Consider the following 56,693-nt stretch of genomic DNA (forward strand, 5'->3'; position numbering starts at 1 on the left):
GGCCGCACCTCCTTCCGTTCGATGATCGAACGCCTGATCCATGGCTGCCAGGTCGATTCCGTGGTCATCGTCGGCCGGACGGACGCCGATTTCCTCGATCTCGTCGCCGAGGTGATCGGCGAACTGTGCCGTGCCGAGCTACTCGTTCTCGGCGGCGCCGACCTGGTTCGGGCCCGCAATACCGATCCCATCGATCAGCGGCCCAGCCTCCCACCGGCCGCCGCCGACGCCGAATGGCTGCAACCGCTGCGCGAACGAGCGGCCGCCACCAGGCCACCCCGCTCGAAAACTCCGCTCTACGTCGGCGCCGCAGCGGTAATGGCGCTGGCGGTCCTGGTAGCCGGCGGTGTCTTCCTCGGGATGTCCACGGGCGGAGATTCCGAAGCAGTAGCTTCCACCCCGACGACTACCGGTGTGCCCGCCGCTCCCACGGATCCGGAAGAACCCGGCTCGGGCTCTATGACCGTGGGGCCGGTGATGTTCGCCGTCCCCGACGGCTGGCGCGTAACCGACCCTGCCACTGCCTCCGCCGATCGCGTCGTGCTGGAGCCCACCGAGGGACCGAAGGCTCGCATCACGGTTGTCCAGGAGCAGTTGCGGGTCCCCGGCGCCGGCTACGAACAGGTCGCCGCCGACCTCGAAGCCAAAAGGGTCGCTGCCGCAGCGGGTTTGTACTCTCCGATCCGCCGCGACGTGGTCTTCGGAGGCCGTTCCGGACTCGCCTATTCCGAGCATCCGGAGGGCGGATCCATCGTTGACTGGCATGTTATCGTCGAGCACAGCATCCAGATCAGCATCGGATGCCAGTATCAGACAGGGGGGCAGGACTCGATTACACCTATCTGTGAAGACCTCGCGTCCTCGCTGGACATCATCCGATGACACCGGCCGGGATTTTTCCGAAATTCGTTGGAACCGATTGGGCGGGGACTCCGTCCAATCATCATGAAGGCAAGTTCGGACCGTTTGCGGACGCAGGGGGTCCGGATCCGAACTCGTAACGAGGAGGAATCATGTCGGTAGTTGCCGATTTGGCCGCAATGGAGACTGCTGCCAAGCATGTCGAGACCGTGAACGGGCAGATGCAGACCGAGATCGCCAGGGTCCGTGACATTGTCGCCGGCTCGCAAGGCAACTGGGTTGGTGCGGCCGCCGGTGCCTTCATCAAGATCATGGCGGATTATGACCAGAAAGCACGTCAGCTGAGCGATGTGCTGGCCGAAATCGCTGTTCAGATCCGGGAGAACGGCCGGGGCTACGACGCACAGGAACAGGCGAACTTGGCGGCCATGAACGCTGCGGGCGCCTCTGGGGATCTCGGTGACTCGGCATCCAGCCTGAATATCTGAACCCAGCCCGGCTACCACACTGTCTCAAGGAGTATCAATGTCAGAAGTAAAGTACTCGTCGGAGCAGCTGCACGCGATGTCCGACGACCTCGTTGCCGCGAAAGGTCGTTTGGCTGAAGCGCATCAAGAACTGCAGGGGTACGTCAATGGTCTGGTTTCGCAGTGGGAATCCGGCGCCAGGGATGCCTATATGGACAAGCAGCGGCGGTGGGACGATGCCATCCAGAGTCCTGACCAGACCACTGGCCTGCTCCCCATTATTCAGGCTGTCGCAAAGGTAGTTAAAGACGGTGCCGTCGATATGGCGACAACCGATGCGCAGAATGCTGCGAAGTGGATGTGACACCGATCCGGTGAGAATTCTGCGCCCCAAGCGAAAATGCTTGGGGCGCAGATGTTTCTGTCGCTATAGGCCCGATCAAGGCACCTTGGCGAGAAGGAGGTACTGAGCGGCCACTTGCTGATGTAAATCCTGGATCTGATTGGAGCCATCTATGATCGCGACGTACCGATTGCTCGTGAAGATGCAGGATAGAGAGCTGGTGCTCTCAGGGTCATCGGTGCAGTGAGCTGCGGGCATTCCGGGCGGAGAGTCGACCGGTTGTTGCGCGGCGTTGAGCTGAGATACGAAGTATGCCTTCAAACGCTCGGCTGCCGCCGGGTCGGCAGTTCGGTAGATCCGGGCACCACCGTGCACAGCAAGATCGACGCCGGAGTCCTCGAGCGCCCGCTTTGCCAGATCGGGTCGCTGGAGGAAGTTCAGTAAAGAAGAAGGATCGAGAACCATTTCGGCAACAGGTTCGGATCCGGGTAGTGCGAACGCCAGGATTCCGTCCCTGTCGACGGGGAGTTGGCCGAGTTCATCGACCGGCGTCGGCTTGTATTCTCCAAGCGCCGAAAATAGATTATCCAACACAGTTTTGACTTCCGCGGCCAACCCGGTGGTATCGGGTGGGATATCGACACCGGCTCCGATGTAGGTCTCGACCATAAGGTTTCCCTGCGTGACCCAGACATTCAGGGAGCCGAACTCGCTGACCTGTCCGATGGCGGTGGGATGGCCGGGTATGCCGATTGTACCGACGGGCGGGGAGCTTCCATGCAAAGCCATGTCGGAGAGGAACTCCGCTGCATGGGTTGCCTGCTTCGGCTCAGCGAAGGCCATGATGGCAAGTTCGATGGTTCTGCCCAGCGAACTCTCTTCGCGACGCTGCCCTACCGTCTCCCACCCGGCGACCAAACCCGGTACTGCCACGTGAAAGTCTTGGTCTTGGATCCTCGGGGGATGCAGAGGGGTGAGCACCTTCGTTCGGTATACGACCGGGTTGAACACCAGTCGAGGGTTGGTTTCCATGATCAGGGGCACATGTTGCCCCAGGCGAAGGCTTTCCTGGACATCGACGTTCTCAGGAGTACGGACCTCTTCGGATGTCCGCGGATTTGTCCGGTAATTCCCTGGCTGCAGAGCCGAGATGTCCGGGCCGGAATCGGATTGTGATTCAGGTCCGCCGCAGCTCATCGACGCTATCAGTGCAATCGGCACCAGCACTCCGAGACTCAACCTGCTCGATATACGCATATCGTCCTCCCCGCGCGATCAGAGAACTCGTGAGATGGCTGGCACCATCTCGTTCACGAGAGTCCCGGGTGACTGGTCGGTCCAAACTTGGAATGCTTGTACAGTCGCGATATCGTCGATAACGACGATTTTCGCGGTGGAGTTCAGGAATTTCAGCGGGAGGCCGCCCAGCCCCCCGTTTCCCGCCTCGCTATCGGATCGCCCGACAATGACCACATCCACTAGTTCTGGAAGTGAGAAGTCGGTCGGGGAAAGGTCCCGAGGTGATTTCTCGTTCCGTAGTGGTAGATAAGAATCGCTGTACCGGAATCCGATGTCGCGAAGGAAGTTCGCTTGTGGCGAGCCATCCAGCGCTACCGAAAACAGCGAGTTGCCGAAATTGAACGCGGCGACTGTCTTGCCCGCGAATTCGGGATGTTCCGAGCGGACCTGGGCCAGGTCGGGACCGACTGACGATCCGGACCCGCCTGCGGTAACTGCGTATATCCCCGCGACGATCGCGAGGACCGCAACGAGTGCTGAGGCGCCCGCGATCAGTAGCTTTCGTCGCTTTGCCCCGCCTCGGGTCGGCCCGTGTGCCGCCACGCTGAAACCGTCACGAGGCCAGGTGACGACCGAAGCTCGATCACGCTGGGTGACAGCTGTCGCCATCTGTGGGTGTGAATCCGGCGGAGCCAGCGGGTTGCCAGGGACACTCGGATACCCTCCGGTGGGTGCCTGAAACCGGCGCTGGCCGTACAGTGCGGACTCCGCGTCGGCGACGAAATCGCGGCAACTGCTGTAGCGGTCTGCAGGATTCTTCGCGAGCACCCTGGCGAATACCCCGTCCAGGGCTACCGGCAGGTCACGACGAAGGGCTGAGATCTGTGGCGGAGGCTCGTTGATATGCCCCATCATTACCATGGCAGGCACCGTCGACGGATATGGATTCTGGCCCACCAGTAGCCTGAAGAAAGAGCATCCGAGGCTGTAGATGTCGGAACGGTGGTCGATCTGCCGACCGAGAAGCTGCTCCGGTGACGCGTAGGCGATCGTGGCCATGAACTTGCCGGTGCCAGTAAGATCCTGACCGTCCTCCACCGATTTGGCCACACCGAAATCAGTGAGCAACACCCGTTCTTCGTCGTCATCCTGTGAGTTGGACAGGAGGAAGTTGGCCGGTTTGACATCGCGGTGCAACAGTCGTCGTCGATGCGCGTAGTCGAGTCCTTTGCCGACTTCGGCAATGATTCGGAGTGCCCGCTGGACGGGCATCGCGGTATGTCCCTTTTGGGCTTCTTCTGATGCGTCGGTTCCGGGGACGAACTTCATCGCGATCCAGAGCAGCCCCTGCTCTTCTCCGCGGTTGTACACCGGAACGATGTTCGGATGGTCGAGACCTGCGGCAAGACTGCCCTCGCGCTCGAACCGAGCGCGAAACTCGGGGTCGCTCGAGAGCTCCGCGTTCAATACTTTGATGGCGTCCTGGCGCGGCAGGCTCGGGTGCTGGCCGAGATATACCGCGCCCATTCCGCCGCTACCGAGCACGCGCTCGATGCGGTAGCCGCCGATAACGGCACCGGGCGGCAAGGCCATTTGCTCCTCCTATGGGTACGGCTGCGAGTCGATTACCGGCGTGATCTCGTGCTCAGATACGCGGCCCATGGCTTGCGCCGCACAACGGTCGAATACCGGTGGCACAGTGAACGTGTACTGACGCCGGTTTCTATCATCGGCTATTCGCCAGGATCGAGTACTGGGCGGCCGTAGCCTGGTATAGCTCGGGCGCCGGAAGCTTGCCGATACCGTGGTAGTCGATCGAAGCGACGAAGCGGTCGTAAACGACAACACAGTAGAAAGAGTCGTGAGTCGTATTCGAAACTTCCCGGTGCAGGCAGCGTGCGTCGGTGATTCCGGGTGGACCAGCTATCACGTCGTCGTATCTTCCCGCCCTGGTCAATGCAGTCTGCAACGCGAATGCTTCTTTCGCGCCGGCAGTCCTGTAGACAGTGGCCTCGTTCCTGGCCACCAGATCCACCCCGTACGGGGAGTAATCGTGCACGGCCGCTGCGTCCAGTTCAATGTTCAGGTATGCCGTCGGCGAGTAGGCGCCGACTAGACCGGTAAATGCCGCGTTGCCGAGGTATTCGGAAGGGAGGGTAGTGCTCAGGATTCCGTCGGGATCGGTGGGGAGGTCCAGGATATCGTCCGGGGGAGTGGCGGTGAGTCCTCGAAGCGCGTCGAGTTGGAGATCGAGGATCTTGGTCATCCGTCCCGTCATCTGTCCGGATTGTTCTGCCGGTGCAGTTATCGAGACGTAGACGACAAATGATCCGCTGGCAGCCACTAGTTGCCCGTTGTCCCTGCTGGGCATCAAGGCGGCGTATGTATCGGCATAGCCGGGGAGATTCAGCATTTCCCGACCGGGTACTTCAGTATCGGTGGCTCGGCTGTATTCGGCGGCCGCCGCACGCGCAGAATCTGGGTTGGGAAAGCTCATTACAGCGATGGCTGTGCGTTTTTCATTTCTGGCACTGTTGTTCCATCGTGCGGTAGCGGCGCCTGCGATGAGGAAATTCTTATCCGAAACGGGTTTGAACTCCTCGGGAAGTGGTCCCGTTCCTCCATCGAAATCGCTGCCCAAGAGGTGGGAGCCCCAGAGGAGGTTCGTTTCCCATAGGTAACGGAGATCCGGATCGGCCTCGTACGGCGATACAAGGTATCCTAGAATCCTGCGAGATTCCAATGAGTAGACGTCGGCTGCACTGTCGATCTTCATTGTGAAATCTGTCGGCTCGGTCGGAAAGAGTCCCACGTCGAGCCTATCCAGCGCAACCGGGGTCATGCCGGGTTCCGGATGGCCCGCTACTGCCTGGGTGCATGCGGCTGTGGTGGCAGCCAGAATCGTTGTGAACAGCGCGAGTAGTACTCGTGTGCGGATGGCAACGGTTCGGCCGACGTCGATTTTCCTCATATTTCACCCCCAGCCCGCGATCAGGGCGTACTGGGCCGCGGTCTTCTGGTGCAAATCCTGAACCTGAGCACCTTCGATCTGGGCGAAGTACCTGCCGGTTTGGAGAATGCAGAAGTTGGACTGGGTCTCGTACTGCTCTGTTTTTCTCGTGAAACACTCGACTTTGCCGTCTTCGATACCGGCCGGAGAAGCGAGCGGCTCGACGTCAGTGGAGGCAACGCTTTCCGGGCGAAGTGTTTCCCAGAGTGCCTCGGCGCCCGTTGCCGATTTACTACGCATCACCACGGTTTCGGCAAGGGCGATCTCGGTGACCTGCCCCTCATCGAGGAAGTCCAAACTTGTCAAACCGCTGAGTTCGGACAATGCGCCGCGTCCGTGGAAAACGACCGATGGGCCGAATGCTGCTATCTCCTGGTCACTTCTGGGAAGGGACAGTGCAAGCACACCATCCGGGTCGAGTTGAATATTCGGCAGCTGATCCGCCCGCGTGGGTTCGAACTGATCGAGCAAGGGGGTCTGTACAGCGAGTAGGGATTCGGTCTTCTGGATCATGGTAGGGAGGCCGGCTTTTTCGGTGAAGTCCTCGTACTTGATGAAAACGACATAACGGTCATAGCTGGTCCAGCTGCCCAGTGACGCGATGCCCGGTCGCCAGTGTGCTTTCGCCTGTGGATAGTTGGGCAGTTGTACCGGCCGGTTGTCGGTGGTGAAGGTGAAGTCATCGTGTTCCAAGCCGGTGGCCACGGTTTCCGCTGTCGGTGCGTCCGGAAACATCAAGACCGCGATGCTCAGGTCCTGCGTGGTGTTCGGCTCACCGGCCACCCCTTCGGTCTCCCAGGTATGTACCCAACCGGCGATGAGGTCGGCCGCGACCTCATCGAATGTGTCACTGATGACAAGCGAATCCATGTCCCGACGGTCCATGACGACCGGACCGCCGCCCATGGTCTCGCGTTGCGCGAACGCCGGGTCGGCTTCGAAGGGGATGGCAACATAGTCGCCGAGCCGTTGGCTCTCGCGGTATCGAGCGGTCTCTTCGTCCCCGGCTGTTCCATACTCGATCGGTTCCGTGGGGTAGTTGCCCACGTTCAGCCCGGAGAGGTCGGGCTTTACTCGCACCGCTTCCCCCTCGACCACCGATCCGCACCCCGCGACTCCGGCCAGCAGAGCGTTCGCTGCCAGCGTGGCAAGGAATCTGCGCAGCACGACAGTCTTCGGTCGGTGCATAGCGGCCCCCTTACGATTGCAATCTCGCGGAATCGTACTGCACGTGCTGGCGCCTGAGCGCAGCAAGTGTTGAGTGGTCGGCGTTGACCAGCGCTCATGTAGATAGTTGTTAGCCAACGCTTCTGGTGGCGAGTGCCGGGGCCCGGTGGCGGTTGGGTCGGCTTGCGGGGGATGCCGGTCGTAGCGGATCGTGTTCGGGGTGCGGTTCACCACAGATTTGCCTGGTGAACAGGTTGCGGCTCCCGGATCTGGATGATGGATGGTGTGCGTTCCCGCAGGTACGGCGTTATCGCCGCTTCGATCGTCGCGTTGTTTCTCACCGGGTGTGGGGTGGGTGAGGAACTCGTGCCCATTCCCGAGGGGACCCCACCCGGCCCCGGGGCGCCGGTGCCGGTGATCGATATCGATGCCCCCGGCCGGACTGCGGCGTTGTTGAACGGGTGGGCTTCGGAGCATGCGGATCGGCTGGAGATACCGGTGGCCGCGTTGGAGGCCTATGGGTATGCGGCGGTGGTGATGGCGAGGTCGCGCCCCGACTGTGGGGTTGCATGGACGACGTTGGCGGGGATCGGGAGTGTGGAGAGTGATCACGGCCGGCATCGCGGTGCCGAGGTGGGGGTGGATGGGCTGGTGCAGCCGGGGATCATCGGGATTGCGCTGGACGGGTCGCCGGGGGTGGCGGAGATCAGGGATACCGATGGTGGCCGGTTCGATGGGGATACGGTTTTCGATCGGGCGGTCGGGCCGATGCAGTTCATTCCGGAGACCTGGCGGAAGTGGGGGGTGGATGCCAATGGGGACGGGGTGGCCGATCCGCACAGTATCGACGATGCGGCGTTGACCGCTGCCCGGTATCTGTGTGTCAGCGGCGGGGATCTGCTGTCCGCGGAGGGGTGGAGCCGGGCGCTGTTCACCTACAACCGATCGGAGAGCTATATGGAACTCGTCCGTGACCGTGCCGCCGCCTACAGCGTGGGTCGCCGGGTTTGACAGCGTGTCGGATCACCGGCGGGTTATCGGACACCGCTTTTCTCAGGCGTCGTCGATTCACACCCCGATCGGGAAGTGAAGCTCTGTTCCCGCGTCTACAGGGACGGTTTCAGCGGCACCCACAGGGGCCTGTCAGCGCCTCCTTGTCGGCGGGCATCGGTGCCCCGGCCATCTACGGTGGGGGCCGGGGATCGTGAAACGCCGCGATGGCTTGTTGTCACAGGCGTCGAGGTCGGCTGCGGAGTCGAGGTCGCGGTCCCGCCCGACGCCGGAAACCGGCGTTGCGCTGGTGTGCCGGGGTACCGCAGCGTTTGCCGAGCTCGGTGCGGTGCGGGGCGGCGGATGGACTGAGCGTGAGCGGGCCCATTAGGCTCGCAAGCGCACGGCTCTTCCCTGATCACACCGTGCCGACAGCCGAAGGAGTGTTGTTTTCGTGGCCATCATCGAACAGGTCGGAGCTCGCGAGATCCTGGATTCGCGCGGTAACCCCACCGTCGAAGTCGAGATCGCCCTCGACGACGGCACCCTGACCCGGGCCGCGGTGCCGTCGGGTGCGTCCACCGGTGAGCACGAGGCCGTGGAACTGCGGGACGGCGGGGAGCGTTACCTCGGCAAGGGGGTGCAGAAGGCGGTCGAGGGTGTTCTGGACGAGATCGCGCCGGCGGTGATCGGGCTGGACGCTGTCGAGCAGCGGACCGTCGATCAGGCGCTGCTGGATCTGGATGGCACCCCGGACAAGTCCCGGTTGGGTGCGAACGCGCTGCTGGGTGTGTCGCTGGCGGTGGCGCGGGCGGCGGCCGAGTCGTCGGGGCTGGAACTGTTCCGTTATCTCGGTGGGCCGAACGCGCATGTGCTGCCGGTGCCGATGATGAACATCCTCAACGGTGGCGCGCACGCGGACACCGGGGTGGATGTGCAGGAGTTCATGGTGGCGCCGATCGGGGCGCCGACGTTCAAGGAATCGCTGCGCTGGGGCGCGGAGGTCTATCACGCGCTGAAAGCGGTGCTGAAGGAGAAGGGGCTGGCCACCGGGCTGGGCGACGAGGGCGGGTTCGCTCCGGATGTCGCCGGCACCCGGGAAGCGCTGGACCTGATCAGTGTCGCGGTCGGTAAGACCGGGCTGAAACTGGGCCGGGATGTGGCGCTGGCGCTCGACGTCGCGGCGACCGAGTTCTACTTCAACGGTGCCTACCAGTTCGAGGGTTCGGCACGCACCGCCGCCGAGATGGCGAAGTTCTACACCGAACTGCGCGCCGCGTACCCGCTGGTGTCCATCGAGGACCCGCTGTCGGAGGACGACTGGGAGGGCTGGGTCGCGCTCACCGACGAGATCGGCGACAAGGTGCAGCTGGTCGGTGACGACCTGTTCGTCACCAACCCGGAACGGCTCGAGGACGGTATCGCCAAGGGCGCCGCGAACGCGCTGCTGGTGAAGGTGAACCAGATCGGCACGCTCACCGAGACCCTGGATGCCGTAGAACTCGCGCATCGCAACGGGTACAAGACCATGATGTCGCACCGGTCGGGTGAAACCGAGGACACCACCATCGCGGATCTGGCCGTCGCCGTCGGCAGCGGGCAGATCAAGACGGGTGCGCCGGCGCGCAGTGAGCGGGTGGCGAAGTACAACCAGCTGCTGCGGATCGAGGATGCGCTCGGCGATTCGGCCCGTTACGCCGGCGATGTCGCCTTCCCCCGGTTCACGTTCGAGGACTGAGCACGACGATGACGGAGCGGCGTGCGCGCGGGACCAGCCCGGCCGGGCGGGGTAACCGGCGCACGTCGCGTGCGCCGTCGCGGCGGCCCGCAGCCGCTGTGCACGGCGGTGCCGAACGGGTACGGCGCACCACCCGCCGGTCCCGTAGCCGCGCCGCGGGTGCCCGGGACTGGTCGGAACGGACCATCCTCGGGCTTTCCGCCGGTAAGGCGATCATTCTGGCGATGGTGGTATGTGCGCTGGCCATGACCCTGGCGGTGCCCATGCGCACCTATTTCACGCAGCGTTCGGAAGCGGCGCAGCTGGCAGCCGAACGCCGGACGCTCGAGGCCGATATCGCCGTCCTGAAGGATCGCCGGGCGCAGCAGGAGGATCCGGCCTATATCCGGTCCGAGGCGCGGGACCGGTTGCGGCTGGTGATGCCGGGGGAGACGCCTTATATCGTGCAGGTTCCGGGTATCGAGGTGCCCGCCATCCCCGATCCACAGGCGCCGCGCGACGTTCCCGACCCGTGGTACACCGACCTGTGGCGCAGTATTTCCGAACACCCGCCCGTCGAAGAATCGGCCCCACCCGCGCCGCAGCCGGAAGGAAACAGGTGAGCACACCCGACGACCGAGATCTGCAGATCGTCGCCGAACAACTGGGCCGCGCCCCGCGCGGGGTGCTCGCCATCGCCTACCGGACACCCGACGGTGTACCCGCGGTGGTGAAGACCGCGCCGAAACTGCCCGACGGGACTCCCTTCCCGACGCTGTACTACCTGACCGATCCGCGGCTCACGGCCGAGGCCAGCCGGTTGGAGTCCGCGGGTGTGATGAAGGGGATGACCGAACGCTTGGGCCACGATCCCGAGCTGGCCGCCGCCTACCGGGCCGCGCACGAGAGTTATCTGGCCGAGCGCGACGAGATCGAGCCGCTGGGCACCGATTTCAGTGGCGGCGGCATGCCGGACCGGGTGAAATGCCTGCACGTGCTGATCGCGCACGCGCTGGCCAAGGGGCCGGGAGTGAATCCGCTCGGTGACGAAGCGGTGGCGCTGGCGGCCGAGAACGGTTTGCGCGGGACCGCTGTCCCGGCGGACTGGCCGCAGTACTCGCCGCCGGAAGACGAGTCATGAGGCGACACCCCGGCCGCCGCGGACCGCATGTATCAGCTTGGAAGGAGTTGCTGTGACCGACAGGGTGGCCGCCGTGGATTGCGGCACCAATTCGATCCGGCTGCTGATCGCCGATATCGGCGCCGCCGGCAGCCTGACCGATGTGCATCGCGAGATGCGGATAGTGCGGCTCGGCAAGGGCGTGGACGCGACCGGCCGGCTCGACCCGGCGGCGATCGAACGCACCCGGGTGGCGCTGGCCGACTATGCGACCCTGATGGCCGAGCACGAGGTACGGCGGGTGCGGATGGTCGCCACCTCCGCGACCCGTGATGCGGCGAACCGGGACGATTTCTTCGCGATGACCCGTGCCGAACTGGGTCGCGTGGTGCCGGGCGCCGAGGCCGAGGTGATCACCGGCGACGAGGAGGCGCGGCTGTCGTTCGCGGGTGCGGTGGGCGAGCTACGACCGGAGGACGGGCCTTTTGTGGTGGTCGATCTGGGCGGCGGCTCCACCGAGCTCGTGGTGGGGGACAGTACCGGTGTGCGGGCGGCGTTCTCGGCCGATATCGGCTGTGTCCGGGTCACCGAACGGTGCCTGCACGGGAACCCGCCGACCGCCGAGCAGGTGGCCGCGGCCCGCGAATTCGCGACCGAGCGGCTCACCGAGGCGTTCACCCATGTGCCGGTGGACGGCGCGCACACCTGGGTCGGGGTGGCCGGCACCATGACCACACTTGCCGCGGTCGCCTTGGACCTGCCCGAATACGATTCCGCGAAAACGCATCTCGCGAGGATCGGGCTTCCGGAACTGAACGCGGTCTGTGACCGGCTGATCGGGATGGACCACGACCAGCGGGCAGCGCTCGGTCCCATGCATCCCGGGCGGGTGGATGTCATCGGCGGCGGTGCCGTGATCACCGAGGTACTGGCGGCCGAATTGGCCGAGCGGGCCGGTATCGGGGCACTGGTCGTCAGCGAACACGACATTCTGGACGGTATCGCGCAGTCGATCGCCTGAGCGGGCACCTGAGAACTCAGGCGTACTGGTTGTCGGCGCGGGCGAGTCGTCGGGGGAAGGTAGCGGATCGCGGCGTAGAACGGCCGCTGGGGTTTCTCCGGGCTGCCCCCAGGAGCTGCGGCGCCGCCCGGCCGAGCCTCGACCAGCCCCGCACGACGCCTGTCGTCCGTTTGTTGCCGAAAGTTGGTAACAGATCTGCCGCTCATATCGTTCGTGAGTCAAATGTCGCAATCCGCCGCACGCGCCCACCGATCTCGATCGATCCGTCGGGCTTCGGATACGTCAGGATCTGTGAGCCCCGCCCCTGTGTGATGGTCAGACCGCGGCCGAGAGTTGCTGTCAGGAGCAGCGCCGCGGCACCTGTCGCCTCGTCCTCGTCGATGCCGTCGCCACGGCCGGGGAAGGCTCGGGCGCGGACCTGGTGGGCAGCTTCGTCCTGCCATGCCCATGCGTATATCCATTCACCAGGTGGTGGTATCCCGAGGTCGTTCACCTGCTCGGCCGAGTCGTATTGTTTCAAGGTGCGGTGCGGCACCCACTCTGCGCGTGCTGCGATCCAGGTGATCTCTCCGTCGCGGCGCGCGGTGACAAGTCCTGCGGCGGTTTCGAGTTCCGATGTATCCAGCAGCCATGCCGCACCGACACAGGGATGCCCGGCGAACGGCAGCCGCACCGAGGGCGTCCAGATGTCGACTGTGGCGCGAACCGGATCGTCGACAAACACCGTCTCGCTGAACCCGAGGTCGCGCGCGATGGCGAGTCGCTCCGCGTCGGAGGCGATATCCGGACTCTGTACGACGCCGAGTTCGTTGCCGAAATCGCCTGCTGGTCCACAGAACACACTGAGTACATCGTGATCGATCACGGGCATAGTCAACCGCAACCATAGCTATGGCGTGGCTATTGCCGGTGGGGTGCGATGACGGATAGGGTGCCCGATGCAGCCAGTTCTCGAATCGCGCTGAGCGCGGGGCGCACGCGTCAGAGTGCGATATCGGTTCGGTGCGGTATGCCGCGCGGCGGGTGTGGTTCGTGGGACAGTCGGAGAATGGCGGAAGCACCCTCCACGGCGGTCCCCGGCCGGACTTTCTTCGGGCACCCGATCGGCCTGGTCAATCTGTTCGGTGTGGAGCTGTGGGAGCGGTTCTCCTTCTACGGCATGCTCACGATCCTGGGCTATTACCTGTACTACGAGACGACCGACGGCGGGCTCGGGCTCGACCAGGACGCCGCCGTAGGGCTGGTAGGCGCCTACGGCGGCCTCGTCTATCTGTGTACGGTGCTCGGCGGATGGGTGTCCGACCGGCTGATCGGGATGGAACGCACCGTCTTCTACGGCGGGGTCGTGGTGATGGCCGGGCATATCGCCCTGGCGTTGATCCCCGGATTGGCCGGGGTCGGCATCGGCCTGGTGCTCGTCGCCCTGGGCAGTGGCGCGTTGAAATCGAACGCGTCGGCGCTGCTGGGCACCCTGTACCCGAAAGGGGACGCGCGGGTCGACGGTGGGTTCACGCTGTTCTATCTGGGAATCAACCTGGGCGCCTTCGTCGGGCCGTTGCTCACCGGACTCCTGCAGGAGGAGTGGGGTTTCCACGCCGGTTTCGGGGCGGCCGCGGTCGGGATGGCGCTCGGGCTGATCCAGTACGTGGTGTTCCGGCGCAATCTCGGAACCGCCGGCCGTGACGTCCCCGATCCGCTGCCGCGCCGCGCCCTCGGCCCGCTGGTGGGGGTGTTGCTCGTCGCGATCCTGGTGATCGTGGGAGTTCTGGTGACCGGCCTGGTCACCATCGGCAATCTGCCGGATGTCACCACCGCGCTCATCGTGGTGGCCGCCCTGGTCTACTTCGCCGTGCTGCTTACTCACCGCCGGGTCACCGCGGTCGAGCGGAGCCGGGTGTGGGCGTTCGTGCCGCTGTTCGTGGCCAATGTCGTGTTCTGGGCGCTGTTCCAGCAGATCTTCACCGTGCTGGCGGTGTACTCCGACGAACGGATGAACTGGAATATTTTCGGCTGGACAGCGCCGTCGAATTGGATCGGTTCGGTGGAACCGGTGTGGATTATCGCGCTGTCGCCGCTGTTCGCGCTGTTGTGGACGAAAATGGGAGACCGGGCGCCGAGCACGCCGCGCAAATTCGCTTTCGGTGTGATGGGTATGGGGGCGGCGTTCCTGCTTTTCGTGCCGATGGCGGGGACCACCGGTAAAGCGGTGCCGGCGCTGGCGGTGCTGTTCATCATGGCGGTGTTCGCGGTCTCGGAGCTGCTGATCTCGCCCATCGGGCTGGCGGTCACCACTCAGCTGGCGCCTGAACATTTCCGCGCCCAGATGATGGCACTCTATTTTCTGTCGGTGGCGCTGGGCACCACGCTTTCGGGCGTGCTGGCCCGGTTCTACTCGGCAGATGCCGAATTCGCCTACTTCGGGATCACCGGTCTGGTGGCCATTGCGGCCGGTGTCGTGATTGCGGCGTTGTCGTCGTGGATAACCCGATATATGTCGGGAGTGCACTAGCGTTCCCGGTACTCGCGCCAGAAATGACGAGGAGACCGCCGTGACGACCCCGAAAAGTCGCAGTTCGCTGTTCCGCACCAAATCGGTGGAGCAGTCGATCCGCGACACCGACGAACCGGGCGCGAAACTCCGCAAGGAGCTCACCGCATGGGACCTTGCGATCTTCGGTGTCGCCGTGGTCATCGGCGCCGGCATCTTCACCCTCACCGCCCGTACCGCGGGCAATGTCGCCGGGCCGTCGGTATCACTGGCGTTCGTTTTTGCCGCGGTCGCGTGCGGGCTCACGGCGCTGTGTTATGCCGAGTTCGCCTCGACCGTGCCGGTGGCCGGTAGCGCGTACACGTTCTCCTACGCGACCTTCGGCGAGCTCGCCGCCTGGATCATCGGCTGGGATCTGCTGCTGGAGTTCGCGCTCGCCGCCGCTGTGGTCGCCAAGGGGTGGTCGCAGTATCTCGGTCAGGTGTTCGATCAGGGTGCCGCGGTCGTCGATATCGGCGGGGTGACCTTCGATTGGGGCGCGGTACTGCTGATCGCGGTCTTGACCACACTGCTCGCGCTCGGCACCAAATTGTCCTCGCGTGTCTCGGCGGTGGCCGTGGCGATCAAGATCGGGGTCATCCTGCTGGTGATCATCGTCGGCCTGACCTTCTTCGACTCCGCCAACCTGACTCCCTTCATCCCGGAATCGGTGCCCGTCGAGGAAGCTTCCGGGCTGACCCAGTCGCTGTTCTCCTGGGTGACCGGTGGCGGGAACAGCAGCTTCGGCTGGTACGGCCTGCTCGCCGCGGCGAGCCTGGTGTTCTTCGCGTTCATCGGTTTCGACGTGGTCGCGACCGCGGCCGAGGAGACGAAGAACCCGCAGCGCGACCTGCCCCGCGGGATCATCGGGTCGTTGATCATCGTGACCATCCTGTACGTGGCCGTGACGGTGGTGCTGACCGGGATGGTGCCCTACACGGAGCTCTCCGGCGACAACGCCACCCTGGCCACTGCCTTCGAAGTACACGGAGTCACCTGGGCCCACCGGATCATCGCCATCGGCGCGCTGGCCGGTCTGACGACTGTCGTCATGGTGTTGCTACTCGGCCAGACCCGGGTACTGTTCGCCATGTCCCGGGACGGGCTCACCCCACGCTGGTTCGCCAAAACCGGTACACGCGGTACTCCGGTGCGGATCACGGTGACCGTCGGTATCGTCTGTTCGATCCTGGCCGGTTTCGTGGACTTCGGCACGCTCGAGGAAATGGTCAATATCGGCACCCTCTTCGCGTTCCTGCTGGTCGCCATCGGCGTAGTGGTCCTGCGCCGCACCCGTCCCGACCTGCCGCGCGGTTTCCGGGTTCCGTTCGTGCCGTGGGTGCCGATACTGGCGGTGCTGGCCTGCCTGTGGCTGATGGTGAATCTCTCCGTGGAAACCTGGCTGCGTTTCGCAGTCTGGATGCTGCTCGGTTTGGTGATGTACTTCGCATACGGCCGACGGCATTCGCTGCTCGGCAGGTCCGCTTCCGAACAGGGGTGATGGCGATGCGTCTACCGTGGCGGTGGTTCCGGCGCCGGGACGAACCGAACGTCTACGAGCCACAGCGAACCGATGCCTCGGGTACCGAGCTGGTGGTGGAATGGATCGATGCGGTCACCACCGGTCTGGCCACGGCCCCGCCGGGGCCGCCGGAAGCGGCTCCGGCCCGGGTCTGTGACGGTATGTTCACGGCCGCCACGATCGTCGCGGTACTCATCGACAAGATCGCCGACCGTACCGAGTACCGGGTGGCGAACAACCGCTGTATGGCTTCGGCGGTGGATTTCATGAAGGTGCTCGGCGAGGACACGCTGCGCCGCTACCGTATCGACGGGGTGCAGCCGGTGGGCTGGGAGAACCTGGGTCCGGAGATGGACGAGGCACTGATCGCCCGCCGGCTGGGCCGGTTGGGTGAGGCGCTGCAACTGGCCTTACTAGCGGTGACAACAGATTACGATCTGTCCGACGAGGTTCGCGAGGCAGCGGAGGAATCGGGTTTGCTGGCGGCGGACGTATTGGTCGAGGCCTGTCAAGCGATTCAGACAGATCCCACCATGTGACTCACTTGCGCCGGGTATTCCGGTACGGGTGTACGAGTCGGTAGTGTGTGGTCCGCACGCCCCCATAGCCCAATTGGCAGAGGCAGCGGACTTAAAATCCGCACAGTGTGGGTTCGAGTCCCACTGGGGGCACGGCTACGCCGCAGGTGGGGCGCCATGCCCGGGGTCGCTGGCCGAGTGATCCGCAGCGGCCTTTCATGAGATACCAGGGGTGCCGGTGTGGCGCGTGCGGGTCGGGTCGCCGTCGGGAAGATTCCGGGGGCGGGCGGCGAGGGCGCGCAGGATGTGGTCGGCGAGTTGTTCGAGGTAGCCGGGTTCGGCGGGGGCACGCCGAATGATCAGCCGCCAGTAGATGGGGGCGGCGGCGAGATCGAGGGCCAATTCCAGATCGAGGTCGGGGGGGAGTTCGCCACGGTCGACGGCGCGGTGGAATGTCGCCGCGCCCAGTGCGCGCCGGGGGGAGCAGAGCGAATCGGTGACCGGGGCGAGGTCCGGGTTGCGTATGGCCTCGGCGGTGAGGTCGGTCAGCAGGGTGGCGAAGCGGGGATCGGACAGCCAGTCCTGTACTGCGCGCAGGGTTTCCAGTAGATCGCCGCGTAGTGAGCCGGTATCGGGGGGTTCGGCCGACGGCAGGCTGATCTTCGACAGGACGGCCGTCACCATCTCCTGTTTCGACGGCCACCGGCGATACAGCGCGCTCTTGCTCACCCCGGCGTCCTTGGCGACCGCCTCCATCGCCAGCCGGCTGTAGCCCTGGGCGGCGAGTTCGCGTAGTACCGCATCCTCGATTGCCGAGGTGATCCGGTGTTGCAGGACGGCGGCACCGGTGGGGGTTCTTCCGGGTCGTTCGGGCATGCGACGAGTTTACGGCTGGACGGTACCGTCTCGTCCTTCTATAGTTTGGACGGGACGGTACCGTATCGTCCGTTTTTGAGAGGTGAGTTCATGACCGAGCCATCCCGCACCGCCGAAGATCTCTACGCCGAGTCCCTACGGCTGCTGCTGGCGAAAGATATGTCCGGTTATGCCGGACTATGGGCAGTCGACGGGGTGATGGAGTTCCCGTTCGCCGGCCCCGGATACCCGGCACGCCTCGAGGGCCGCGGCGCCATCACGGACTATCTCCGTGGCTACCCGGACCTGTTGGACATCCAGGAGGTCACGCCGCACACCTTGCACCGGTCGACCGACCCGGGGACCGTCGTAGCGGAGTTCGACGCCGCCGGCCGGGTCGTCGCCACCGGCCGGCCGTATCGGATGCGGTACGTCGCGGTCCTCACCGCGTATGACGGCGAGATCACGTCCTACCGCGACTATTGGAGCCCACTGGCCGCCGCTGAGTTCATGGGTGGAATCGACGAGCTCACCAGCGCTTTTGCTGGCGGGAGTTCGAACCGATGAGTGAATCGCCCTCCACATTGGTGATCGGCGGAACCGGTACGACCGGCAGCCGGGTGGTCACCCGGCTACGTGCGCACGCCGCTACCGTACGGATCGCGACCCGGTCGGCCGCCGGTGGTGGTCGGGAACTCGTTCGCTTCGACTGGAGCGAGCCGGAAACATACGCCCCCGCTGTCATGGATGTGGATCGGATCTACCTGATCGCGCCTCCCGGCATCGTCGATCCAGTGCCGCAGGTGGCGAAACTCCTGGAAATCGCGGTTCGGGCCGGGACACGGCGGGTCGTCGTGCTCAGCTCGTCCGCGTTACCGGACAGCGACTCCGGGCCCGGCGCCCTCGCCCCGCTGATCCGGACGACGGTGCCCGAATGGGCCGTGCTCCGGCCGTCCTGGTTCATGCAGAACTTTGCCGGTCAGCTCGCGTCGGGAATCCGGGAACGCGCCGAGATCGTGACAGCGACAGGTGACGGACGAATCGGTTTCGTCGATGCCGCCGATATCGCGGCGGTGGCCGCCCGGGCGCTGCTGGACCCCACGCCGCACAATGCCGATCACGTGATCACCGGTCCGGCGGCACTGAGCTACGCCGAGGCCGCCGGGATGATCTCCGCCGCTACGGGGCGGGTGCTGCGGCATCGGCAGGTGAGCACTACCGAGATGGCCGCCCGGTTCGCCGAGATGGGCCTGCCGCCGGACTATGCCGCATTCCTCGCCGGTCTCGACGACAAGATCCGGCAGGGTGCGGAAGACCGTGTCACGACCACCGTCGCCGCGGTAACGGGGAGCCCTGCACGATCCTTCGCCGAGTTCGTCGATACGCACCGCATGGCATTCGTTCCATGACCACAGCGCGCAGCGGGGCGCGGCGCGCCTACGGGCGGTTACCGCCGCCGGCGCGGTGATAACCAGGGCTACGGGGTGGACTCGGGCCGCTTCTTGTACACCCCGCGGCCCACCTGCAGGTAGGAGAGGCGGTCGGCCGCGCGGGTGCTGAAGCGCCGGACGATATCGAAGACATGGGCGTCCTTGCCGATGACGACCCGGCCCCTCCCTTTCATCGTCGCATCGACCATCCGGCGCGCGACGTTCTCGGGTTTCGCCGCGAACCCCTCGGCCAGTTTCTCCGGCGCGCCCATCTGCTGGGAGACCTGCCGTACGAGATCGGTCCACACCGTCCCGGGCAGCACCGTGGTGACGGTGACCTTCGAGCTGCCGCGCAGATCCTGCGCCAACCCGTAGCTGAACAGCGCGAGCGCGGCCTTCGAAGCGCCGTACACCGCGGAGCCCGGGAACGGCGCGATCGCGGACAGGCTCGAAGTGTTCATGATGACCCCCGCCGGACGCGTCTCGAGGTGCGGGAGGAAGGCGCGCGACATCCACACCGCTCCGAAGAAGTTCACGCGCATCAACGTTTCGATCCGGTCGTCGCTGATATCGGCGAGGGTCTGCAAGTTCTGCGGGATTCCCGCGATATTGAACAGGCCGTCCACCCGCCCGTGTGCGGTGATCACGGTTTCCGGGAACGCGGCCACGGCGTCGCGGTCGGCGATATCGAGCCGATAGGCGGTGAAGCGGCCGGGATCGGCGGCCAGTGCCGCGGTGCGGGCCAGGGCCTGCTCGTCCAGGTCGGCGCCTGCCACGGTGGCGCCGCGGCTGATCAGCTCGAGCGCTACACATCGCCCGATACCGTTTCCGGCTCCGGTGACGACGAAAATATTTCCCGCGACCTGCATGCTCGACTCCCGATTTCTTGACTGGACAGCTGTCTGAACGTATCAAGCCGGTCGGAGTCCGTGAGCACCGTAACCGGTGAGTGGACGGGCGGGCCCGTAGCGCATGATCGTTGCCACGGACCGGTGGTCTCGGGCAAGGTCGAAGCGGCATTCTCGACAGCGCCACGAAACGGACCGGCCGCTGTGGTGACCGCCTGCCGCCGTACCCCCGACCCGGAAAGCGAACCGTGCCGAATACCGCAGCACCCCGAATCCATCTCGGCCCCGGCCACCAGACCACGCTCGCCGACGGGATCGCCCGCGGCGGGGGCGTTCTCGCCTCGCTCGCCGACGCCGAAGCGGTCGTCTGGGCGCAGGGGCCGGACACGTTTCCGGAGCGGCTGCCGGATACCGTCCGCTGGGTGCAGCTGCCCTCCGCCGGAATCGAGCCGTGGCTCGCGGCGGGACTCGTCGACGACCGGCGCACCTGGACCTCGGCAGCCGGGGCATACGCCGGCAATGTCGCCGAGCACGCGGTACTGCTACTGCTCGCAGGCGTGCGCGGGCTCACCGAACAGGTACGCGCGGTGTCGTGGCGCAAAGCGGAATTCGATCCACGCGTCGGGACCTTGCAGGGCGCGACCGTCGCGATCGTCGGCTGCGGAGGTATCGGCCGCGCTATGATCCCGCTGCTCACCGCGTTCGGCGCCGAAGTGCTGGCGGTGACCCGCTCGGGGACTCCGGTACCCGGCGCCGCCGAAACCCTGCCCGCCACCCGGACGGACGAAGTATGGTCACGCGCAGATCATTTCGTGATCGCAGCCCCGGCCACCGCGGAGACGGCGCAGCTCGTGGACGCGGACACCCTGGCCCGGATGAAACCGACCGCGTGGGTCGTCAATATCGCCCGGGGCACGCTGATCGATACCGGCGCACTGGTGGACGCCCTGCGCGACCACACGATCGGCGGCGCCGCACTGGACGTCACCGATCCGGAACCGCTGCCCACCGGCCATCCCCTGTGGACCCTGCCCAATGCGCTGATCACACCGCATATCGCCAACCCGGCCACCGGGCTCCCCAGGACGCTGGCCGAGCATGTGGCGGCCAATGTCGAACGGTTCGCGGCGGGTCAACCGTTGCTGGCCGTGATCGACCCGGTGCGGGGTTACTGACGATCCCGAGCTCGGCCCGTGAACGCCCGTTATCCGCCCGTGGTCACCACGCCGCCGATACCGCAGGTTCGGCCGGTGCGGCGACGAGTTCGACCGTTACTCCCGGCCGCACGTGTGCGCCGAAGACCGCCGTGATCGCATCGGTGACGCCCGTGCGGCCGGGCCACGATGTGCCCGGCTCCGGGAACAGCATTCAACGCTTGCGGGCCCGCGCCTGCCTGGTGAGTTCGGTGATGCGGTCGGGGCGGTGAGAATTGTTCAGCTCGGCCACCAGCTCGTCGGGGCACAACTCGTACACGTCGCCCCACCAACGGCAAGCCTTGTTGTCCCATACGCGGTATCCGCCCGGCACGCCGCGTGCCACATACCGTCGTCGAGCCATGCCGGGATTCTAACGGCGCACCACAACCCCTGGAATCACTCATCCAGTGTTCGCAGAACCGCTGGATCGTGACAGGTCGCTGCTGCGGTGCGCATCGAGACGCATGGGCCACGTTCAATCGCGCCGATCCGGCAGTGTGACCGCCAGGACGAAAGCCGCAACTCCCAGGAGTGCCAGGACGACCAGCGCCGGACTCCAGATCACCGCAGCTCCCGGGCAGGCGTCGACCCGAACGGGTAGCGGTGGGTGCTCGTGATCAGGTCGGCCGCCTGGGCCACCACCCACCACGGAGTGTCCGGGTCCAGCATGTGGAGATGCGGAATCACCACAGCGTCCGCGATATGTTCGAGCGTGTGCTGGACCGCGATGAGCGCCGAGAGCACGGCGGGTGCGTCCGTGCGGACCGTATGGACGATGGTCGCGTGATGTCTGTCCAGCAGTGCCTCGAGCACGGCCGGGTCGTGCTCGCTGTGCAGTAGAACTACCGCTCGTATACGCATGGCCGCGGAATCGGCACCGACTGTGTCCGTCTTCATGATTCCCCTCTGTATTCGGATTCCCGCATCCGCGCCGGTCGGTGAAGAAGCACATGTCGGCGGCGGGCGGAGAAAGCATCCGTGGAATGTGCGACGAGGGTTTGCCAGCCAGGCAAAACAGCAGTGTCGACGGCCTGGAGCTGGGTTACGCTGGGGACATGGCCTCGGACGACGGTATGGGGCAGTCGCTCCGCCGGATACGGCATGCACGAGGGAAATCGCTCGCGGTCGTGGCAGGTTTGGCCGGAATCTCCACGTCATATCTTTCACGGCTGGAGTCGGGTGAGCGTGCGCTGGATCGACGATCATTGATCATCGCCCTGGCGCGTGCGCTCGAGGTGGCTCCCAGCGAGATCACCCGGAGTGGCGTAGGTCTGAGCGGCGACCTGGATGAAGATCGGTCACTGGGCGATGTGCGTCTGTCGATGCTGCAGGCAAGTATCGGCGAGCCCGGTGGAGAAGTCGTCTCCTCGTCGGTTCTGAAAATTCGGGCGAATTCGGTGCTGGATGCGCAACGCCGCTGTGACTACTCAATGGTCGGGTCCGAGCTGCCCGGCCTGATACGGGATCTGCATACTTCGCTTGCCGCCGGTAGGGACGATGAGGCGCTGTTGAAACTCGCGGTGCTTACCCATGTGCAGGGCACGCAAGCATGGTTGTCCGCCATCGGCGCGGCGCCCGATCTCGCATGGCAAGCGTCGCTGCTGGCCCGCCGGGCTGCCGAGCGGTTGGATGACCCCTTGTTCGGTGCGGTGAGTGCCTTCGGAACCAGTTTCGGTCTACTGTCGGCCGGCGGGTTCGAGCCCGCGCGGCGGTTGCTGTCGGCGGCCGAACCCGGAACCGCGACAAACGAAGCGATGCAGGTGTCCGGGATGCTCGCTTTGACCCACGCTCTGGTGGCCGCGGCCAAGGTCGACGCGGGTTCGCGGCGAGCGGCTCTCGATCAAGCAGCCGATTTGGCCGCGCACACCGGCGATGCCAATGCGATGTGGTTCGGATTCGGCCCTTCGAACGTCGGCATCTGGCGGATGTCGGTGGCGCTCGAAGCGGGGGACCATCACGAGGCTGCCGCAATCGCCGAAACAGTCGACCCCCGCGCACTCGCCGCGACGAGGCAAGCGGCGTACTACCGGGAATACGGACGCGCACTTGCGCGCTTACCGAAGCGACAGACCGAAGCGGTGCTGATGCTGCGCCGTGCCGAGAAGATCTCGCCCGCCCGAATCCATCGGCATCCGTTCATGCGCGCCGTACTCACGGAACTTCTTGCGCGAGCGAAGAAGGAAGCGGTTGGGCGTGAGTTGCGCGGTATGGCATACCGGTCGGGTCTATCGCTGTAACGGTTTCGTGGTGTTGAGACTGTTTCGGTCAGCGCGCGGAATCGGCTTCAGGCGAGGCTCGGTGCGTATTTCTCCGAGGCATGGTCGGTGCGGTCCGTTGTGGAGGGTGGTTCGGATTTCGGGTCCTCGGGTTCGTGCCGGGGTCGTGGGCGGTTGCGGATGTAGAGCAGTTGCAGCACACCGATACCGATCAGCCCGAGTACGAAAGTGGCCAGCCCCAGGTACATGCCAGGCGGTCGCCAGGTGATCATGAGTTCGGCGTTCTCGGTGCCGGGCGGTATCTGCACCGAGACGAATATGTCGTCCAGCGCCTCGTAGTCGTGTTCGCGGCCGTCGAGCTCGGCTCGATATCCCGGCCAGGCAAGGCGCGCGAACGTCACCCGGCCGCCGTGTTCCGAGGTGACCCGCACAGTGCTCGTGTTCTCGGTCTCCGACACCGATACCGCCTCGACGCCGGCGGTGTGGGCGATCCGGCCGTTGTCCGTGGAGATCGGCCCGGTGTCGCGTTCCAGCACCCAGATCCATTTGTCGTTCGGCGGATAATCGACCCAGTGCCAGCCCGGCGGCGGGGGAGTGTCGCGGGCGTCCGGGTAGACCAGGCGCATCAGGGTGACGCGGTCGACCTTCATGAGGTCGACCAGCGGTACGCCCGTGACCGGTTCCGGCGCGAAGATCTTGTCGAAGGCTTCCGGGCAGGTGCTGCCCTCCCAGCGCATGCAGGTCCGCTGGGAGAACGCGTCGTGGCCGATGGGCGTGTAGCCGTTCACGTAGTCGAGTCCGAGGTCGGCGGCGTACAAGCCGACGACCAGAGAACTGTAGACACCGGTGAGGTCCTTGGCGTCGCCCGGGAAGATCCCACTGTTGCCCAATTGCAGAGTGGTGCCGTCGAAGTCGGGAAACAGCGCCTGCGCTTCGGAGCGGCTTTCCGGCAGGTTCCACGACATCGGGTGTGGATACGTGCTGTCGACCTGGTAATAGGCGATCGGGGCGATGCTGGCGAGTAACGCCGCACAGGCCGCGGTCCGGCCCCGTTTCGCGTACAGCAGCAGGATCAGAACGCCCAAGACTGCCACGGCAGCGGCCGCCCCGATATGGGTCCAGATGCGGTTGCTCGGCGCCGACGACACCGAGCGCGCCAGCAGCACCAGCACCAGGCCGCCCGCTATTCCGCACCGCAGTCGCCAATTCGTCAGGGCTCCATGGCGACTCAGCAGTATGCAGCACAGGATGAGGAGCGCCAGTGCGAGCATCGGCAGCACCCGCGCCGGCCACCGGAGCGGGCCGAAGGCGGCCGGCCCGGCGGTCCACATCAGCGCGAAACCGGCGAAGATCACCGCCGCGGCGGACGCCCGGAATGTCTGTGCGGTGGCCTTCCAATCGATGAACGCCAGCGCCGGGATGAGGAACCAGGCGATGTAGACCATCGGCATGGGCTGGATCAGCCCGAACCAGGAGTTGAACGACGGCAGTGTGCTCGGCAGGCTCGCATTCAGCGATTCCGACCAGGGCACGGTCATGAAACCGTCGTTGTTGATCATATCGTCGGCGGTCCGCCAGGTGACGTCCGCCGAGAGGATTCCCGGCAGATAGGTCATGAGACCGGCCGCCCCGGCGCATCCGGCGGCCAGCAGCACCCGCACCGCCGGCCACGGTGTGCGCTGATACACCCATTCCCCGGCGGCGACGGCCACGATCATGAGCGCGGATTCGATACCGGGCCAGACGTATCCGACCGTGATCGCGAAAAACAGGAACACGAACACCGGAACGGGTCCGCTGCGACCGCGCGCATAACGCACCCCGGACGCCCACGCGTGAGTGAGCCATGCCGTGCCGGCGAGACCGAGCACCCAGCTGGCCTGATCCAGGAACAGCAGCCATCCCGAGAAGCAGAACGCGACACCCGCCACCGCCGCCCATGCCGGGTGCGCCCGGTACTCCCTGCACACCCGGAACACACCGAGCGCCAGGATGATCGAATAGGCGAGCTTGACCAGGGTGGCCAGGACGGCGAGATTGTCGAACGACGGCGCCAGGAACGCGATCAGCAGCTGCGGCGGATTGAACACACTGGCCTGGCCTTCGACCAGGTAGTTGCCCGCCATCCACTCCTCCGGCGCGACGCCCGGAAACTTCCCCTCACGCAGGTGGCGTCCGATATCCAGCCACAGGGGCACGTATTGCGCCTCGGTGTCGTCGGTATAGAAGTGCCGGGGGTTGGCGAGCAGTACCGCGGCATATCCGGCGACCACTCCGAGAGCGGTCACGGCGGCCCAGAGATAGGTCGTCTTTAGTCCAGCACGCAAACCGAAGTCAGGCACGGTTCAGTGACATTACAGTCCATGCGCGCAGCGGCCGAAAGTGGTGTAGATCTCACCGATCGTCGAGGCGCTATTGCGTATCCCGTATACCGCTGACACAAGGCCGGACAGCGACGCGGCCGCCGGTGTCCGAGCCGTTCGGCGGCAGCGGCGACCGATGCGAGCTCAGCTGTTCTACTGCGGCGAAGGAGCGGTCAGCTGTCCGTCCGCTGCGCACGGAGGACACCGCGGCGACATGCCTGCCCGATTCGGGTGGGACAGCGGGCCAGGGAGGGGTACTTTCTGCCTATGACGGATCCGTCGTACAACTATGGACGCCCGGACCCCTACCGGCAGGGGCACCAGCAGCAGCCGGGGTACCCACAGCAACCGGGGTATCCGGATCCCGGTTATCCGGACCAGCCGGAGGAGCCGAGAATCAACCTCGGACGGTTGTGGGCGGGCGGTCTCGGTACCGCGGTCGTGGTCGCGCTGGTGATCGTGGTGGCCATCATGCTGGTGCGCGGCATCCTGAACATCGCGGTTCTCTCGCCGGAAGGCGCGGGTGCGTACGGCACGGTGTCGACCACGTCCTACGCGATCGCCGGCGCCGCCGCCGCGATCGCCGCCACGGGCCTGCTGAACCTGCTGCTGGCGTTGATGCCGAATCCGCTCCAGTTCTTCTACTGGATCACCGGCCTGGTTACGGCATTGGCGGTCCTGTTGCCGTTCACCTTGGTGGCCGGGCTGGATGCCAAGATCGCCACGGCGGCGATCAACCTGATCGCGGGCCTGTGCATCATCACGCTGCTGGGGTCGATCGGGGCGGGCGCAGTCGACCGGCGTCAGCAGTACTGAGTCAGGGCTGTTCCGTCGGCCGCACCCGGACCAGCTGTTTGCCGAGGTTCGCCCCGTCGAACAGTCGTTGCAGGGCGGCCGGGGCGTTCTCCAGGCCGTCGACGATATCTTCGGTCCAGCGCAGTTCGCCCGCGGCAACCCACCCGGCCAGCCGGGCCAGTGCCGCCGGGAAGGTCTCGGGATGGTCGAAGAAGAGGAAGCCCTCCATACGAGCGCGGCGGAATGCCAGCTGCATGTAGTTGGCGGGGCCTGTTCCGTAGCCGTCTGCCGTATAGCCGGAGGAAATGGAGCCGCACAGGGCGATCCGGGCGTGCAGGGCCAGATTGTCGAGTGCCTGTTCCAGCGCAACGCCGCCGATATTGTCGAATACCGCGGTGAGGCCGTCGGGCGCGAAATCGCGTAGTCCGGCCGCGACATCATCGGTGCGATAGTTCAGGCAGGCGTCGAATCGGGCGGTTTCGCGTACCCAGCCGGTTTTCCGGTCCGACCCGGCGGTACCGATCACTCTCGCGCCGGCCAGCCGGGCGATCTGCCCGGCGAACGACCCGACACTGCCGGCTGCTCCGGTGACCAGCACGGTATCGGCCTTCGTGACCCGCAGCACCTCGTTCACCCCGATGTAGGCGGTCAGCCCGCTGACCCCGAAAACCGTCAGCATATGGCGGGGGTCTATACCCGGCGGTACCGGATTCACGCCGAAAAGCCCGCTGGTGCGGGCGAGGGCGTACTCCTGCCAGCCGAGTTCGCCGTAGACCCACTGCCCCTCCGGTAGGCCGGGGTCGCGGGATTCGATTACGCGACCCACTCCGCTGCCGCGCATCACGGCACCGATATCCAGGGGCCGGGTGTAGGTAGGTCCGGGGTTGAGCCAAGTGCGCTGGGTCGCGTCTATGCCGAGCCAGAACACCTCGATCAGTGCCTCACCGTCGGCCGGAACCGGCCGGGGGACGGTCTGTGTGGCGAAGGTGGTGGCGGTGATTCCGGCGACGGGCCGATCCCGGAGGATTATCCGGCGGCAGGTTGGTGCGGGCACCGGCCAGTCTTACCAGGAGTGGGAGAGCTCGCCGAACGATTATTCCGGACAGACCCTGTGAACTGCGGATATGTCGTGTCGGAGGGGTTGTATTCACGGTGATTGCAACCGGTGCCACGGTGGTGCGAGCGCCGTAACCTCGGATCTCCGGTCCAGGTTCGGGAGCACACCGTCATGATCAAGTTACTTGTTTTCACCCTTGTGGGTATCGGCGCGCAGATCGTCGACGGCACGCTCGGGATGGCCTTCGGCGTCACCGCGACGACGCTGCTCGTGCTCAGCGGTACGGGTGCCGCGCACGCGAGCGCTGCGGTGCATTTCGCGGAGGTTGCGACCACGCTGGCGTCGGGTATCTCGCACTGGCGGTTCGGCAATGTCGACTGGAAGATGGTGCTGCGCCTGGGCGTCCCCGGCGGCGTCGGCGCCTTCCTCGGCGCGACCGTCCTCTCCCGGATCTCCACCGAGGCCGCCGAACCGGTGACCGCGGGAATCCTGCTCGCTATCGGCGTCTTCCTGGTCGTGCGGTTCTCGTCCCGGCCGCCACTGGAACTCGCTGCCTCGGAGAAGGCCGCGCATTCCACGAAGTTCCTGACCCCGCTCGGCTTGTTCGGCGGTTTCATCGATGCCAGCGGCGGTGGCGGCTGGGGTCCGGTCACCACCAGTACGCTGCTGACCACCGGGCGCGCCGCGCCCCGCCGGGTGATCGGTACGGTCAGCGCCTCCGAGTTCATCGTTTCGGCGTCGGCCAGTGTGGGATTCCTGCTCGGTCTCGGCTCGGAATTCTTCGACAACCTGCTGATCATCGCCGGCCTGGCGCTGGGTGGTGTGCTGGCCGCGCCGCTCGCGGCGTGGCTGGTGAGCCGGGTGGCTCCGGCGGTGCTGGGGACCGGCGTCGGCGGTGTGCTGGTGCTGACGAACGTGCGCACCCTGTTCAAGACCTTCGAGATCGAGGGCGCGCCGCGCACGATCGCCTACGTGGTGATCGTGGTGGTGGCGATCACGCTCACCGGTTACGCGTGGCAGAAGTCCCGCGCGTCTCGAGCCACGGAGACGACCGCGGACCCCGCGGCAGGCGAAACCGGCCGGGTGAGCGGCGACGTGGACCACGCAAGCGGTGGTACCGAGACGACGCAGACCGCGTCCCGATCGCAAGGAAACGAAGACAGCCCCGAATCGGCGGAGGTGCCGGTGAGGTAGGTCTCTGCGAGACACCATCTGGTGGGTACGGCGTCCGCGTCCGGGTAGATGATCCGGAAGCGGACGCCGAACTCTATTTGGTTTCGTACCGGTCTACGGGGGAGTTGGTGCCTACGACCCGGTCGTGCGCGAGGTCGCCGGCGACCGCGACCAACCGGGCGTCGCGGACGAGCAGGGTCGTCATGACAGGAAAGCCTGCAGCAGGTCGATCGGCGGATCGGTGGGTGCGGTTCGGTGGTACCGGAAATGTGCCCGGCCAGGACCCCTGGCCGGGCACCGATTCATTGATTCGTCAGTACTTCTTCGTCGGTGACCTGGGCGACGGTCTTTCGGACTCGGCCGGGTGCCCACGCGCCCAGCACGAACGCCATCACCACGGTCAGGATCCCGAGGGCAAGCGAGGCCTGCTGGGCGCCGTGGACGAAGGCTTGCTTGGCGAAATCCGCGAGCGGTGCCGCGACCGGCCCGGCCTGCTCGGTGACTTCCAGGGCCGCGGCAAGTGAATCGCCGACCGGCTCGCGTGCCTGTTCGGGCAGGCTGGGCAGAGCCGGCGCGATCCGGTCGGAGTAGCCGACGGCCAGGATGCTGCCGGAGACCGCGATCCCGATGGCCGCACCGACCTCCCGGGAGGCATCGTTGACCGCCGACGCGACCCCGTGCTTCTCCGGCGGCGTGCCGTTGATGATGGCGGCGGTCGCGGGTGCGGTGCACAGGCCGAGTCCGGTGCTGAGGATCAGCAGCGGCCACAGGACATCGATATAGCTGCTGTCCACGGTGGTGCGGGAGACCAGGATGAGCGCGATGCCGACGCACAGCAGTCCGATGAATGTCGGCAGTCGCAGCCCGAAACGTTCGGCAAGCCGGGGCGCGAAGATCGAGATGCCGATGAGCGGTGCGATCATCGGCGCCATCGCCAGCGCCGACATGAGCGGTGAATAACCGAAGATCAACTGCATGTATTGGACGAACAGCAGGAAGTAGCCGAACGCCACCAGGAACTGGACCCCGACGCTCACCGCCCCGCTGCCGAAACCGCGGTCGGCGAACAGCCGGACATCCAGCAGCGGATGCGGAACCCGCAACTCGACCGTCGCGAATCCCACCGCGGCAAGGATCCCGGCGCCGAACAGCCCGAGAACCACGGGATCGGACCAGCCGCGCACCGGTGCCTCGATCGCGCCGACCACGACCGCTCCGACGGCTACCGAAGAGGTGATCCCGCCCCAGAAATCCAGCGGCGGACGGAGTTCGTCGACCGATTCGGGCACTGTGCACCCGGCGATCGCCAGGACGGCGCCGGCGAGGGTCATCGCGAGAAAGATCGCCTGCCACGACCACACCTGCAGCAGCAGGCCGGAGCCGAGAATGCCGATGACGGCGCCGCCACTGACCACACCGGCCCACAGCCCCACCGCGACCCCGCGCTTCTCGGCGGGAAAACCACCGGTCAGCAGCGACAGCGTGGACGGCATGACCAGCGCCGCGCCGATCCCGGCGACCGCTCGGGAGGCGATGATCCAGTTCGGCGCGTCCAGGAACAGCGGTATCGCGGAGGCGATCGCGAAGATGACCAGCCCGGCCACCATCATGATCCGGCGGCCGTACCGGTCACCGAGTGCGCCGGAGAAAAGGACCAGACAGGCCAGCGCGAGGGTGTAGCCGTCGACCACCCAGGTGAGCTGCTGCTGGCTCGCGCCGGTATCGGCAGCGATCTCCGGCAGGGCGGTATACAACGCGGCCATCGCGGCGATCACCAGTGCGACGGCCATGGAGGATAGTGTCAGCAGCCAGATGTGTGCCCGGGACAGGCGCGTATTCGCGGACGTCATGGTCACCTCTCGACGGCAGTAAACAAGCAGTTGCTTTCTTTCATGATCAGAGCACAGATACCGGTAACCACCTTCGGTGATCTCCGTCACGATAGTGTTCGAGCCGGTCGCCGTGCCGTCCGCGGTTGCCGGGGCGGAGGGCGCGAGCGAGCCCGGCAGCGCGCGCGACTGCACGTATTCGTCCGCTCCCGGCGCGGCCCGCGTGGCTACCCTGGGGCGGGTGAAGGCAGATTCCGCGCTCCTGGTTCCGGTCGCCGCTCAGTTGGACGACATCACCTGTATCGGCGCGGAAGCCGACCCTGCCGACGCGGGTCTGGCGGCGGCGGAGATCGCCTCGATCTGGGAATCGGTACGTGACTGGTACCGGCTGGGCGGCACGCCGGCGATCCAGGTATGCCTGCGCCGCAACGGAAAGGTCGTGCTGAACCGGGCGATCGGCCACGGGTGGGGTAACGCGCCGGGCGACGGCCCGGACGCGGAGCGTATTCCGGTCACCACCGAATCGCCGTTCTGCGGTTTCTCCACTGCGAAGGGGGTTTCCGCGGCGGTGATGTTCCTGCTCATCGAGCAGGGGGCGTTCGGCTACGACGACCCCGTCAGCGATTACATCCCCGAATTCGGAGCGAACGGTAAGGCGGCGATCACCATCGGCCAAGTGCTCGCCCATACCGCCGGGGTGCCGTTCGTGACACCGCCCTTCCGCGGCCACGAAATGACCTTCGACGAAGAGCTCGCCCTTCGTGGGCTGGCCGCGCTGAAACCCAGTTATCCACCGGGCCGGTTCCGCGTCTACCACGCCCTCACCAGCGGTTTGATCCAGCGGTTGCTGGTTCAGCGGGCGACCGGTAAACGGATCCGGGACCATCTGGCCGAACGGATACTGGATCCGCTGGGATTCCGCTGGACGAACCTGGGCGTGCGGCCCGACGACGTGGACGCGGTGGTGCCGAGCGTGAAGACCGGCCCGCCGCCGTCGCGGCTCGCCGCGTTCGTGGCGGGTAAGGCGCTCGGCGGAGGATTCGCGAAGGACGCGGTGAACCGGGAATCCAATCAAGCTTTTCTCACTGCGGAACTGCCCTCGGGAAATCTCGTGACCACCGCCGCCGAACTCGCGCGTTTCTACGAGATCCTGGCGCGGGGCGGTGAACTCGACGGGGTCCGGGTCATGCGCCCGGACACCGTGCGTGAGATGGTGCGGCCCGCGCCGCGGGTGCCCGGTGTGGCCGGGCGGGTGAGCCGGGGTGGATACGAATTGGGCGGGCGCCGTTCGAAATTCGGCGCTGATACCACCGCGCATTTCGGGCGCAGCGGCTTCACCACCCAGTACGGCTGGGCCGACCCGGAGCGCGGCCTCGCCGGCGGAATCCTGACCAGCGGTAAATCGTCGATCGACGGAAACCGGCCGTGGCAGCTGGTAGCGCAGATCTCCGCCGCCTGCCCGCCGTTGTCGCCGGCTCAGCGAGTTTTCGACCTCTGAACCCGCAGCGCCGGCCACCTCGGCAGATGCCGGCGCGCCGGCCGGTTCCGCTGGTGCGGGAAGGTTGCGGTCGCCGTCGAGCCGGTTCGGAGGTCCGCCGCGGCCCCGCAGCGGGAAAGTTGAGATACGCACCGCGGCCGGCCGGCGAGCCGCCGGTTCGGGCCGTCCGGCGGGTAGGTGCCGCGCTCGGGCAGTGACCGAACGCAAACCCGGTGTGGTTGGGGCGACGGTATCGGCACCGCTGCTTTTCTGGGCGCGCGCACCTCGGACCCCGCGGTGTCACGGCCGGATACTGCTTATCGTGGCGGTGCTGCCCGGGCACCGAGAACGTCTCGGGTCAGTGCACGATCGAAGCGATATGGTGCCGGAGTACCCGGTCCGCTGTGCCTCCCGGAGCGCCGTGCGGATACACGAGTTCGAAGGCCAGCCCGCTGAGCAGGGTGATCAGCCGCTCGGTCTCGAGTTCGATATCGGCGGCGCCCACGCGTTTCAGTGCTTCGGCGACGACGGCCCGGTCGTGTTCGCCCAGCCCGCGGGTCTCCACCTCCAGTCCGCCCACCGATCGCGCGTTCGCGACCAACTCCGTGCGTACCAGCAGATCACGGTGGTCGAGGCCGAGCAGCAGGGCGCGCGCGACGGCCTCGAGGTAATCGCGCCGGCCGGTCACCGTGGTCGGCCGGTGGACTTCTTCGACTGCGGCGAGTAGCCGGTCCCGGCGCAGTTCGAGTGTCCTGGTGGCGGTCACCAGCATCCCGTAGCGGTCGCCGTACAGCCTGCGCAGGGTTTTACCGTCGACGCCCGCCCGGTCTGCTACTCGCCGCGGGGTTGTTTCGTGCACGCCGCGGATCGCAATCGATTCCAGAACCGTCTCGAGTACGGCGTCCTTTTCACTGTTCACGAAGGTTCACTGTGCACGAAACCCGACCGGCGGGGCGGAACGGTTCACCAGTGCGTGCCGGGAACCCAGCGGGCGGCGCGGCGTAAGACCGTTCCGGTGCCCCGTGCTGCCCTTGCCCGTACGCGGGGCAGCGGACCGGATGCCCGCGGGGGCGCGGGGAGTTCGTCGTCTTCGGGGACGCCGGTCTCCACGTCGCGGACCATGGGGAGCCGCGACTGGGGGAGCGGTTCGGCCTGTTCGCCGCGGGCGGCCGGGGAATCGGGAATCATCCGGTAGTAGCGGTGCAGGACGAGGTCACGGATGCGCGGGGCGAACAGGGCGCCGTATTCGCCGAGGGTGCCGACCGGGACATCGATCCGCCGAGGGCGTTCGGTCAGGGCCCGGACAATCGTCGCGGCCGCCCACTCCGGTGATTCGGCCGGGCCCTGGTTGCCGGTGGGGGCGATCATCGGGGTGCGGACCAGCGGCATGTGGATGGTGGTGAAGGTGACCCCGTCGGCCATGGTCTCCACTGCCGCTACCTCGGTGAACTTGTCCAGCGCGGCCTTACTTGCAAGGTAGGCGGAGTATCGCGGGGTGGCCACCTGTACGCCGGCGCTGCTGATGTTGACGATATGGCCGGATTTTCGTTCCCGCATCTGCGGGAGCAGGGCCAGCGTGAGTCGCAGGGCACCGAAGTAGTTGACCGCCATGGTGCGCTCGTAATCGTGTAGCCGGTCGGTGGAGCGGTGGATGGCCCGCCGGATGGAACGGCCGGCGTTGTTGACGAGCATGTCCACGTGGCCGTGTTCGGCGGTGATCTTCGCCAGTGTCGCCTCGACCGACGCGGAATCGGTGATATCGCACGGGTATCCGTGGGCAGCGCCGCCGCCGGCCCTGATCTCGTCCACCGCGGCGGCGAGTTCGTCCTCGCGGCGGGCGACCAGCAGGACCACCGCGCCTTTCTTCGCCACCGCCGTCGCCGCCGCCCGGCCGATCCCGGACGAGGCGCCGGTGATGAGGATATGGCGCCCGGTGAGGTCGCGTTTGCCCCGGTGGGTTCCGTTTGCGCTCATGAGCAGCCCCTCTGTGCAGGTCTATCCCGGCCGAACTTACTCCAAAGTAAGAAAGCGCGCCAGGGTCGACAGTGTTCGAAAACAGGTTCGAATATCTCTCTCCCCGTTCGAACATATGTGCGATACTTGTGTCCATGACGGACGATCGGATGGCGGATATCTATGCCGCGGTGCGGCTCGGCGGCGTGAATCGAGAGGCAGCGCGGCAGGCGCTGCAAATGCTGTGGGATCAGTTCGGTACGGACGGCGAACCGCTGCACCGGAGCGTGATCGCCCACCACCTGGCCGATCTCCAGGACACGGCCGAGGAGGCGCTGCTCTGGGACACCCGGGCGCTCGACTCGGCATTCGTGCCCGGTATCCCGCTCGACGACGGGCTGCTCGGGTTCCTGCCCTCGCTGTATCTGAGCCTGGCCGACAGTCACCGGCTGGTCGGCGATTTCGATGTGGCCCGGATGCAACTGGCCCTGGCCCGCGGGCATGCGAGCGTCCTCGCCGACGACGCCTACGGGCGGGTGATCCGGGCCGGGGTCGATCATGTCGCGACCCTGCTGGCCGTCGAGTCCACCGACCGGGTCGCCTGCTGAGGTGGCGTATGGGATGGAGTAACGGACCACCCAGCTGGGCGGAGCTGGAACGGGTCCTGTCCGGTCGCGCGAAGCCCGGGCAGCCACCCGGCGACGGCGGAGATGCCCCGGCGTGGAGCCGCAGTCGCGGTGAGTACCGGGCCGAACCGCTGGTCCGGCCGGCGGGTCCGGCGGTTCCCTACGCGGAACTGCATGCGCATTCGGCGTTCAGTTTCCTCGACGGTGCCTCGCCGCCGGAGGAGATGGTCGCCGAGGCCGCGCGGCTGGGCCTGTCGGCGATCGCGCTCACCGACCACAACGGTTACTACGGGGTGGTGCGGTTCGCGGAAGCCGCGGCCGAATACGGTATGCCCACGGTGTACGGGGCGGAACTCACGCTCGTGAAACCCGGTATAGCGCAGAACGGTTCGGTGATACAGACCGGGGACGCGCGGTCTCGCAACGGTATCGATCCGGTGCTTCGTAACGGGGCCGATTCGGCGCGGAGCGCGGTTGCCGGCCCGAGGAATGCGGACTCCCCGCCTCGTACCGGCGCCCCGGATCCGGAAGGGGAGCATCTGCTGGTGCTGGCACGCGGTCAGGAAGGTTATCGGCGGCTGTCCCGGGAACTCGCGGCGGCGCATATGGCAGCGGGGGAGAAGGGGATCCTGCGTTACGACCTCGACGCGCTCACCGCGGCGGCCGGCGGGCACTGGCAGATACTCACCGGTTGCCGTAAGGGTCGCGTGCGGCGGGCGCTGGAACAGGACCTCGCGGACGGTGGGCAACCGCTGCGTACCGAGGCAGCCCTGCGTGACCTGTGCGAGCGTTTCGGCGCCGACCGGGTCGCGGTGGAACTCACCCGTTACGGACTGCCGGGCGACGACGAACGCAACAGCGCACTCGCCGCGGTGGCGGAGCGGGCAGGGATTCCCGTGGTGGCGACCACCGCCGCCCATTTCGCGTCCCCCGCCCGCGGTCGCCGCGCCGCCGCACTGGCCGCTATCCGCGCCCGGCGCAGTCTCGACGATCTCGCCGGCTGGCTCGCCCCCGCCGGCGGCACCCATCTGCGTTCGGGGGCGGAAATGGCCGGACTGTTCGCGGAATTCCCGGCTGCGGTAGCGAATTCGGTACTGATCGCCCGCGAGTGCGCATTCGATCTGAAGCTGATCGCGCCGCAGCTGCCGCCGTTCGATGTGCCCGCCGGTCACGACGAGAACTCCTGGTTGCGTGAACTCACGCTGCGTGGCGCCGCCGACCGTTACGGAACCCCGTCCCGGAACCCGGCGGCCTACCGGCAGCTCGAACACGAACTCGCCGTGATCGAGCAACTCGGATTCCCCGGCTATTTCCTGGTGGTGCACGATATCGTGCGGTTCTGCCACGATCACGACATCCTGTGCCAGGGAAGAGGTTCGGCCGCCAATTCCGCCGTCTGCTTCGCCATCGGGATCACCAATGTCGATCCGGTGGCCAACAAGCTGTTGTTCGAACGTTTCCTCTCTCCGGAGCGGGACGGGCCGCCCGATATCGATGTGGATATCGAATCGGACCGCCGCGAGGAGGCGATCCAATACGTGTACCGCAGATACGGCCGGGACTATGCGGCGCAGGTGGCGAATGTGATCACCTATCGCGGGAAATCCGCGGTGCGCGACGCCGCCCGCGCGCTCGGTTTCGCCCCCGGCCAGCAGGACGCCTGGAGCCGGCAGGTGAGCCGGTGGACCGGGGTGGGCGCGGAAACCGGCACCGATATCCCCGCGCCGGTACTGGAACTGGCCGCCGATATCGAAGGCCTGCCCCGGCATCTGGGAATCCATTCCGGCGGGATGGTGATCTGTGACCGGCCCATCGCCGATGTATGCCCGGTGGAATGGGCGCGCATGGCCGGGCGCAGTGTGCTGCAATGGGACAAGGACGATTGCGCGACAGCGGGTTTGGTGAAATTCGACCTGCTCGGGCTGGGGATGCTCTCCGCGCTGCACTACATGATCGATCTGGTCCGCGAACATATCGGGGTGACGGTCGAACTACACACCCTGGACCTCACCGAACCGGCCGTGTACGAAATGCTGTGCCGCGCGGATTCGGTAGGTGTTTTCCAGGTGGAATCCCGTGCGCAGATGGCGACCCTGCCACGATTGAAACCGGAGAAATTCTTCGATCTGGTGGTCGAGGTCGCGCTGATCCGGCCCGGGCCCATTCAGGGCGGATCGGTGCATCCCTACATCCGTCGTAAAAACAAGGTGGAGAAGGTCACCTTCGAGCACGAGGCGCTGCGGAACTCGCTCGAACGAACCCTCGGCGTACCACTGTTCCAGGAGCAGTTGATGCAGATGGCGGTCGACGTCGCCGGATTCACCCCGGTGGAAGCCGACCAACTGCGCCGCGCCATGGGATCGAAACGCTCCCCGGAGAAGATGGAGCGGTTGCGCGGGCGGTTGTACGAGGGGATGCGCGATCTGCACGGGATAACCGGCGAACTCGCCGACCGTATCTACGAAAAACTCCTCGCTTTCGCGAATTTCGGCTTTCCGGAAAGCCATTCACAGAGTTTCGCGGCACTGGTCTTCTACTCTGCCTGGTTCAAACTGCACTATCCCGCGGCGTTCTGCGCCGGACTGCTGCGGGCACAGCCGATGGGTTTCTATTCCCCGCAGTCACTGGTCGCCGACGCCCGCCGGCACGGGGTCGCGGTGCACGGCCCGGATATCAATGCCAGTCTGTCCGAGGCCACGCTGGAACAGCGGGGCACCGAGGTGCGGCTGGGCCTGGCGACGGTACGCGGTATCGGTTCGGACCTCGCGGACAAAATCGTGGCGGCCCGGGCGGAAGGCGGTCCCTACACGTCCTTCCTCGACCTCACCGGGCGCGTGGAAATGACCGTGCCGCAAGCGGAATCGCTGGCCACCGCGGGCGCGCTCGGCTGTCTGGGGTATTCGCGCCGGGAAGCGCTGTGGGCGGCCGGAGCGGCCGCGGGCGAACGTGCCGACCGGCTCCCCGGAACCGGCGCCTCGACCAGTACACCCGCCCTACCCGGTATGAGCGACCTCGAACACGCCGCCGCCGACGTCTGGGCCACCGGGGTCTCACCGAACAGTTACCCCACCCAGTTCCTGCGCCCCCGGCTGGACGCACTCGGCGTGATCCCGGCCGCCGGCCTGCTCGCGATCCCCGACGGAACCCGGGTCCTGGTCGGCGGTGCGGTCACCCACCGGCAGCGGCCCGCCACCGCCGGCGGGGTCACCTTCCTGAACCTGGAAGACGAAACCGGCATGGTGAACGTGGTGTGCTCGGCCGGTCTGTGGACCCGCTACCGCCGGCTCGCCCAGGGGGCGACAGCGCTGCTCATCCGCGGGCGGGTACAGAACGCCGAAGGCGCGGTGAGCATCTACGCCGAACACCTCCGCCACCTGGATATGCGTATCGGTTCCCGCTCCCGCGACTTCCGCTAGCTGTGTTTATCGGTGCCGACTCCGCCGGCGCGGGGTTTCGGCCCCTCTTGGTCCCTGCTTTCCGTCTCGGCACTCGCGGCTGCGCCGCATCGCACCGAGTACGGAAAGCAGGGACGGGCCGAAACCTTTCACGGCCTCGCTGAACTCGGCGCCGCCGTTGGTTGCGTCCGATCTGTGGGGGTGGCCGAAATCTGACGCATCTTGTTGAGCTCGGCGCCACCGTTGGTTGCGTCCGGCCCGTGGGGGTGGCCGAAACCTGACGCATCTTGCTGAGCTCGGCGTCGCGGCCGGCTACGTCGCGTACGACGCGGAGCGCCGGTTCGTGAAGCCGATCCGGCGATGGTGCTGTCGGGATGGATGCTAGCGGTGCCGGTCCGGGGTCGCGGGGCCGGCGTTCGGGTACCTGATCCCCGAACACCCATTACGCTGCCAGCATGCGAAAGCTCGGGGTGTTGTTCGTGGTCCTGTGTGGTTCGGTGCTGCTCGCCGGATGCGGTGGCGGTTCCGGGTCCACCACGGACGCGCCGGCATCGATGGAAGGTGGCGCGCCCGCCGCGACCCCGGGGTTCCGGGTCCAGCAGGCACCGGCCCGGGAACAGGCACCCGTACCGGACAACGGGCCGCAGGTCACCGACCGTAAGGAAGTGGTCACCGGGACGGTGGATCTCACCGCCGACGACCCGATCGCCGCCGCGCAGACCTTGACCGACCGCGTGATCCGGCTGGACGGGCGGATCGATCAGCGCACCGAGAACCCCGGCACCGGGGACGACGATCCGCACGCGAATCTGGTCATCCGGATCCCGGCCGGCGAAACCGACGCGTTCATCGACGGTCTCGGGGAGATCGGCGAGGTCACCGAGATCAGCACCAACCGTGACGACGTCACCCTGCAATGGCAGGACCTCGATGCCCGGATCACGGCCCTGCGCGCCTCGGTCGACCGGCTCCGCGATCTGATGGCCCGCGCCGCCAATACCGCCGACCTCATCGCCGCCGAAGAAGCCCTCGCCGACCGGCAGGCCGAACTCGACAGTCTCACCGGCCAGCGCCGCTACCTCGACGACCAGATCACCCTCTCCACGCTGACCATCGATATCGGCACCACTGCCGAGAAGAAGGGCGATACCGGACCCGCCAACTTCTGGGACGGTGTGGTCGACGGATGGCATTCGCTGATCGACTGGTTGAAGGACGCCGTGGTGTTCGCCGGGCAGGCACTGCCGTGGCTGGGCTTCCTTGCCGTACTCGGTGCGATCCTCGCGGCGGTGGTCCGGCTCTTCCGGGGGCGGCGTCATCGGTCCCGCACCACCACAGCGGTTACGCCCCCGGTGGGATCCGTCGGCTCCGCAACCCCGGAGGCCGCCGCCGTTTCGGCCGAAGAGTCCGGTGCTGCCGGTAAGCCCGGGGCGGCGGACAAGTCCGCTCATCCGACGGACAAGTCCGGCGGACCCGCGGACGAGTCCGGTGGATCGGCCGGAGAATAGGGCGGCATGGCGACCACGGTGCGCGCAATGATCAAGCCGAACAGCCGCAAAGGCCCGCTGGTGGAAGAACTACCCGACGGCACCTTGCAACTGTGGGTGCGGGCACCGGCCGTCGAGGGCAAAGCGAACAAGGCCGCAGCCGAACTGCTCGCCGGTTATTTCGGGGTCCCCAAAAGCGCGGTACGACTCACCGCGGGAGCGACGGCCCGGCACAAGAGGTTCGAGATCGGCTGATCCGGGAAGCCGGAGTCACTCGTCCACATCACCCGGTTGCAGATTTCCGTCGTATGGCTCCTCCGGGCATTCCACGGCCTCGGCCACCAGCTGTGGTAGCACCCCACCCGGTTTCGCGTAGTTCTGATTCGGCGAATCCGGCGCATAGGTGACCTCGACGAGCAGCCTCACGCGATCCTGGATCGGATCCGGAGATACGGCCGGGATCAGACCGCGCCCGGGAACCCGTGCTGGCGCCACGCCTCGTACACCGCCACCGCTGCCGCGTTGGCGAGGTTCATCGACCGGCGGCCCGGCAGCATCGGGATGCGCACCTCTCCGGTGAGGTGCTCGTCGGCGAGTACTTCGGCCGGCAGCCCCGACGGTTCGGCGCCGAAGAGCAGCACGTCACCCGGGCGGTAGGCGATATCGGTGTGCGGAGTACCCGCTCTCGTCGTGAACGCGTACACCCGCTCGGGCATCAGCCGCGACCATGCGGTGGCCAGGTCCGGATGGACGGTTACCGAGGCCAGGTCGTGATAGTCCAGTCCGGCTCGCCGCAGCTTGGCCTCCGACAGGTCGAAGCCGAGCGGCTCGATCAGATGTAACTCGCTGCCCGATCCGGCGGCCAGCCGGATCGCATTACCTGTATTGCCCGGTATCCGCGGTTCGTGGAACATCAATCGGAACACAGCCGACCAGTCAACCAGGTGGTGGTGGCCAGGAACGGCCCAGCCCGTGCCGGAACGATTATCGGGTGACGTACCGCTCCTCGGCGGGCCATCGGCCTGGACGGTCCAGACGGAGACCGCTGCGCCGAATCGGTCCGGGCGGCGCCGCGCTACCGGTGAAGTGACAGCGGTGGACCGTGCCGTCGCCGTCGACGGATAGCACCGAATCCCGGCCCAGGGAAGGTGCGGGTCGCGGCTGAACGGGAAGAACGGGGCGATCGCGGTCCACTCGGCGTCGGTGTCCCCCTCGGCGGCGTTGATCCAGTGGTAGAAGCGGCCGGGCAGAACGGCACGGAGCCGTCGGGCCGATCACGCCGTCGATCCGCCACTCGGGTATCGCGGGTCCGGGACCGCGCGGATCCCACCTCGCGCGGCGCGGGCCTCGGATCCGTCGAAGCTCTGGACACCGAGGCTGATCCGCGTTGCGCCCCGCGCCGTGAGTACGGCCAGGCTGACGCGGCGGCAGGGGAGGCCTCCGCGGAGAAGCCGATACCGCGCAGGTCGGCGCCCATGGTGTGTTCGGCGATATCGCACAATCGGGTGAGTTCGCAGGCCTGAACGGCCCATCTGGAACAATTGCCACCGTGACCGACGCCGAGACTGTGACCGAGGGCGATCCCGGCACCGGTAGCCGCCTGGCCGTGTTCCTGCGCTGCCATCTGCCGATGGTGGTGGTGGTCGCGGTGATCGCGGTCGCCGTGGTGTTCGTCGCCCAGGACAGGTGGCGACGCGGCGCCATCTTCTTCGGGGGCGCCACGTTGATCGCCGCCGCATTCCGGTTGTGCCTGCCCACGGTCCGGGTGGGGTTGCTGGCAGTACGCAGCAAACCGTTCGATGTGGGCGCGCTGACCCTGCTGGGCAGTGTGATCGTGTTCCTCGCCGCCACCATCAATACGCTCGGCGTGAGCTGAAACATTCCTGCGCCCGGGGTGTTTCCGGGTGCCGGAGGCGATTACGCGTCAGCGGTGGGTGCGGGCCAGACCCATCGTCTGGACCAGCAGCTTGCCGATGGCCTCGGCCTCGGTGAGGAAGGCATCGTGACCGTCGCGCGACGAGATGACCTCGAAATGCCGGCAGCCCGCCAGGCCCTCGGCCAGTTCCCGCTGGGTGTGCAGCGGGTACAGCCGGTCGGAGTCGATCCCGCCCACGATGCACGGCACCTCGGCGCGTGCCATCGCCGCCTCGATCCCGCCGCGGCCGCGGCCGATATCGTGCCGGTTCATCGCCTCGCTGAGCAGCACATAGGTGGCCGGATCGAACCGCTTGCACAATTTCTCGGCCTGGTACTCGAGATAGCTCTGCACCGCGTACCGGCCGCCGTCCCAGGGGTCTTCACCGGCCTGCGGACTGTTGGCGAACCGGCTGTCCAGCTCGACCTCCGTGCGGTAGGTGAGATGCGCGATCCGCCGGGCGATGCCCATCCCGGCCATCGGCGCCCGGCCGGTGCCGTGGTAGTTACCGCCCTGCCAGTCGGGGTCGCCGGTGATGGCGGCGATCTGGGTGGTCTGCGTGCCGATCTGGTCCGCTGTCGCGCGGGCGCCGACGGCGAGGACCAGCGCCGCGGCCAGGCGCTCCGGGGCGCACAGCATCCACTCGAGGACCCGCATACCGCCCATCGAACCGCCGATCGCCGCCGCCAGGCGGTCGATACCGAGCACGTCGAACAGTCGCAACTCGGCACTCACCTGGTCGCGGATGGAGATCTCCGGGAAGCGTGCACCCCACGGCGTGCCGTCGGGGGCCGGGGACCCTGGCCCGGTGCTGCCCTGACAACCACCGAGCACATTGGTGGCGACCACACACCATTCGTCGGTGTCGATCGGCGCGCCCGGCCCGACCATCCCGTTCCACCATCCGGGTTGCGGATGGTCGGCATCGGGTTCGCCCACCACATGGGAATCGCCGGTCAGGGCGTGCTCGATCAACACCACGTTGTCCATGGCCGGGGACAGTTCGCCCCAGCGCTGGACGACCAGTTCGACCGCCGGCAGCCGGGCCCCGTTCTCCAGGGTGAGTTCGCCGATCTCGATCACGCCGACAGTGCCGTCGGACGGTGGTAGCTGCGCCACGGGTACGGCCGCGGTCCGGTCGGTGCTCACCTTCACGCGATGGCTTCCGCCCGCTGGGCCGCGACCGGCGGCAATAGCCGAATTATATGAGTCGCGGTCGTGAAGTGGGCGGGGATACTGCCAGCGGTCATATCGTGCTCCAGAGAATAGGGGGTTGCTCGCCGCGTTACGGAGTGCCAGGGCCGAGGCGACCAGCACCGGCACATAACGGCGACCTCCTGACATGCGCTTGCTCCCGGCTTTCGGAAGCCCGGTCATCACCCGGAGCACCCCACCGCAGCTGGAGGGTTGCCGGCCAGCGAGCCGGGGCTTGACGCTGGCACTCATGACCTGTTCCACATGGTAGCTGTGGGCTGTGGTGGATCGAAATCGGCATGGGCCGCCACCAGGTAATCTTGTGGCGCGACTCACTTTGTGAGATCTCACGACCGGGGCTGGCTGCACCGTGCGACCACCACAAGCAGTACGCTCGTCTTGGTTACATCAGACGTCTCGTGGACAACGCGGGATGTATACGTTGTCTGTTGAACAGCTGGGGTCCGCTCACAAGCGTGTTCGCCTGGTTGTGCAATGAGGGCACCATCTTAGGAGGACACGAAGATCCATGTCCAAGATCAAGGTTGAAGGCACCGTCGTAGAACTCGACGGCGACGAGATGACCCGGATCATCTGGCAGTTCATCAAGGACAAGCTGATCCACCCGTACCTCGACCTGAACCTCGAGTACTACGACCTCGGCATCGAGTACCGCGACAAGACCGACGACCAGGTCACCGTCGACGCCGCGAACGCGATCAAAGAGCACGGCGTGGGCGTCAAATGCGCGACGATCACCCCTGACGAGGCCCGGGTCGAGGAATTCGGTCTGAAGAAGATGTGGCGGTCGCCCAACGGCACCATCCGCAACATCCTCGGCGGCACAATTTTCCGCGCGCCCATCATCATCTCCAATGTTCCGCGTCTGGTCCCCGGCTGGACCAAGCCGATCATCATCGGCCGCCACGCTTTCGGTGACCAGTACCGTGCCACCGACTTCAAGGCCTTCCAGGCCGGTACCGTCACCCTGACCTTCACCCCGGAGGACGGCAGTGAGCCGATCGTCCACGAGGTCGTGAAGATGCCGGAGGACGGCGGCGTCATCATGGGTATGTACAACTTCAAGAAGTCCATCGAAGACTTTGCGCGGGCTTCGTTCAACTACGGGCTGCAGCAGAACTACCCGGTCTACATGTCGACCAAGAACACCATCCTGAAGGCCTACGACGGCATGTTCAAGGACACCTTCCAGGAAGTGTTCGATGCCGAGTTCAAGACCCAGTTCGATGCGGCCGGCCTCACCTACGAGCACCGGCTGATCGACGATATGGTCGCCTCCTCCATGAAATGGGAGGGCGGCTACGTCTGGGCCTGCAAGAACTACGACGGCGACGTGCAGTCCGATACCGTCGCGCAGGGCTTCGGTTCGCTGGGCCTGATGACCTCGGTGCTGCTCACCCCGGACGGCCAGACCTGTGAGGCGGAGGCCGCGCACGGCACCGTCACCCGGCACTACCGTCAGCACCAGCAGGGGAAGCCGACCTCGACCAACCCGATCGCATCGATCTTCGCCTGGACCCGTGGCCTCGAACATCGCGGCAAGCTGGACAACACCCCCGAGGTGATCGGTTTCGCGCAGACCCTTGAGGATGTGGTCATCAAGACCGTCGAGGGCGGCCAGATGACGAAGGACCTCGCGTTGCTCGTCGGTGGCGACCAGGGCTACCTCACCACCGAGGAATTCCTCGCCGCGCTCGACGCCAACCTGGCGCGCGCGCTGCGCTGACGAATCCGCGGCCCCACGGACCCGGCGTGCGACAGCCCCGGATCGTGGCGGCCGTAGCGCTCCCCGGGGCGCCGAGAACAGGGCTGTGTTCTCGGCGCCCTTTGTCATGAATGCGGTGGTACACGACCCGGCTTCGCGGTCCGCCGGTGGGAGGCGTCGTTCAGTAGCCCTTCGCGGGCCTGTTCGGATCGGTCTGCTGGACCGCGGACTGCAGGTTGCTGCCGTCGGGTTCGACATCGTATTGGTGCATGACGTAATTCATGCTGGCCGCGACATTCGCGACCGGGTCGTGGATATCGTCGGATGTCCCCCGCACGTGGTAGGCCTTGAAGGTGCCCGGTATCGTCTGGGTGAGCCCCCGGGAGTTCTGCCCCGCCGCGGCATTGCTGTCCCAGTTGTTGACGGCATTGGGATTTCCGGCGGACTCGCGTGCGATCAACACCTGGTACCCGCGCGTCCAGTTCTCCCGGGCCTCGGGGTCCTGGATGCCCAAGGCGTCCAGTGCGCCGGAAATCGCCGCGGCGGTGGTCGTATTGCCCGTGTAGGCGGAGTAGTCGGATTCTGCTGAAGACGACAAATACTTCGGCCTGTCGTCTTCGTCGTCTTCTCCTTCGCTTCTGTCGTCGCCCGGTGTCATATCGCCCGGTATCATGGGGAGCATCGGTGGGATGCTTTCCATGCTCCCGGCGCTGCCGGTGTTGCCGAGTTGGGTGGTTCCGTTCCGGTCCAGATCAGAGGTGCCACCACCATCGATGTGATAGCTCTCCTCGCCGATCCACGACACGGCGGCCTCGGTTTCGCCGAAGACATCGTCGACCGCATCGAGGACGTTTTCGAGGAGCCTCGTCTCGGTATGCGCCGGTAACCTTCCGTACCGGTCCACCGGGTAGGGGCCGCCCAGGCATATCTGCAGCGCCTGTACATGGAACTTTATGGCGGCGAGTTTTGTGCTGGAGGCGTCGTAGGTCCTGTCGGCGGAAGTCATCACCTGCTTGTGCTGATGCTCCAGCGCGCGCCTGACCGCATCGACATCGGCAATTTTCGTGCTGTAGTTCTCGATCATGGTCGAACGGTCGGCGGGCCGGACCAGGTGCCGGGTGTGGAACATGTCCAGCATGCTCGGCGCCTCGGCCGGCGCCCCGGTCGCCATCAGATCGGCACAGTTCTGGATGGCTTGTTCGGCGGCGTCGAGAACGCCGGTCAATCCACCACTGGCTCCGGGCGGCGGGTCGAGTTCGACCCGCCAGTATCCTGCGGGTCTCATCGAAATCCGGCACCTTGCACGCCATCCATTATCGCCGCGCAGCGCTCCTTCTTCCCAGAAGTGGGGAGCCATCCTTTCGGATGTCGCGCCCTGACCACCGGTTGCGCGAAACCGCCGGAACTATGGCGCCGGCGGGTCGAAACTGGCACGCTGTCAACAAGCGGCGGTGCCTGTGGCCCGCGGTTTACGCTGTAGCACGGTGATACCGGAGGGTGACGATGTTCGAATGGTCCGATACCGATCTGATGGTCCGCGACGCGGTCCGGACTTTCATCGATAAGGAAGTGCGCCCCCATCTCGACGCACTGGACAGCGGCGAAATGCTGCCTTACCCGGTATTGCGCAAGCTGTACGCGGACTTCGGTATCGGCGCGATGGCCGAGGAAGCACTGAACAAGCAACTGACGGCCAAACGCGCGGCGGCCGAGGGTGCCGAAAAACCGGCCGCGGGGGACAAGGACCCCTCCGGCGGCGGATTCGATCAGCAGACCATGATGGCCGTGCTGACCAGCGAACTCTCCGGTGTCTGTATGGGGCTGTGCAGTTCCCTCGGCGTGAGCACCGGACTCGGCGGCGCGACGATCCTGTCCCGCGGCACACTCGCCCAGCAGGAGCGCTGGGTGCCCGATATCGTCAGCCTCCGCAAGATCGCCTGCTGGGCGATCACCGAACCGGATTCCGGATCCGACGCCTTCGGCGGTATGAAGACCTACGTCCGGCGCGACGGCGAGGACTACATCCTCAACGGTCAGAAGACCTTCATCACCAACGGCCCCTTCGCCGACACCCTCGTCGTGTACGCGAAACTCGACGAGGGCGACGGTACGCCCGCCCGCGACCGCAAGGTGCTCACCTTCGTGCTCGACAAGGGTATGGAAGGACTCACCCAGGGCAAACCGTTCAAGAAGATGGGCCTGCACGCCTCGCCGACCGGCGAACTGTTCTTCGACAACGTCCGCCTCGGCCGCGACCGGCTGCTCGGCGAAACCGAGAAACACCGCGGCGGTGACGGCCGGGAAAGCGCCAAATCCAGTTTCGTGGCCGAACGTGTCGGCATCGGTTTCATGGCGCTGGGCGTGATCAACGAATGCCTGCGGCTGTGCACCGATTACGCCCGCAACCGCAAACTGTGGGGTCAGGAGATCGGCCGGTTCCAGCTCATCCAGCTCAAACTGGCGAAGATGGAGGTCGCGCGGATCAATGTGCAGAACATGGTCTTCAACATCATCGAGCGCGGGAAAGCCGGTAAACCGCTGAGCCTCTCGGAAGCTTCCGCCGTGAAGCTGTACTCCTCGGAAGCGGCGACCGAGGTCGCGATGGAAGCCGTACAGCTCTTCGGCGGCAACGGCTATATGTCGGAGTACCGGGTCGAACAGCTTGCCCGCGACGCGAAATCGCTGATGATCTACGCGGGCAGCAACGAAATCCAGGTCACCCATGTGGCGAAGGGTATCCTCGCACTCTGATCCAGGTCGGTAGGAGCACTGCCGTGCCCGGCTACACGGGCGCGGCAGGGTTCGGCAGCGGAACGCCCTGCGCCGAGTACGTCCGGCGGTGGTGTGGGAGTCCGATCGGAACCCAACGCGACCAGCGGATGTGCCGAGTCCAGCGAGGCCCTGAGAGGCCGAAACCCGCGGCGCCGCAGGCGCCGCGAAATTACACAGCCCGTAGATGGTCGCGGCTGGCGTAGATGTGTTCGGCGACGAGGTTGGCGATTCGTTCGGGATCCTCCAGCATGGGCACATGCCCGGCCCTGTTCAGCATGATCCGATCGGCCGACCCGGGCAGCTCACGCAGGAACCTTCGGCCGTGTGCGTAGGCCGGCAGGACCCGGTCGGAGTCGGCCAGGATCACCCGAACCGGCGTGGTCAGATCGGACATATTCGCCAGGGACGGCCCCCGCAAGGTGTCGGCGGTCAATGCGGGCAGTGCGGGGCAGTGCAGAGCGGCAAGAACGACGGCCGAGATATCCGCGCGGGATACCGCATGGGGGTTCTTGGTGAGCAGGCGGGCCATCACCCAGCGCACGAGCCGGTTCTCGACCGGGTAGCCACCCAGCTGCCGGAGAATTTCGGTGATCGGAATCATCGGCGCGATCTTGGCAGCGGCGCGGATCTGGGTTATCGAGGGAGTTTTCCAGCCACCGGCCGGTGCGATCGCGGTGAGTGTGCGGGCCCGGCCGCGGCGGGCCAGTTCGAACCCGACCCAGCCGCCCAGCGAATTACCGACGATATGGCAGGTTCGCCAGCCCATATCGTCCAGTTGTGCCTCGACTCGGTCGGCCAGGGTGGTGGCGGAGTAGCGGCCGTCCGGGAACCCGGGCCCACCCCAGTGCCCGCCGAGTGCAGGCGCGAAGACCTCACACCGGGCAGCCAGCAGGGTGGCGGTCTGTTCCCAGCAATGCGGTGAGAGCAGGACGCCGTGCAGGAGGAGCAACGGTTCACCGGAGCCCAGATGCAGGGCGGTGACCGGCTCGGGTGCTGGAGTTGCGGAGGTGCCTGACATCGATATCGTCACCCCTTCCTGGCAAGTAGCGGTGACTTGTCATTGTACGGCCGGCGATGGCCGTGCCTTCCGCGCTGTTGCGTCTCGGACGGGAGCGGATAAGGCCCGGCCGTGCGGTCCGAGCTCGATGCGTCGGCCCTCCGGCAGACAAGGCGGTGGTGAGAATGTTCCGACGATCCGCGTCAGACCACGACGCTGGTGTCGGTACTCGGCTGGCTCGCCGTATCGCCCTTGGCGGCCTTCCATTTATTGAGGAGATCGTCTGCGTACGACTCTCGATCGGCGGTCGTATGTCCGGAACTGATCTCGTAATCCTCGTCGAAGGCTCTCGCGACAGCAGCCGCACTGCTGTTGTCGTTGTTGACGACCCTCGCGGCATCGTTATAGCTGCCGCCGTTCATTTCCCGAACCATGTAGTCGATATGTGTTCGCCAGTCGCCGAGGTCTTCACCCTGTTGACCGGCGAAATCCAGGAGCCCCTGGTGTCGACCGAAACGCCATTGGAACAGGCCGTGGGCCGTACCACTGTCCCCCGTGGCCTCGACGTCGAAACCCGATTCGAATTTCGCGTTGGCGACAATTCCCGCTGCCTGTGCCGGGGTGAAGCCATGCTCATTTATCAGGTACTCCATCATCGCAAACGCGGTGGGCTCGTCCTCGGTGGAGACGATAGCGGTACCCGGCGAATACGAGGCGGGGGTCGCTACGGCATCGCCCGGCCCGCCGGTGGGGTACGACCCCGGTGGAGTGTCGTTGTAGGGGCTTTGGTTGTAGGTTCTCTCGTCGCCGACGATGCTGAGTGCTTCCTCTGCCGCCTTATCCGAAACGCCGCTCACTTCCGCATATGTTTCGTCCAGCGCTTCCCAGATTCCGTCGAACACTGTTTGGATTGTGTGATCCGGCAGGTGCTTCGAGGTTGTGCCATCGTCGTGCTCTTCGGTTACTACCGCATCGTGGGCGGCATCGATCTTGCCGTTGAGCCGGTCGACCGACTTGTCCATGGCATCGTGGGCATTCTTGATTGCGTCGCCGACACCTCCGGTTGTTACGGAGACACCATCATCCTGGGCCTCGTAGTCCGTCTTGACCTTCTCGACGTTTTCCTCGTGGCTGTCGTAGTTGTCGAGCATCGTCGCCTGTTGGTCCGGGTTGGCGACGCCTTTGGCCTGGAAGACCTTCTGCGGATCAGGAGCCTTGGACGGATTGCCGGATCCCAGGAGATGGTAGTAGTCCTGGATGATGCCCTCGGCAGCAGTGCGCAGATCCTTCAGTCCCTCCGGGGCGCAACCCGGAAGTTCATTCAGGTCGCCCTTCTTTTCGGTGTCAGAAGGGCTCATCTGTGCTCCTTTCTCGGCTGGGAGGAAACAGTCGACACAGGTCGATTATCGGATGTCCCCGGATGTGGGAACCGGCTGTTGGTTCGTGGGCGCGGGTGGGCGGCGACGACACGTCCTTATAGGGTCGACCCGTGCCATACATCGTATCCACCGTCAATGTCAACGGTGTTCGTGCCGCTGCGGGCAAGGGTTTGCTGCCCTGGCTGGCCAGGACCGAGGCCGATATCGTCTGCCTGCAGGAGACCCGAGCCGACGACGCCCAGATCGCCGCCGCGCTGGCTCCCGCGCTGGCCGAGGGCTGGGTGCTGGCGCACGCGGAACCCGGAGTCAAGGGCAGAGCGGGGGTGGGTGTGCTGTCGCGGCGGCCCGCGAAGTCTGTGCGGATCGGTGTCGAACCCGCCAGCGAGTTCGTCGGCGCGGGCCGTTATATCGAGGTGGAGTTCGACGAGGTCACGGTCGCGAGCGTGTATGTGCACACCGGCGAAGCGGATACGCCACGACAGGACGAGAAATACCGGTTCCTGGACGAACTGGCCACCCGGATGTCGACGCGCACAGGCGCGTTCGTCATCGCCGGTGACTGGAATATCGCGCATACCGAACGCGACCTGAAGAATTGGAAGGGCAACCTGAAGAAATCGGGTTTCCTGCCCGCCGAACGGGCCTGGGTCGACCGACAATTGGCTTCTGGGTACGTGGATGTGGTGCGGAAACTTCACCCGGAGGGTGATGGTCCGTTCAGTTGGTGGTCGTATCGTGGGCGCGCGTTCGACAACGACACGGGGTGGCGCATCGATTACCAGCTGGCGACGCCGGAGGCGGCCGAGCGGGCGAAACAGGCCGTGGTCGAACGTGCCGCGACCTACGCCGAGCGCTGGTCCGATCATGCGCCGGTGACCGTCCAGTATCGATGAAGGGGAGTTCTGTGCGTGCAAAAGTTGTGAAGATTCTGTCCGCGGTGGGTGCCGCGGTGGTGGCGATCGTCGTAGCCCTGCTCACCCAGATCGGCGACGAGACGACGTCGCACACCGCGGCCACACTGTCGTCCGGTGCCACGTCGACGGTGAGCGGCGAGCCCTCGTCGGGTAATGCCGCCGCCGACTCGCCGGTGGCTTCGCGAGTGGCTGGGGTGCCCGAACGCGCCTACGAAACTCTGGATGAGATCGATGCGGGCCGCTGGCCGGATTCGGCGAACGCACCCGGTACGAAAGGCGGAATCACCTTTCAGAACCGGGAGGGCCGGCTCCCGGCCACCGACGATTCCGGTACGCGGGTCAAGTACCAGGAATGGGATGTGAACCCGAAGAAGCCCGGGCAGTCCCGTGACGCCGAACGGATCGTCACCGGCAGCGACGGCTCGGCCTGGTACACCGGCGACCACTACGACACTTTCACAAGGATGCGCTGATGCCCGAACCTCTCGCGCTCGCGGATTTCCTGGACTTCTCCTACGACGCCGAACTTCGCGCCACCGCCGCCGGCATGACCGCTCTGGGGACAATGCAGGCGGACGCGGCCGAGTTCAGCGGTATCCGCTACCGCGCCCCGGAAGGCTTCCGGGTGCGCGAACTACGCGGCAGCCGGATGCGTACTGTGGCGGGGCTCTACGACGAATTCGCCGCGGCCTTGCAGTTCCCGTACTATTTCCGGCCGAACAAGGATTCGTTCGACGAATGTCTGCTGGATATCGACGACACTCTCGGTGAGGCCACGGGGTATGTACTCGCGATCCGCGACGCCGACCAGCTTCTCGCGCAGGCGCCGGAAGAGCGGGAATGGTTCGCCTCGGTGGTCGAGGAGTGCGCGGATTTCTGGCCGTCGCGCGATGTGGTCTTCCGGGTGATCCTGCAGGGCGGACCGCAAGAGCTGGGGGCAGTTCCGATTCATTTCTGAGCGGCCGTACCAGCGCGCTGTCTGTACTCGGCGGCGTGGGGCCGCAACGTTCACTCAGGTGTGATCGGCACAATATCGTGTGCCGTGCCGCATCTTGTGCCGCGCCGCGAGCCGACGAGCTTTCCCGGTCCGGTCAGGCCGGATCGTCGCGCTGGGCGAAATCTTCGCCGAGGAGGACGAAGACATCGGTGGTGTAGTCGATCAGGGTGTCGCGGCTGATTGCGAGATCGCCGCGAACCCAGCTCGTGAGGGTTTGGACGAGGCCGCCCACCAGATAGGTGGCGCGGAAATCGATCACCGGGTCCGGGGCGGGATCGGTGACGCCGTAGAACTCGATACCTTCGCTGGCCACCAGCCGGGCGAAGACGCGGATGGTTTCGGTGGTGCGGGCGCGTAGCTGCGGGGTGGCCATGGCGGCAACCATGGTGACCTCGGTTTTGCGCGGGTCGTCGGTGAGCAGGTGGATACCGGCGGTGATCGCGGCGTGGGCTCTGGCGCGGGAATCGCCGGTCGCGGAGTGCGCGGCGGTGACGATGGCCAGGACCAGCTCTTCGGCGATGCCGTCCACCAGGGCAGTGAGCACGTCGTCGCGGCTGCCGAAACTCTCGTAGTAGTAGCGCTCGTTCAAACCCGCCTGCGCGCACATACCCGACACGGTCAGCTTGTCCAGGCCCTGGGTGCCGATGATCTCCAGAGCTGCGTCCAGAAGCGCGGACCGTCGCTGGGCCCGCCGTTCCTCCGCGGACAAACCGCCGTAGGTGCGCTGCGCTGCCATCTCTAAATGATGGCGGGTGGACGGCTGGCGGGTGCGGGCGGGGGCAATTTGGCGGTAGGCCTTGCCAGAAATCCTGAACTGGTGGATGCTATTGCCAGATGCGCGAATGTGCGGTGCTCAGGGTTGAGCTGGACCGGGAGGCTGAGATGGCCATGGACACGGGGTACTTTGCCGACGATTCGATGATCCGGCGGGTTATGCGGAAGCGGGCCGTGGGCCTGACCTACGGGCTGCGGGCGCTGGTGATCGGGGCGGTCCACCCACTGCTCTATGTGGGGACGGCCGAATCCACGGAGCACCGGGATACGCCTTACACCCGGCTGGCGCTCACCGGGAAGCTGTTCGAGGCGGTGTTCTTCGGGAGCCGGGAAGAAGCCGATCGGGCGCTCGAGTTCACCGGGAAGAAGCACCGGAAGGTGGTGGGGCGGATACCGGAGGATGCGGGGGAACACCATCCGGCAGGGACGGCGTACTCCGCGTACGACCCGCACCTGAGCTTCATGACCATGGCGTTCACCTTCGAATCCGCGGAGGTCATGTACGACCTGCTGGTCAAACGGCTCACCGATGGCGAGCGCGAGGGTCTGTACCAGGACTATGTGCGATGGGGGGAACTGTTCGGGATGCCGCGCGAGGCCGCCCCGGCCGACTACCGGGCATTCCGCGAGTACTTCGACGGCTACCTCGCCTCCGACGAACTGTTCCTCACCGACGAGGCGCGTAAGGTCGGCAACTATCTGTGCGGGCATGTGGTGCCCTACCCGCAGCCGCTGCCGGCGCGGCAGGTGAGTTCGGCGTACTACCTGCTGGTGCAGGGCAGTCTGCCGGAGCGGATCCGGCAGATGTACGGGATCGAGTGGAAACGCAGCGACGAGCTCGCCTACCGGGGGCTGGCGCAGTCGGTGCGCAATGCGCACGGGGTGCCGTCGGTACTGGTGCCGCGGCGGGTGAAAACGGCGCTCAACGGGCCGAGCGCGCCGGTGTACCGGCTGATCACCAAACAGGAGCAGGAGCTGGCCAAGGCCGGAAAGCGCAGTATGCCCGGCGTCGATCCACGTAAGTGGGCGGAGCGAAATTCGGCTTGAACGACATGCGAAGATCGGGGCATGTCCAGTCCTGCCCAGACCCCGGCCGCCGGGGAACGTAAACAGCGGGTGCTCTCCGGTATCCAGCCGACCAGCGCCTCGTTCCATCTCGGGAACTACCTCGGTGCCCTGCAGTACTGGGTGACCTTGCAGGACGACTACGACGCGCTGTACTTCATCCCGGATATGCACGCCATCACGGTGTCGCAGGACCCGAAGGAACTCCGCAAACGCACCCGGATCGCGGCGGCGCAGCTGCTCGCCCTGGGGATCGACCCGGCCCGCTCCACGCTGTTCGTGCAGTCGCAGGTGCCCGAGCACGCGGAGCTGGCCTGGGTGCTGAGCTGTATCACCGGCTTCGGGGAGGCGAGCCGGATGACGCAGTTCAAGGACAAATCGGTGAAGCAGGGGGCGGACAACACCACCGTCGGGCTGTTCACCTACCCGGTCCTGATGGCCGCCGATATCCTGCTGTACCGCCCGCATCAGGTGCCGGTGGGCGAGGACCAGCGCCAGCATCTGGAGCTCACCCGCAATCTCGCGCAGCGGTTCAACACCCGGTTCAAGAAGACCTTCGTGGTCCCGGAACCCCATATCGTCAAGGGCACCGCCAAGATCTACGACCTGCAGGATCCCACCGCCAAGATGAGCAAATCGGCGAGTTCGGACGCCGGTCTGATCAATCTCCTGGACGACCCCAAGGTATCGGCGAAGAAGGTGCGTTCCGCGGTCACCGACACCGAACGCGAAATCCGCTACGACGTGGAGAACAAACCGGGCATCAGCAATCTGCTGGTGATCCTGTCGGCACTCACCGAAACGCCCGTCGTCACCCTGGAGAAAGACTATGCGGGCCGCGGTTACGGTGATCTGAAAGCGGATGTCGCCGACGCACTGGTCGGATTTGCCACCCCTTTGCGGGCGAAAGTGGAAGAGTACATGGCGGATCAGGGCGAACTCGATCGCATCCTCGGCATCGGCGCCGAGCGTGCGCGCGAGATCGCCGGTAACACTCTCGCGCAGGTCTACGACCGGGTCGGGTTCCTCGCCCGCTGATCGGTCGCCCGGCCCGTGCGTGTTGGCGGTGAGGGGCGCAGACAGTGCAGGTGATCGACAACGTCAAATCCGCGTTCAGCCGGATGGTCGGGCAGCGGCCCTGGCTCGACCATATGGTCCGGGCCTTCGGCAGGTACCAGGACCAGCGCGGTGACTACTACGCGGCGGGGATCACGTATTTCACCGTGCTGTCACTGTTTCCGCTGCTGATGATCGCGTTCGCCATCGCCGGTTTCGTACTCGCCGGAAACGACGAACTGCTGCGGGAACTGCAGGACAAGGTCGTCGAGAACATCCCCGGCGAAATGGGTGGCCAGCTCAACGATCTGATCGACCAGGCGGTCGGTTCGCGCGGTGCGGTGGGTGTGCTCGGCCTGCTCACCGGGCTCTACTCGGGTCTGGGCTGGATGGCGAATCTGCGCAAGGCCCTGACCGAGCAGTGGGAACAGAAATCGAACGAGCAGAACTGGTTCCACACCAAACTGTCCGATCTGCTGGCCCTGCTGGGACTGTTCCTGGCGCTGGCTCTTTCCCTCGGACTGTCGATTCTGGCGTCGAGCCGGCTCGGCGTGCAACTGCTGGAACTGGTGGGGCTCGAGGAGATGCCTGGGTCGCGGTGGCTGTTGTGGCTGCTGTCGACGCTGCTCGCACTGGTCGCCTCCTGGGCGTTGTTCACCTGGATCATCGCTCGGCTGCCGCGGGAACCGGTCACCGTGCGCAGCGCCGCGAAGGCCGCGGTCCTGGCGGCGCTCGGGTTCGAGGTGTTCAAGAATATCGCCGGGATCTACATGCGGTCGGTGCTGAGCAGTCCGGCGGGCGCGGCATTCGGTTCGGTGATCGGCATCATGGTGTTCAGCTATGTGGTGTACCGGATCATCCTGTTCGCCACCGCATGGGCGGCGACCGCGCGGGAGAACGAGCAATTGATCTCGGTTCCCGTTCCCGACCCCGCGGTGATCCGGCCACGGGTGCAGACGGCCGGGCGGCCGGGGATGGGCGGGGCGGCGGCACTGTTCGGTGCGGGTGCGCTCACCACACTGGGGGTCGCCAGGCTGCGCCGGGGCCGGGCGCGGAAGTCGGCCGAGTAGCGGCGGATTGCCGGGTTGCTGCTGCGATCACAGGATTTCACGGCCGGACGGCGGACAGGCCGAGCGGTTTTCGTGTTGCCGCCCGGCCCGGCCCGGATGTCAGCGCTGCCTGGTCCGGACGTGCCAGGTGCCGACCAGCAGGATCGGGACCAGGATCAGACCGGCGACCATGAGCAGCATCCACAGTTCGTCGTATTCCTCGTCCGCCGCGGGTTGCGCGGAGTACGCGACATCACCGTTTTCGGGCGGGACAGCCAACCCCGGAGCGCCGGAAACGGTTTCGGCCTCGTCGCCGGGGATATCGCCGACCTTCGCGGCGGGGTCCAGCGCGAACCCGAAGTCGAGCAGCCGCGCGGCCTGCTCCCACGGGCGGATCGGCAGCACATCGGCCTGCAGGAGGGTGACGACCAGACGGCGTCCGTCACGTTCGGCCGCCGCGACGAAGGTCTGCCGGGCGTCATCGGTGAAACCGGTCTTACCGCCGAGCGCCCCGGGATAGTTGTAGAGCAGCCCGTTGTCGTTCGCGATCGGGAACCCCGGGTGGTCCTGGTCGCCGGGAATCGCCGGATTCGGTGGATAACCGGGGAAATCGAGTTGCTCGGTACCGATCATCTGCGCGAACAACGGTATCGACATGGCTTCGCGGAACAGCAGCGACAGATCGTAGGCCGAGGTACTCATCCCCGGCCCGTCCAGTCCGGACGGGGTGGCGGCACGAGTGTCGTAGGCATGCAGGGCTTTCGCCAGATCGTTCATCTTCGCGACCGCGGCCTCGTCGCCGCCGAGCTGGGTGGCGATCGCATGGGCGGCATCGTTGCCCGACGCCATCACCAGGCCGTGCAGCAGTTGGCGGTTGGTATACCGGCCCCCCGGGCCGATCCCGACGCGCGTGCCTTCCACATCGGCATCGGCCTGGGTGCCGACGACGACCCGGTCCAGGTCGAGCGTGCGCAGGGCGACGGTGGCCAACAGCACCTTGATGGTGCTGGCCGGGCGGTACCGGCCGTGCGGATCCTTGGCGGCCAGCACCGCCCCGGTATCCAGATCGGAGACCATCCACGCGGTTGCGGAGATATCCGCCGGCACCGCCGGCGCACCCGCGGGCAGGACGACCCCGCATTCGCCGAGGCGTTTACCGCCGACAGGTGGGTCGGGGATCGGCAGGGCAGTGGGCGGGGCCTCCCCGGGCGCGGGAACCTCGGAAGAGTCGATCGCCGGCGGCGGCTGCGTCTTCTGCGGGCAACTGTCGGTGACCGGAGTCGCGAACGGGGTGGTGGTGGGCGGTGGCGGCTGCGCTGCCGCGGGACCGCCCACGATCAACGGTCCGGCCGCGAGCACCGCGGCGGTGAGCACCGAGCCGAAACGGCGGGCGGTGCGCTGGTGGAGCTCGGTGGTGTACATCGGGGAAGAGCCTAGAAGGTTTTCCGGGCAGCGAGACATCGGCAAAGGACTCGCCCTGCACCGAACGGCAACGTGCCTGGTCACGACACCAGGCGTGGCCCAGCACGCCAGGTTCGGCCCTTTCGGTAACCGATGTGCCGGCGGCGTCATCGAGTTCAGCGACGTGCGCCAGGTCCGGTCATCCCTGTGAGCCGGACGTAATCAACGGTGTCGCCGATTCAGCGAGGTACG

General features: G+C 66.1%; 53 protein-coding genes, 1 tRNA gene and 1 riboswitch (1 of these 55 cut by a window edge). Of the genes, 32 read left to right on the forward strand and 22 right to left on the reverse strand.

The features are described from left to right. The 3 genes from NFL01S_RS19290 to NFL01S_RS19300 form a co-directional block, all read left to right on the forward strand. Positions 1-882: the 3' portion of a type VII secretion-associated protein gene (locus NFL01S_RS19290; protein ID WP_062977231.1), read on the forward strand. Its footprint begins 555 nt before the window's first position; 882 of the gene's 1,437 nt are visible here — the last part of the coding sequence; its start codon lies off the left edge, out of view; its stop codon occupies positions 880-882. Between the two features lie 131 nt (positions 883-1,013). Then, a complete protein-coding gene (locus NFL01S_RS19295; protein WP_062977233.1) occupies positions 1,014-1,349 on the forward strand; it encodes a WXG100 family type VII secretion target in 336 nt (111 codons plus the stop codon). A gap of 37 nt (positions 1,350-1,386) precedes the next feature. Further along, a complete protein-coding gene (locus tag NFL01S_RS19300) occupies positions 1,387-1,692 on the forward strand; it encodes a WXG100 family type VII secretion target (RefSeq protein ID WP_062977235.1) in 306 nt (101 codons plus the stop codon). Between the two features lie 75 nt (positions 1,693-1,767). Here NFL01S_RS19300 and NFL01S_RS19305 read toward each other — a convergent pair whose 3' ends face one another. From NFL01S_RS19305 to NFL01S_RS19320, 4 genes are all read right to left on the reverse strand, one after another. Then, the gene (locus tag NFL01S_RS19305) at positions 1,768-2,892 is read right to left on the reverse strand and encodes a DUF7373 family lipoprotein (protein ID WP_218019625.1); all 1,125 of its coding nucleotides are present in this window, start codon (positions 2,890-2,892) and stop codon (positions 1,768-1,770) included. 54 nt (positions 2,893-2,946) lie between these two features. Beyond that, positions 2,947-4,503, reverse strand: coding sequence for a serine/threonine-protein kinase (locus NFL01S_RS19310; RefSeq protein WP_062977240.1), 1,557 nt, complete (start codon positions 4,501-4,503; stop codon positions 2,947-2,949). A 133-nt stretch (positions 4,504-4,636) separates the two neighbouring features. Continuing rightward, on the reverse strand, positions 4,637-5,881 hold the full coding sequence (locus NFL01S_RS35610) for a DUF7373 family lipoprotein (RefSeq protein WP_157116705.1): 1,245 nt from the start codon (positions 5,879-5,881) through the stop codon (positions 4,637-4,639). 3 nt (positions 5,882-5,884) lie between these two features. After that, positions 5,885-7,018: a DUF7373 family lipoprotein gene (locus tag NFL01S_RS19320; RefSeq protein ID WP_157116707.1), complete on the reverse strand. Its 1,134-nt coding sequence runs from the start codon at positions 7,016-7,018 to the stop codon at positions 5,885-5,887. Between the two features lie 345 nt (positions 7,019-7,363). Between NFL01S_RS19320 and NFL01S_RS19325 the strand changes: the two genes are divergently transcribed. The 5 genes from NFL01S_RS19325 (at position 7,364) to NFL01S_RS19345 (ending at position 11,935) form a co-directional block, all read left to right on the forward strand. Continuing rightward, positions 7,364-8,098: a lytic transglycosylase domain-containing protein gene (locus NFL01S_RS19325; RefSeq protein WP_062977246.1), complete on the forward strand. Its 735-nt coding sequence runs from the start codon at positions 7,364-7,366 to the stop codon at positions 8,096-8,098. A 433-nt stretch (positions 8,099-8,531) separates the two neighbouring features. Beyond that, on the forward strand, positions 8,532-9,815 hold the full coding sequence (gene eno, locus NFL01S_RS19330; RefSeq protein ID WP_062977248.1) for a phosphopyruvate hydratase: 1,284 nt from the start codon (positions 8,532-8,534) through the stop codon (positions 9,813-9,815). An 8-nt stretch (positions 9,816-9,823) separates the two neighbouring features. Continuing rightward, positions 9,824-10,417 (forward strand): FtsB family cell division protein, encoded by a 594-nt coding sequence (locus tag NFL01S_RS19335; protein ID WP_062977250.1) that lies wholly within the window; start codon positions 9,824-9,826, stop codon positions 10,415-10,417. After that, positions 10,414-10,935: a DUF501 domain-containing protein gene (locus tag NFL01S_RS19340; protein WP_062977252.1), complete on the forward strand. Its 522-nt coding sequence runs from the start codon at positions 10,414-10,416 to the stop codon at positions 10,933-10,935. Before NFL01S_RS19335 ends, NFL01S_RS19340 begins: the two co-directional genes overlap by 4 nt. A 52-nt stretch (positions 10,936-10,987) precedes the next feature. Further along, positions 10,988-11,935 (forward strand): Ppx/GppA phosphatase family protein, encoded by a 948-nt coding sequence (locus NFL01S_RS19345; protein WP_062977254.1) that lies wholly within the window; start codon positions 10,988-10,990, stop codon positions 11,933-11,935. A 202-nt stretch (positions 11,936-12,137) separates the two neighbouring features. Here NFL01S_RS19345 and NFL01S_RS19350 read toward each other — a convergent pair whose 3' ends face one another. After that, entirely contained in the window at positions 12,138-12,800 is a 663-nt protein-coding gene (locus NFL01S_RS19350; protein WP_062977556.1) for a PhzF family phenazine biosynthesis protein, read from the reverse strand. A gap of 183 nt (positions 12,801-12,983) precedes the next feature. Here NFL01S_RS19350 and NFL01S_RS19355 point away from each other — a divergent pair, with 183 nt between their 5' ends. The 4 genes from NFL01S_RS19355 (at position 12,984) to NFL01S_RS19370 (ending at position 16,655) form a co-directional block, all read left to right on the forward strand. Further along, the gene (locus NFL01S_RS19355) at positions 12,984-14,444 is read left to right on the forward strand and encodes a peptide MFS transporter (protein WP_062977256.1); all 1,461 of its coding nucleotides are present in this window, start codon (positions 12,984-12,986) and stop codon (positions 14,442-14,444) included. Positions 14,445-14,484: 40 nt separating this feature from the next. Next, complete coding sequence (locus NFL01S_RS19360) at positions 14,485-15,963, forward strand: amino acid permease (RefSeq protein WP_062977258.1); 1,479 nt, start codon at positions 14,485-14,487, stop codon at positions 15,961-15,963. After that, positions 15,963-16,523, forward strand: a complete 561-nt coding sequence (locus tag NFL01S_RS19365; RefSeq protein WP_062977260.1) for a hypothetical protein — start codon at positions 15,963-15,965, stop codon at positions 16,521-16,523. Before NFL01S_RS19360 ends, NFL01S_RS19365 begins: the two co-directional genes overlap by 1 nt. Positions 16,524-16,581: 58 nt before the next feature. Beyond that, positions 16,582-16,655, forward strand: a tRNA-Leu gene (locus NFL01S_RS19370). Positions 16,656-16,718: 63 nt separating this feature from the next. Here NFL01S_RS19370 and NFL01S_RS19375 read toward each other — a convergent pair. Then, positions 16,719-17,378, reverse strand: coding sequence for a TetR/AcrR family transcriptional regulator (locus NFL01S_RS19375; RefSeq protein WP_063915993.1), 660 nt, complete (start codon positions 17,376-17,378; stop codon positions 16,719-16,721). A 90-nt stretch (positions 17,379-17,468) separates the two neighbouring features. Here NFL01S_RS19375 and NFL01S_RS19380 point away from each other — a divergent pair, with 90 nt between their 5' ends. Together NFL01S_RS19380 and NFL01S_RS19385 are read left to right on the forward strand one after the other, a co-directional pair. Beyond that, complete coding sequence (locus tag NFL01S_RS19380) at positions 17,469-17,924, forward strand: nuclear transport factor 2 family protein (protein WP_062977262.1); 456 nt, start codon at positions 17,469-17,471, stop codon at positions 17,922-17,924. Then, a complete protein-coding gene (locus NFL01S_RS19385) occupies positions 17,921-18,766 on the forward strand; it encodes an NAD(P)H-binding protein (protein ID WP_062977264.1) in 846 nt (281 codons plus the stop codon). The genes NFL01S_RS19380 and NFL01S_RS19385 overlap by 4 nt, the downstream gene beginning before the upstream one ends. A 68-nt stretch (positions 18,767-18,834) precedes the next feature. On the opposite strand, the gene NFL01S_RS19390 is transcribed toward NFL01S_RS19385, so the two are convergent. Continuing rightward, positions 18,835-19,656, reverse strand: coding sequence for an SDR family NAD(P)-dependent oxidoreductase (locus NFL01S_RS19390; RefSeq protein WP_062977266.1), 822 nt, complete (start codon positions 19,654-19,656; stop codon positions 18,835-18,837). 227 nt (positions 19,657-19,883) lie between these two features. Between NFL01S_RS19390 and NFL01S_RS19395 the strand changes: the two genes are divergently transcribed. After that, positions 19,884-20,810 carry a D-isomer specific 2-hydroxyacid dehydrogenase family protein gene (locus NFL01S_RS19395; protein WP_062977268.1) on the forward strand — a complete coding sequence of 309 codons (927 nt, stop codon included), beginning with the start codon at positions 19,884-19,886 and terminating at the stop codon, positions 20,808-20,810. Positions 20,811-21,003: 193 nt separating this feature from the next. Here the strand turns inward: NFL01S_RS19395 and NFL01S_RS19400 are convergent, their stop codons facing one another. Further along, complete coding sequence (locus NFL01S_RS19400; protein ID WP_062977270.1) at positions 21,004-21,192, reverse strand: hypothetical protein; 189 nt, start codon at positions 21,190-21,192, stop codon at positions 21,004-21,006. Positions 21,193-21,392: 200 nt separating this feature from the next. Continuing rightward, positions 21,393-21,728: a hypothetical protein gene (locus NFL01S_RS19405; RefSeq protein WP_062977273.1), complete on the reverse strand. Its 336-nt coding sequence runs from the start codon at positions 21,726-21,728 to the stop codon at positions 21,393-21,395. Positions 21,729-21,886: 158 nt separating this feature from the next. Between NFL01S_RS19405 and NFL01S_RS19410 the strand changes: the two genes are divergently transcribed. After that, on the forward strand, positions 21,887-23,068 hold the full coding sequence (locus tag NFL01S_RS19410) for a helix-turn-helix domain-containing protein (protein WP_084492915.1): 1,182 nt from the start codon (positions 21,887-21,889) through the stop codon (positions 23,066-23,068). A 47-nt stretch (positions 23,069-23,115) separates the two neighbouring features. On the opposite strand, the gene NFL01S_RS19415 is transcribed toward NFL01S_RS19410, so the two are convergent. Continuing rightward, on the reverse strand, positions 23,116-25,389 hold the full coding sequence (locus NFL01S_RS19415; protein WP_245670788.1) for a hypothetical protein: 2,274 nt from the start codon (positions 25,387-25,389) through the stop codon (positions 23,116-23,118). Between the two features lie 288 nt (positions 25,390-25,677). Here NFL01S_RS19415 and NFL01S_RS19420 point away from each other — a divergent pair, with 288 nt between their 5' ends. Continuing rightward, the gene (locus tag NFL01S_RS19420) at positions 25,678-26,226 is read left to right on the forward strand and encodes a DUF6069 family protein (RefSeq protein ID WP_084492917.1); all 549 of its coding nucleotides are present in this window, start codon (positions 25,678-25,680) and stop codon (positions 26,224-26,226) included. Position 26,227: 1 nt separating this feature from the next. Here NFL01S_RS19420 and NFL01S_RS19425 read toward each other — a convergent pair whose 3' ends face one another. Further along, positions 26,228-27,259 carry an NADP-dependent oxidoreductase gene (locus NFL01S_RS19425; protein WP_062977275.1) on the reverse strand — a complete coding sequence of 344 codons (1,032 nt, stop codon included), beginning with the start codon at positions 27,257-27,259 and terminating at the stop codon, positions 26,228-26,230. Between the two features lie 174 nt (positions 27,260-27,433). Between NFL01S_RS19425 and NFL01S_RS19430 the strand changes: the two genes are divergently transcribed. Beyond that, positions 27,434-28,456, forward strand: a complete 1,023-nt coding sequence (locus tag NFL01S_RS19430) for a sulfite exporter TauE/SafE family protein (RefSeq protein WP_063915994.1) — start codon at positions 27,434-27,436, stop codon at positions 28,454-28,456. Positions 28,457-28,737: 281 nt separating this feature from the next. On the opposite strand, the gene NFL01S_RS19435 is transcribed toward NFL01S_RS19430, so the two are convergent. Continuing rightward, entirely contained in the window at positions 28,738-30,225 is a 1,488-nt protein-coding gene (locus NFL01S_RS19435; RefSeq protein ID WP_247606128.1) for an MFS transporter, read from the reverse strand. A 280-nt stretch (positions 30,226-30,505) separates the two neighbouring features. Here NFL01S_RS19435 and NFL01S_RS19440 point away from each other — a divergent pair, with 280 nt between their 5' ends. Further along, entirely contained in the window at positions 30,506-31,762 is a 1,257-nt protein-coding gene (locus NFL01S_RS19440; protein WP_062977563.1) for a serine hydrolase, read from the forward strand. Between the two features lie 337 nt (positions 31,763-32,099). On the opposite strand, the gene NFL01S_RS19445 is transcribed toward NFL01S_RS19440, so the two are convergent. Both NFL01S_RS19445 and NFL01S_RS19450 read right to left on the reverse strand, forming a co-directional pair. Beyond that, positions 32,100-32,660 carry a TetR/AcrR family transcriptional regulator gene (locus tag NFL01S_RS19445; RefSeq protein WP_062977279.1) on the reverse strand — a complete coding sequence of 187 codons (561 nt, stop codon included), beginning with the start codon at positions 32,658-32,660 and terminating at the stop codon, positions 32,100-32,102. A gap of 44 nt (positions 32,661-32,704) precedes the next feature. Then, on the reverse strand, positions 32,705-33,715 hold the full coding sequence (locus NFL01S_RS19450) for an SDR family NAD(P)-dependent oxidoreductase (RefSeq protein WP_062977281.1): 1,011 nt from the start codon (positions 33,713-33,715) through the stop codon (positions 32,705-32,707). A gap of 134 nt (positions 33,716-33,849) precedes the next feature. On the opposite strand from NFL01S_RS19450, the gene NFL01S_RS19455 reads away from it, so the two are divergent. The 4 genes from NFL01S_RS19455 (at position 33,850) to NFL01S_RS19470 (ending at position 39,457) form a co-directional block, all read left to right on the forward strand. Beyond that, entirely contained in the window at positions 33,850-34,302 is a 453-nt protein-coding gene (locus NFL01S_RS19455) for a hypothetical protein (protein WP_062977283.1), read from the forward strand. An 8-nt stretch (positions 34,303-34,310) separates the two neighbouring features. Next, the gene (locus tag NFL01S_RS19460) at positions 34,311-37,736 is read left to right on the forward strand and encodes an error-prone DNA polymerase (protein ID WP_062977285.1); all 3,426 of its coding nucleotides are present in this window, start codon (positions 34,311-34,313) and stop codon (positions 37,734-37,736) included. Positions 37,737-38,170: 434 nt separating this feature from the next. Continuing rightward, complete coding sequence (locus tag NFL01S_RS19465) at positions 38,171-39,223, forward strand: DUF4349 domain-containing protein (protein WP_063915995.1); 1,053 nt, start codon at positions 38,171-38,173, stop codon at positions 39,221-39,223. Positions 39,224-39,229: 6 nt separating this feature from the next. Next, positions 39,230-39,457, forward strand: a complete 228-nt coding sequence (locus NFL01S_RS19470; RefSeq protein ID WP_062977287.1) for a DUF167 domain-containing protein — start codon at positions 39,230-39,232, stop codon at positions 39,455-39,457. Positions 39,458-39,472: 15 nt separating this feature from the next. Here NFL01S_RS19470 and NFL01S_RS19475 read toward each other — a convergent pair whose 3' ends face one another. Together NFL01S_RS19475 and NFL01S_RS19480 are read right to left on the reverse strand one after the other, a co-directional pair. After that, positions 39,473-39,628: a hypothetical protein gene (locus NFL01S_RS19475; protein WP_157116711.1), complete on the reverse strand. Its 156-nt coding sequence runs from the start codon at positions 39,626-39,628 to the stop codon at positions 39,473-39,475. 35 nt (positions 39,629-39,663) lie between these two features. After that, entirely contained in the window at positions 39,664-40,128 is a 465-nt protein-coding gene (locus NFL01S_RS19480; protein WP_062977291.1) for a tRNA (cytidine(34)-2'-O)-methyltransferase, read from the reverse strand. Between the two features lie 704 nt (positions 40,129-40,832). Here NFL01S_RS19480 and NFL01S_RS19485 point away from each other — a divergent pair. Beyond that, a complete protein-coding gene (locus NFL01S_RS19485) occupies positions 40,833-41,078 on the forward strand; it encodes a DUF3017 domain-containing protein (RefSeq protein ID WP_051157170.1) in 246 nt (81 codons plus the stop codon). A 48-nt stretch (positions 41,079-41,126) separates the two neighbouring features. Here the strand turns inward: NFL01S_RS19485 and metX are convergent, their stop codons facing one another. After that, entirely contained in the window at positions 41,127-42,272 is a 1,146-nt protein-coding gene (metX, locus tag NFL01S_RS19490; protein WP_245670789.1) for a homoserine O-acetyltransferase MetX, read from the reverse strand. Positions 42,273-42,456: 184 nt separating this feature from the next. Then, positions 42,457-42,567: riboswitch (SAM riboswitch) on the reverse strand. Between the two features lie 273 nt (positions 42,568-42,840). Here metX and NFL01S_RS19495 point away from each other — a divergent pair. Continuing rightward, positions 42,841-44,058, forward strand: coding sequence for an NADP-dependent isocitrate dehydrogenase (locus NFL01S_RS19495; protein WP_062977292.1), 1,218 nt, complete (start codon positions 42,841-42,843; stop codon positions 44,056-44,058). Between the two features lie 160 nt (positions 44,059-44,218). Here the strand turns inward: NFL01S_RS19495 and NFL01S_RS36295 are convergent, their stop codons facing one another. Further along, positions 44,219-45,322: a transglycosylase SLT domain-containing protein gene (locus tag NFL01S_RS36295; RefSeq protein WP_210744687.1), complete on the reverse strand. Its 1,104-nt coding sequence runs from the start codon at positions 45,320-45,322 to the stop codon at positions 44,219-44,221. Between the two features lie 218 nt (positions 45,323-45,540). Between NFL01S_RS36295 and NFL01S_RS19505 the strand changes: the two genes are divergently transcribed. Continuing rightward, the gene (locus NFL01S_RS19505; RefSeq protein ID WP_062977296.1) at positions 45,541-46,788 is read left to right on the forward strand and encodes an acyl-CoA dehydrogenase family protein; all 1,248 of its coding nucleotides are present in this window, start codon (positions 45,541-45,543) and stop codon (positions 46,786-46,788) included. Positions 46,789-46,978: 190 nt separating this feature from the next. Here the strand turns inward: NFL01S_RS19505 and ephH are convergent, their stop codons facing one another. After that, positions 46,979-47,827 (reverse strand): epoxide hydrolase EphH, encoded by an 849-nt coding sequence (ephH, locus tag NFL01S_RS19510; protein ID WP_062977298.1) that lies wholly within the window; start codon positions 47,825-47,827, stop codon positions 46,979-46,981. 182 nt (positions 47,828-48,009) lie between these two features. Continuing rightward, entirely contained in the window at positions 48,010-49,164 is a 1,155-nt protein-coding gene (locus NFL01S_RS19515) for a phage tail tip lysozyme (RefSeq protein WP_062977301.1), read from the reverse strand. A 131-nt stretch (positions 49,165-49,295) separates the two neighbouring features. Here NFL01S_RS19515 and NFL01S_RS19520 point away from each other — a divergent pair, with 131 nt between their 5' ends. The 3 genes from NFL01S_RS19520 to NFL01S_RS19530 are packed head-to-tail and all read left to right on the forward strand — an operon-like array spanning position 49,296 to position 51,057. After that, positions 49,296-50,078, forward strand: coding sequence for an exodeoxyribonuclease III (locus NFL01S_RS19520; protein ID WP_062977302.1), 783 nt, complete (start codon positions 49,296-49,298; stop codon positions 50,076-50,078). An 11-nt stretch (positions 50,079-50,089) separates the two neighbouring features. Next, positions 50,090-50,572 (forward strand): guanyl-specific ribonuclease, encoded by a 483-nt coding sequence (locus NFL01S_RS19525; RefSeq protein WP_245670790.1) that lies wholly within the window; start codon positions 50,090-50,092, stop codon positions 50,570-50,572. After that, positions 50,572-51,057 (forward strand): barstar family protein, encoded by a 486-nt coding sequence (locus NFL01S_RS19530; RefSeq protein ID WP_062977306.1) that lies wholly within the window; start codon positions 50,572-50,574, stop codon positions 51,055-51,057. The genes NFL01S_RS19525 and NFL01S_RS19530 overlap by 1 nt, the downstream gene beginning before the upstream one ends. Positions 51,058-51,190: 133 nt before the next feature. Here the strand turns inward: NFL01S_RS19530 and NFL01S_RS19535 are convergent, their stop codons facing one another. Beyond that, complete coding sequence (locus NFL01S_RS19535; protein WP_062977308.1) at positions 51,191-51,832, reverse strand: TetR/AcrR family transcriptional regulator; 642 nt, start codon at positions 51,830-51,832, stop codon at positions 51,191-51,193. A 146-nt stretch (positions 51,833-51,978) separates the two neighbouring features. Here NFL01S_RS19535 and NFL01S_RS19540 point away from each other — a divergent pair, with 146 nt between their 5' ends. Genes NFL01S_RS19540 through yhjD form a run of 3 tightly spaced genes read left to right on the forward strand, consistent with a single transcriptional unit; the run spans position 51,979 to position 55,061 of the window. Further along, positions 51,979-52,917, forward strand: a complete 939-nt coding sequence (locus tag NFL01S_RS19540) for an oxygenase MpaB family protein (protein ID WP_245670791.1) — start codon at positions 51,979-51,981, stop codon at positions 52,915-52,917. 21 nt (positions 52,918-52,938) lie between these two features. After that, entirely contained in the window at positions 52,939-53,973 is a 1,035-nt protein-coding gene (gene trpS, locus NFL01S_RS19545; protein WP_062977311.1) for a tryptophan--tRNA ligase, read from the forward strand. 44 nt (positions 53,974-54,017) lie between these two features. Continuing rightward, positions 54,018-55,061, forward strand: a complete 1,044-nt coding sequence (gene yhjD / locus NFL01S_RS19550) for an inner membrane protein YhjD (protein ID WP_174555702.1) — start codon at positions 54,018-54,020, stop codon at positions 55,059-55,061. Positions 55,062-55,160: 99 nt separating this feature from the next. On the opposite strand, the gene NFL01S_RS19555 is transcribed toward yhjD, so the two are convergent. After that, complete coding sequence (locus NFL01S_RS19555) at positions 55,161-56,462, reverse strand: D-alanyl-D-alanine carboxypeptidase family protein (protein WP_062977313.1); 1,302 nt, start codon at positions 56,460-56,462, stop codon at positions 55,161-55,163. Positions 56,463-56,693: the final 231 nt, after the last annotated feature.

Source organism: Nocardia flavorosea NBRC 108225 (assembly GCF_001613385.1).
In the GTDB taxonomy this organism is placed as follows: Bacteria; Actinomycetota; Actinomycetes; order Mycobacteriales; family Mycobacteriaceae; genus Nocardia; species Nocardia flavorosea.

Coding starts and splice junctions, on each gene's coding strand:
- NFL01S_RS19295 (WP_062977233.1), top strand. CDS start 1,014: ATGTCGGTAGTTGCCGATTTGGCCGCAATGGAGACTGCTGCCAAGCAT.
- NFL01S_RS19300 (WP_062977235.1), top strand. CDS start 1,387: ATGTCAGAAGTAAAGTACTCGTCGGAGCAGCTGCACGCGATGTCCGAC.
- NFL01S_RS19310 (WP_062977240.1), bottom strand. CDS start 4,503: ATGGCCTTGCCGCCCGGTGCCGTTATCGGCGGCTACCGCATCGAGCGC.
- NFL01S_RS35610 (WP_157116705.1), bottom strand. CDS start 5,881: ATGAGGAAAATCGACGTCGGCCGAACCGTTGCCATCCGCACACGAGTA.
- NFL01S_RS19325 (WP_062977246.1), top strand. CDS start 7,364: ATGGATGGTGTGCGTTCCCGCAGGTACGGCGTTATCGCCGCTTCGATC.
- NFL01S_RS19335 (WP_062977250.1), top strand. CDS start 9,824: ATGACGGAGCGGCGTGCGCGCGGGACCAGCCCGGCCGGGCGGGGTAAC.
- NFL01S_RS19355 (WP_062977256.1), top strand. CDS start 12,984: ATGGCGGAAGCACCCTCCACGGCGGTCCCCGGCCGGACTTTCTTCGGG.
- NFL01S_RS19365 (WP_062977260.1), top strand. CDS start 15,963: ATGGCGATGCGTCTACCGTGGCGGTGGTTCCGGCGCCGGGACGAACCG.
- NFL01S_RS19375 (WP_063915993.1), bottom strand. CDS start 17,378: ATGCCCGAACGACCCGGAAGAACCCCCACCGGTGCCGCCGTCCTGCAA.
- NFL01S_RS19380 (WP_062977262.1), top strand. CDS start 17,469: ATGACCGAGCCATCCCGCACCGCCGAAGATCTCTACGCCGAGTCCCTA.
- NFL01S_RS19385 (WP_062977264.1), top strand. CDS start 17,921: ATGAGTGAATCGCCCTCCACATTGGTGATCGGCGGAACCGGTACGACC.
- NFL01S_RS19390 (WP_062977266.1), bottom strand. CDS start 19,656: ATGCAGGTCGCGGGAAATATTTTCGTCGTCACCGGAGCCGGAAACGGT.
- NFL01S_RS19400 (WP_062977270.1), bottom strand. CDS start 21,192: ATGGCTCGACGACGGTATGTGGCACGCGGCGTGCCGGGCGGATACCGC.
- NFL01S_RS19405 (WP_062977273.1), bottom strand. CDS start 21,728: ATGAAGACGGACACAGTCGGTGCCGATTCCGCGGCCATGCGTATACGA.
- NFL01S_RS19410 (WP_084492915.1), top strand. CDS start 21,887: ATGGCCTCGGACGACGGTATGGGGCAGTCGCTCCGCCGGATACGGCAT.
- NFL01S_RS19420 (WP_084492917.1), top strand. CDS start 25,678: ATGACGGATCCGTCGTACAACTATGGACGCCCGGACCCCTACCGGCAG.
- NFL01S_RS19430 (WP_063915994.1), top strand. CDS start 27,434: ATGATCAAGTTACTTGTTTTCACCCTTGTGGGTATCGGCGCGCAGATC.
- NFL01S_RS19435 (WP_247606128.1), bottom strand. CDS start 30,225: ATGGCCGTCGCACTGGTGATCGCCGCGATGGCCGCGTTGTATACCGCC.
- NFL01S_RS19450 (WP_062977281.1), bottom strand. CDS start 33,715: ATGAGCGCAAACGGAACCCACCGGGGCAAACGCGACCTCACCGGGCGC.
- NFL01S_RS19455 (WP_062977283.1), top strand. CDS start 33,850: ATGACGGACGATCGGATGGCGGATATCTATGCCGCGGTGCGGCTCGGC.
- NFL01S_RS19460 (WP_062977285.1), top strand. CDS start 34,311: ATGGGATGGAGTAACGGACCACCCAGCTGGGCGGAGCTGGAACGGGTC.
- NFL01S_RS19465 (WP_063915995.1), top strand. CDS start 38,171: ATGCGAAAGCTCGGGGTGTTGTTCGTGGTCCTGTGTGGTTCGGTGCTG.
- NFL01S_RS19470 (WP_062977287.1), top strand. CDS start 39,230: ATGGCGACCACGGTGCGCGCAATGATCAAGCCGAACAGCCGCAAAGGC.
- NFL01S_RS19485 (WP_051157170.1), top strand. CDS start 40,833: ATGGTGGTGGTGGTCGCGGTGATCGCGGTCGCCGTGGTGTTCGTCGCC.
- NFL01S_RS19495 (WP_062977292.1), top strand. CDS start 42,841: ATGTCCAAGATCAAGGTTGAAGGCACCGTCGTAGAACTCGACGGCGAC.
- NFL01S_RS36295 (WP_210744687.1), bottom strand. CDS start 45,322: ATGAGACCCGCAGGATACTGGCGGGTCGAACTCGACCCGCCGCCCGGA.
- NFL01S_RS19505 (WP_062977296.1), top strand. CDS start 45,541: ATGTTCGAATGGTCCGATACCGATCTGATGGTCCGCGACGCGGTCCGG.
- ephH (WP_062977298.1), bottom strand. CDS start 47,827: ATGTCAGGCACCTCCGCAACTCCAGCACCCGAGCCGGTCACCGCCCTG.
- NFL01S_RS19515 (WP_062977301.1), bottom strand. CDS start 49,164: ATGAGCCCTTCTGACACCGAAAAGAAGGGCGACCTGAATGAACTTCCG.
- NFL01S_RS19530 (WP_062977306.1), top strand. CDS start 50,572: ATGCCCGAACCTCTCGCGCTCGCGGATTTCCTGGACTTCTCCTACGAC.
- NFL01S_RS19535 (WP_062977308.1), bottom strand. CDS start 51,832: ATGGCAGCGCAGCGCACCTACGGCGGTTTGTCCGCGGAGGAACGGCGG.
- NFL01S_RS19540 (WP_245670791.1), top strand. CDS start 51,979: ATGGCCATGGACACGGGGTACTTTGCCGACGATTCGATGATCCGGCGG.
- trpS (WP_062977311.1), top strand. CDS start 52,939: ATGTCCAGTCCTGCCCAGACCCCGGCCGCCGGGGAACGTAAACAGCGG.
- NFL01S_RS19555 (WP_062977313.1), bottom strand. CDS start 56,462: ATGTACACCACCGAGCTCCACCAGCGCACCGCCCGCCGTTTCGGCTCG.